The following is a 57,671-nucleotide window of genomic DNA, read 5'->3' as shown; positions in this document are numbered from 1 at the left end:
GGCGCGCCGTTCGACAGGCTCACCAGCAGCTTCGTCACCGGCTTCGGAGCCACCGTCAGCGGCGTCGGCCTGCTGATCGGCCTCGGCGCGATGCTCGGCAAGCTGCTCGCCGACTCCGGCGGGGCGAACATCATCGCGGACACCGTGCTGGCCCGCTCCAGCCGCCGGATGCTGCCCTGGGCGATGGCGCTGATCGCGGCCGTGCTCGGCCTGCCGCTGTTCTTCGAGGTCGGCGTGGTGCTGCTGGTCCCGATCGTGCTGCTGGTCGCCCGGCGCGGCGGCCTGCCGCTGATGCGGGTCGGCATCCCGGCCCTCGCCGGGCTCTCCGTCCTGCACGGGCTGGTGCCGCCGCACCCGGGCCCGCTGGTCGCCGTCGACGCCCTCAAGGCGGACCTGGGCGTGACGCTGGCGCTCGGCCTGCTGATCGCCGTGCCGACGCTTATCGTGGCCGGCCCGCTCTTCGCCCGCGTCGCCGAGCGCTGGGTCGGCCCGCTGGCCCTCCCCGCGGAGACGGCGCGGCCCGAGACCGAGCAGCGCGAGCACACGCCCGCCTTCGGCGCGGTGCTCGCCACCATCCTGCTGCCGGTCGTGCTGATGCTCGGCAAGGCCCTGGCGGACGTGGTGATCGACGACCCGAAGGCGGTGCCGCAGCGGGTGCTGGACTTCGTCGGCTCGCCGCTGATCGCGCTGCTCGCCGCCGTGCTGCTGGGCATGCTGACGCTCGGCCGGGCGGCCGGGTTCACCAAGGCGCGGATCTCCTCCACCGTCGAGAAGTCGCTCGGCCCGATCGCGGGCATCGTCTTCATCGTCGGCGCGGGCGGCGGCTTCAAGCAGACCCTGATCGACGTGGGTGTCGGCGACGCCGTCAGCTCCTGGTCCGCGAAGTGGCACGTCTCCGCGCTGCTGCTGGGCTGGCTGATCGCGGTCCTGATCCGCCTCGCCACCGGCTCGGCGACCGTCGCGACCATCACCGCCGCCGGGATCGTCGCCCCGCTGGCCGTCGGTATGACCTCGACCCACTCGGCGCTGCTGGTGCTGGCGATCGGTGCCGGGTCGCTGTTCTTCTCGCACGTCAACGACGCGGGGTTCTGGCTGGTGAAGGAGTACTTCGGGATGAGCGTCGGTCAGACGCTGAAGTCCTGGTCGGTCATGGAGACCGTCATCTCGGTGGTGGCCATCGCCCTGATCCTCCCGCTCGGTCTGCTCGTCTGAACCGGGAACGGGAACGGGACCGGGGGCGCGGGTGCACCGCACCCCCGGGCCAGTGGCTCAGGCGAACCACTGGTCATGGGCGAGCTTGATCACGAGGCTCACCACCACGACCACCAGCACCACCCGGACGAACCCGGTGCCCCGCTTGAGCGCCATCCGCGCCCCGACCAGCCCGCCGGCCAGGTTGAACAGCGCCATCATCAGTGCCAGCTGCCAGAGCACCGTGCCCTGGTAGCCGAACATCGCGAGCGCCCCGAGGTTGGTGCAGACATTCACGATCTTGGTGGTCGCCGAGGCCTCCACCAGGTCCAGCTGGAGGATCGCGACGAGCGCGATCACCAGGAAGGTCCCGGTGCCGGGCCCGATCAGGCCGTCGTAGAAGCCGATGCCCGCCCCGGCCAGCAGGATCGCGGTCAGCACCCGCTGCCGGGTGGCCGGCTCGCCGGCCGGAGCCGACCCGAAGGCCGGCCGCAGCAGGACGGAGGCCAGCACGACGAGCAGCACCACCATGATCACCGGGCGCAGCACCGCACTGTTGATCCCGGCGGCGAAGAACGCCCCGACGAGCGAGCCGCCCGCCGCCGCCACGCCGATCTTCACCGCCGTCCGCACGTCGATCCTGGTCCGGCGGGTGTAGGTGACGGCGGCGGCGCTGGTGCCGACGATCGCCACCGCCTTGTTGGTGCCCAGCACGTACGCCGTCGGCAGGTGCGGCAGGCCGACCAGCAGCGCGGGCAGCTGGATCAGCCCGCCGCCGCCGACCACGGCGTCGATCCACCCGGCCCCGGCGGCGGCGATGCAGAGCAGGGCGAGTGTCGTCAGCGAGATGTCGGGCACGGGCACCCCCGGGCGATCCTCACAGTGCACCCAGCGCGTAGCAGCGGCGCAGCCAGCGGGCCTGCCCGGCCTCGGCCGGGGTGAACGGCACCCGGCGGTGCATCACCCGGCGGTTGTCGAAGATGTGGAAGCCACCGGCCTCGACCAGCACGGGCGTGCCGTCCATCCCGGCGATCCGGGCCTCGAACGCGGCGAGCGCGGCGCGGGCCTCCTCGGTGCGGCCGGTGATCCGCTCGGGGCCGTAGCGCAGGGCGGGGCTGCCGTCGGGCAGCGTCCAGACCATCGGCACGGCGTCCCGGGTGAGCGGGCGGCCGTCGTCGTCGGCGCGGTAGGACTCGGGGGCGGTGACGTCGTACTCGGCGCGCCGCAGGGCCTCGGCGGTCGAGTCGGGCAGGGCGGCGAGCACGCTGTCGATGTCGAGCAGGTCGGTCGGCACCGCCTCGGTGTTGCGCATGCCGTAGAAGGAGAGGAAGTGCGGGATGGCCTCGGCGGCGCCGGCCCCGGGGCCGTGGTCGAGCACGGAGTCGTCGGTGTGCCAGTCCAGCGGCTGGGCGTAGCCCCAGGAGGTGTTGGTGCGGGCGCGGTCGGCGCGCGGGGCGACGTTGCGGATCAGCCGCCCCTCGTTCTCCCAGCGGTAGGCGACGGGGGAGAGGCCGAGCAGGCGCAGCAGGCCGAAGTGCACCAGGTTGGGCCCGGTGACGAGGCTCTCGTCGCAGAAGCCGTCCTGCGGGGTGGGGATCTCACCGCCCGTCCCCGGCAGGTTGGTGACGGTCAGCCAGGGGGTGGGCCGGTGGCGCCACTCGGCGAGCGCGTCGAGGGTCTGCGCCGGGAGGCAGTTGCGCAGCAGCTTGGCGCCGTGTTCGAGGTAGAGCCCGGGGTCGGTGTCGGGCAGGGCCGCGCCGAGATCGGGCAGCGAGCGCAGGGTCTCGGCGACCGTGGTTCTCGCGTCATCGGGCAGGTGGACGTTGGTTCCTGATATTGGATACACGTGCGACAAGACTAGAGAAGTAATGCCTATTCATGATCAGGTTTCATGATATTTGAGCTTCTCTTGAGCAAAAAAGTGGACCCAGGGGGCTTCCCCTGGGTCCACCGGGCGTGTCGCTCGGGCGTGTCGGTGTCAGACCTGCTTGCGCTTCGCCAGGAACTCGGCGACCTGCTCCTTGATCTCCGGCGTGTCCAGCCCACGCACCGTCATGGTGGTGCGGCGGCGCAGCACGTCGTCCGGCGTGTACGCCCACTCGCTGTCGGCGGCGTACGCGACCTGCGCCCAGACGTCCGGGCCGTCCGGGTGGATCGGCTCGCCCAGCTCGGGGTGCTCGGCGATCAGGCGCGCGATCTCGAAGGAGAGCGTGCCGTAGTGGCTGGCCAGGTGCTTGGCGACCAGCGGCTCCATCCGCGAGCCGGGCTCACGGTCGATCAGCAGGCGGTGCGCGACGGCGTTCGGCGCGCCGACACCCGGCAGCGGCACGGTCGCGGGGATGGCCGACATGTCCTCGGCCAGCCCGGTGCCGGGCACGTGCGCGAGCTTCTCCAGCACGGTGCGGCCGATGTGACGGTAGGTCGTCCACTTGCCGCCCGCGACGGAGAGCATGCCGCCGCGGCCCTCGGTGACGACCGTCTCGCGCTTGGCGGCGGCGGTGTCGCCCGGCCCGCCCGGCAGCACCCGCAGGCCGGCGAAGGCGTAGGTGATGAGGTCCCGGTCGAGGTGCTCGTCGCGGATGGCGTGCCCGGCCTCGCCCAGGATCTGGTCGATGTCGGCCTCGGTGGCGCGCACGTCCTGCGGGTCGCCGGTGTACTCCTCGTCCGTCGTCCCGAGGAGGACGTGGTCCTCCCACGGGATGGCGAAGGAGACGCGGTACTTGTCGATCGGGATGGTCAGCGCGGCGCGCCAGGGCGTGCGGCGCTTGACGACGACGTGCGCGCCCTTGGAGAGGCGGATGGAGGGCGCGGCGCCCGCGTCCTCCATCTTGCGCAGGTGGTCGACCCAGGGGCCGGTGGCGTTGAGCACCAGGCGGGCGCTGACACCGAACTCGGTGCCGTCCAGACGGTCCTTCAGCTCGGCGCCGGTCACCCGGGTGCCGGTGAAGCGGAGGCCGGTCACCTCGGCGTGGTTGAGCACCACGGCGCCCGCGTCCACGGCCGCGCGCACCGTCATGACGGCGACGCGCGAGTCGTTCATCTGGTGGTCGCCGTAGACCGCGACGGAGCGCAGGCCCTCGGTGCGCAACGCGGGCACCTGCTGGGCGGCGTGCGCGGCGGTGGAGACCCGGCCCATGCCGTCCCGGAAGGCGGAGAGCGCGGAGTAGAGGAAGACACCGGCGCCGAGCTTGGTCGCGCCGTGCGGGCCGCCCTTGTAGACGGGCACGAAGAAGGTCAGCGGGTTGACGAGGTGCGGCGCCACGTCGGTGGAGAGCACCCGGCGCTCCTTGTGGTTCTCCGCGACCAGCTTGACCGCGCCGGTCTGCAGGTAGCGCAGCCCGCCGTGGACGAGCTTGGAGGAGGCGCTGGAGGTGGCACCGGCGAAGTCGCCCGCGTCCACCATGGCGACCTTGAGGCCCGACTGGGCGGCCGTCCAGGCAGTGGCCGTCCCGAGGATGCCACCACCGATCACCAGCAGGTCGTAGGTGGCCTTGCCCAGCTGCTCGCGGGTCTCGGCACGGGAGGCGGTGTGGCCGGTGCTGCGTCCGGCACCCAGGGTCGGGAAGCTTGCCATGGTGTGTGTTGCGGCGCTCGGTGCGGGCGGCGCCGCTTCTCCTCTCGGGTGTGCGGTACGGCCTCCGGGGGAGACCGGCTCCGGCCCTGGTCGGGGCCGGGTACGAGCAGGGCCGGCCGGGGCTGCTGGGCCCCGACCGGCGGTGCGATCAGTTGTCCTCGTCCTCCTCCACCCAGCCCATGGTGCGCTCCACGGCCTTGAGCCACTTCTTGTACTCGCGCTCGCGGGTGGCCTCGTCCATCCGGGGGGTCCACTCGGCGGCGCGGTGCCAGTTGGCCCGCAGGGTGTCCAGGTCCGGCCAGAAGCCGACCGCGAGGCCGGCCGCGTAGGCGGCGCCCAGCGCGGTGGTCTCGGCCACGTACGGCCGCTCGACCGGCGCGTCCAGGACGTCGGCGATGTTCTGCATCAGCAGGTTGTTGGAGGTCATGCCGCCGTCCACCTTGAGGGCGGTCAGCGTGACGCCGGAGTCCTTCTCCATCGCGTCGACGACCTCGCGGGTCTGCCAGGCGGTGGCCTCCAGTACGGCGCGGGCCAGGTGGCCCTTGGTGACGTACCGGGTCAGACCGGCGATCACGCCGCGGGCGTCGGAGCGCCAGTACGGGGCGAACAGGCCGGAGAAGGCGGGGACGAAGTACGCGCCGCCGTTGTCCTCGACCGTGGAGGCCAGCGTCTCGATCTCGGCGGCGGTGGAGATGATGCCGAGCTGGTCGCGCAGCCACTGCACCAGCGAGCCGGTGACGGCGATCGAGCCCTCCAGGGCGTAGACCGGGGCCTGGTCGCCGATCCGGTAGCCGACGGTGGTCAGCAGGCCGTGGTAGGAGTTGACGATCTTCTCGCCGGTGTTCAGCAGCAGGAAGGTCCCGGTGCCGTAGGTCGACTTGGCCTCGCCTTCGTCGAAGCAGGTCTGGCCGAAGAGCGCGGCCTGCTGGTCGCCGAGCGCGGCGGCGACGGGCACGCCGTCGAGGTCGCCGGTGGCCAGGCCGTAGACCTCGGCGGAGGAGCGGATCTCCGGCAGGACGGCCATCGGCACGCCCATCGACTCGGCGATCTTCTCGTCCCAGGCCAGGGTGCCCAGGTTCATCAGCATGGTGCGCGAGGCGTTGGTGACGTCGGTGATGTGCTTGCCGCCGTTCACCCCGCCGGTGAGGTTCCAGATCACCCAGGTGTCCATGGTGCCGAACAGGATGTCCCCGGCCTCGGCGCGCTCGCGCAGGCCCTCGACGTTGTCCAGCAGCCAGCGGATCTTCGGGCCGGCGAAGTAGCTGGCCAGCGGCAGGCCGGTCTCGCGGCGGAAGCGGTCCTGGCCGACGTTGCGGCCCAGCTCGCGGCAGAGCGCCTCGGTGCGGGTGTCCTGCCAGACCAGCGCGTTGTGCACCGGCTCGCCGGTGTGCTTGTCCCACAGCACGGTGGTCTCGCGCTGGTTGGTGATGCCGACCGCGCGGATGTCGTCCTTGGTCAGGCCGGCCTTCTCCAGCGCGCCCCGGACGACGGACTGCACGCGCGTCCAGATCTCGGCGGCGTCGTGCTCGACCCAGCCCGGCTGCGGGAAGATCTGGCTGTGCTCCTGCTGGTCGACGGCGACGATCCGGCCGTCCGCGCCGAAGATGATGCAGCGGCTCGACGTGGTGCCCTGGTCGATCGCGGCGATGTAGTTGCCAGTGAGCTGGGTGGTCATGAGGTCCTCGGCTCGGAGTGAGGGTTTCGGGTGGGCGGGGTCCGGTCTGCCTGACGCATGGTTCAGTCCCCGTATAGCGCGTCGGGGCAAACCCGGGCTTTAGAAGGTGACGTACCAGCGCCGTCAGAAAGCGGCGTTGTACAGCAGACCGGAGAGCAGGCCGCCGATGACGGGCCCGGCGACCGGGATCCACGCGTACGACCAGTCGGAGCCGCCCTTGTTCGGGATCGGCAGCAGCGAGTGCACGATGCGCGGCCCGAGGTCACGGACGGGGTTGATCGCGTAGCCGGTCGGGCCGCCGAGCGAGAGGCCGATGCCGACGACGGTGAAGGCGGTGAGCAGCACGCCGACGCCGGAGAGGCCGACACCCTTGGTGAGGCCCTGGGTGAGGATGGCCATGCAGAGCACCATGGTCGCGATGATCTCGGTGATCAGGTTCTGGACGGGGTTACGCACCTCGGGCCCGGTCGAGAAGATGCCGAGCGTGGGCTCCTCGTTGGCCTGGAACTGGCCCAGGTAGGTGAGCCAGACGAGGACGGCGCCGATCATCGCGCCGAGCAGCTGGGAGCCGATGTAGAGCGGCACCTTGCTCCAGTCGCCGCTTTGCACGGCGATGGCGAAGGTGACGGCCGGGTTCAGATGGGCGCCGGACTTCGGGGCCACCATGTACGCGGCGATCATCACCGCGAAGCCCCAGCCGAAGGTGATGGCGAGCCAGCCGGCGTTGACGGCCTTCGACTTCTTCAGCGTGACGGCGGCGCAGACGCCACCGCCGAGAAGTATCAGGGCGGCGGTGCCGAGGGTTTCGCCGACGAAGATGTCGCCGTTGGAGAACGCGGACACAAAGACTCCTTTGTCCGTATGGCCTGGAGCAGGTGGGGGGAGAGAGGTGCTGTGCGGCGGGGGAGTCCGCAAGTGGGTGTGTCCCGTCCCGGGGTCACACCCTGACGGTGCCGGTCGGTGATCTCCGGCCAGCGTTCGACAATGTCGACCGTCATGCGGAAGCTTGCTCTTTCGTCCTGCCTACGTCAAGGCCGGGTGACCTTCCTGTGACTCATCACTCACAGTGACGGGAAGCTTCCGGTGAAACTATCAGCCGAATAGCTCAAAACCATGACAAAACGCCCGGGGGCGGACAGGCGACAGCCCGTCCGCCCCCGGGGCGGGTCACTGAAAGACACTCAGAAGCGGCCGGCGCCCAAGTCCCGCGAGATCGCCCGCGCCGCGCTGCGCACCGAGGCCACCAGCGAAGGCCGGACGAAGCCGTCCTCGCAGACCCGCTCCACCGCCCCGCTGATGCACACCGCCCCGACCGGGTTGCGCCGCCGGTCCTGGATCAGCGCACCGATCGAGGCGACACCCTCCCAGGTCTCCTCGATCACGTCCGCCCAGCCACGCTCCCGGATCAGCGCACACTCCGCGTCGATCTCGGCCGCCTGCGTCAGCGTCCTCGAGGTGTACGACTCCCACGGCCCGTCACCCAGCTCACCGCGCGCCACCGGGTCGTACGCCAGCAGCACCTTGCCCAGCGCCGTGCTGTGCAGCGGCTGCATCGAGCCCACCTCCAGCACCTGCCGGGTGTCGTCCGGCCGGAAGACGTGATGCACGATCAGCACCCCCTGCTGGTGCAGCACCCCCAGGTAGACCGTCTCACCACTGGCCCGCGCCAGGTCGTCGGCCCACACCAGCGCCCGCGCCCGCAGCTCGTGCACGTCCAGGTAGCTCTGGCCCAGCCGCAGCAACTCCGCGCCCAGCTGGTACTTCCCGCTCTCCGGGTCCTGCTCGACGAAACCCTCCTGCTGGAGGGTCCGCAGAATGCCGTGCGCCGTCCCCTTGGCGAGATCCAGCGAGGTCGCCACCTCCGACAACCCCAACCGCCGCTCGCCACCCGCCAGCAGACGCATGATCGCGGCAGCCCGGGAGAGCGACTGGATCGGGCCGGGCATGAGGACCTCCGCTGACAGGCGGTCGACAATGTCGACCGCAGGGGTAACGCCACGAGTCTGCCAGGCCAACCCCCCGCCGTGCACCTTCCCCGTCGGTAGCTGTCACCTCCCCGGGCCTCACCCCACCAGCCGGGCCAAACCCGCGATCTGCTCCTGCCCCACCCGGCAGCACCCGCCCACCAGCCGAGCACCGTCCTCGACCCACCCCGCCACCGCCTCCGGCCGGAAGCTCCACCCCCCGGCCCAGGCCCGAGCCTCGGCGTCCCACCGCTCACCACTGTTCGGGTAGACCACTACCGGCTTCCCCGTCACCTCCGCCGCCACCCGAACGGCGTGATCCGCATCCTCCGGGGTGCAGCAGTTCACCCCCACCGCCACCACCTCCTCGGCCTCCGCCGCCAACGCGAACGCCTCCGCCAACGGCTGCCCCGCCCGCGTCAGCCCCCCGGCCACGCTGTACGACAGCCAGGCCGGCACCCCCAGCCCCCGCACCGCCCGCAGCAGCGCCCGCGCCTCGTCCGCGTCCGGCACCGTCTCCAGCGCCAGCACATCCGGCCCCGCTGCCGCCAGCACCTCCAACCGAGGCCGGTGGAACCGCTCCAACTCGTCCACGCTCAGCCCGTACCGCCCCCGGTACTCCGACCCGTCCGCCAGCACCGCCCCGTACGGCCCCACCGACGCCGCCACGAACCGCGCCCCGCCCCCCGGCGCCCGCCGCGCCGCCTCCCGCGCCAGCTCCACACTCAGCCCGATCAGCCGCTCCGCCTCCGCCCGGCCCACCCCACGCCGCGCGAACCCCTCGAAACTCGCCTGGTAGCTCGACGTGATCGCGACCTCCGCGCCCGCCGCGAAATACCCGGCATGCGCCCGCACGATCGCCTCCGGCTCGTCCGCCAGCAGCCGCGCCGACCACAGCTCGTCCGACAGATCGTGCCCGGCATCCGCCAACTGGTTCGACAGCCCCCCGTCCAGCACCAGCGGCCCGGCAGCCAACGCCTCGACGAACCCACCCACGCCCGACACCCCACGACCACGCTCACGTCCCATCCCCGCACCCTACGCGCGCCCCGCCCCAGCTCAACGGCACGTCCGACCACCGGGCACCCGTACCCAACTACCATCCACGGCATGACCACACCGCCCGCTGCCCACAGCCACTGCCACCACTGCGGCACCCCCTACCCGCCCGGCACCCTCGGCTGGCCCCGCACCTGCACCGGCTGCGCCGCGATCAGCTACCGCAACCCGCTGCCCGTCGTGGTCGTTCTGCAACCCGTCCTCCTCCCGGCCGGCGAGCAGCAGCTCCTCGTCATCCGCCGCACCATCGAACCCGGCTACGGCCGCCTCGCCCTCCCCGGCGGCTACATCGACTACGGCGAGAGCTGGCAGCAGGGCGGCGCCCGCGAACTCCGCGAGGAGACCGGCATCGAGGCCGACCCCGCCGACCTCACCCTGGTCAGTACCGACAGCGACGCCGCCGGCGGCTTCCTCTGCCTCTTCGGCCTGCTCCCCGCCCGCGAGCTCGCCACCCTCCCGCCGTCCGTCCCCACCGACGAGACCGACGGCTGGCTGCTCGCCACCCGCGACACCCAGCTCGCCTTCCCCTTCCACACCCGCGTCGCCCACTCCTGGTACACCGGCGCCTACACCCGTACGTGATCATTGCGGACCCTGGCGCAACCGCCGAATCCCTGGCATGGTCTGGACCGAAACTGCCACCACGGCGGGCCGCCACAAGCACCGACGACCCGCCCCCACCACACCGGCCGGGAGACCCCACCGTGAGCACCCCAACCCAGGAACAGCCGCTCTGGCGCCCCGACCCCGCCAAGGCCGCCGCCACCCAGCTGGTCGCCTTCCAGGCCTGGGCCGCCGAACACCACGGAGCACCCGCCGCCCCGCTCGCACCCACCGGCAACGACGACGAGGCCGCCGCCCGCTACGCCGCCCTGCACGCCTGGTCCACCGACGACCTCGACCGCTTCTGGACGGCCGTCACCCAGTGGTTCGACGTCCGCTTCACCACCGAGCCCGAGGCCGTCCTCGCCGACCCCGTCATGCCCGGCGCCCGCTGGTACCCCGGTGCCCGCCTCAACTACGCCGAGCACGCGCTGCGCCACGCCGACGACCCGGCCCGCGCCGACCAGCCCGCCATCCTCCACCTGGACGAGACCACCGACCAGCCCGTCGCCCTCAGCTGGTCCGAGCTGCGCCGCCAGGTCGGCTCCCTCGCCGCCGCCCTGCGCGCCCAGGGCATCGGCCCCGGCGACCGCGTCGGCGCCTACCTGCCCAACATCCCGCAGGCCGCCGTCGCCCTCCTCGCCACCGCCTCCCTCGGCGCCGTCTGGACGAGCTGCGCCCCCGACTTCGGCGCCCGCAGCGTCCTCGACCGCCTCCAGCAGATCGAACCCGCCGTCCTCTTCGCCGTCGACGGGTACCACTACGGCGGCAAGAACCACGACCGCACCGAGATCGTCGCCGAGCTGCGCCGCGAACTCCCCACCCTGCGCACCGTCGTCCACATCCCGCTGCTCGGCGGCCCGGCCCCCGAGGGCGCCCTGCACTGGGACGACCTGACGGCCGCCGACGTCCAGCCGGTGTACGAGCCCGTCCCGTTCGAGCACCCGCTCTGGGTCCTCTACTCCTCCGGCACCACCGGCCTCCCCAAGGCCATCGTCCAGAGCCAGGGCGGCATCCTGCTCGAACACCTCAAGCAGGCCGCCCTCCACCTCGACCTCACCCCCGAGGACCGCTTCCTCTGGTACACCTCGACCGGCTGGATGATGTGGAACTTCCTCATCGCCGGCCTCCTCGTCGGGTCCACGATCGTCACCTACGACGGCAGCCCCGGCCACCCCGACACCGGCGCCTTCTGGTCCGTCGCCGCCCGCACCCGCGCCACCGTCGTCGGCACCTCCGCCGCCTACGTCATCGCGAGCCGCAAGGCCGATCTCCACCCCGGCCGCGACCTCGACCTGTCAGCCGTCCGCTGCCTCGGCACCACCGGCTCGCCCCTGCCGCCCGACGGCTTCCAGTGGATCTACGACGAGGTCAAGGCCGACGTCTGGCTCGCCTCCGTCAGCGGCGGCACCGACGTCTGCTCCTGCTTCGTCGGCGGCGTCCCCACCCTCCCGGTGTACCTCGGCGAGATCCAGGGCCCCTGCCTCGGCGCAGCCGTCGAGTCCTGGGACGTCTCCGGCAAGCCCCACACCGACGAGGTCGGCGAGCTCGTCGTCACCAAGCCGCTGCCGTCCATGCCCACCGGCTTCTGGAACGACCACGACGGCACCCGCTACCACGACAGCTACTTCGACACGTACCCCGGCATCTGGCGCCACGGCGACTGGATCACCGTCACCTCCCGGGGCACCGTCGTCATCCACGGCCGCTCCGACTCCACCCTCAACCGCCAGGGCGTCCGGATGGGCTCCTCGGACATCTACGAGGTCGTCGAACGCCTCCCCGAGATCGCCGAATCCCTCGTCATCGGCCTCGAGGAGCCCGGCGGCGGCTACTGGATGCCGCTCTTCGTCGTCCTCACCCCCGGTGCCACCCTCGACGACGACCTGATCGGCCGCATCCGCACGTCGCTGCGCACCGAGCTCTCCCCCCGCCACGTCCCCGACGAGGTGATCACCGTGGCCGGCCTCCCGCACACCCTCACCGGCAAGCGCATCGAGGTCCCGGTCAAGCGACTCCTCGCCGGCACCCCCCTGGAGCAGGCCGTCAACCCCGGCTCGGTCGACAACCTCGACCACCTCCGCTTCTTCGAGACCCTCGGCCGCACCCGCCGAGCCTGAGCGGGTACGCCGAAGGGGCGCGAGGCTCTGCCTCGCGCCCCTCTCCCTACTACGGGCGGCTACTCGCCCGAAAGCACCTGCGCCGCCGCAGCTCGCGCCTCGTCGGCGGTGTCCGTCGCACGGGCCGCCGCCGCAGCCCGCTGACACTGCGCCAGCGTGTACTTCGCGAGAGCGCTCCGCACGTACGGGATCGACGCCGCGCCCATCGACAGGCTGGTCACCCCGAGCCCGGTCAGCACACAGGCCAGCAGCGGGTCGGACGCGGCCTCGCCGCACACCCCGCAGCTCTTGCCGGTCGCCCGCGCGGCGTCCGCGCTGAGCGCGACCAGGTCGAGCAGCGCGGGCTGCCACGGGTCCTGGAGCCGGGCCAGCGCACCGACCTGGCGGTCGGCGGCGAAGGTGTACTGCGCGAGGTCGTTCGTCCCCAGCGACAGGAACTCGACCTCCTGGAGGATCGAGCGGGCCCGCAGCGCGGCCGAGGGGATCTCCACCATCGCGCCGAACTTCGCCTGCAGCCCGGCCTCCCGGCAGGCGTCCGCGAACGCCTTCGCGTCCACCCGGTCGGCCACCATCGGCGCCATCACCTCGAGGTGCACCGGCAGCCCCTCGGCCGCCTTCGCCAGCGCCCGCAGCTGCGTCTGCATGACCGCAGGGTTCTCCAGCAGCGTCCGCAGCCCCCGCACACCGAGCGCAGGGTTCGGCTCGTCCGCCGGGGTCAGGAAGTCCAGCGGCTTGTCGGCCCCGGCGTCCAGCGCCCGCACGACGACCCGGCCCTCCGGGAAGGCCTCCAGGACCTTCCGGTACGCCTCGATCTGCTTCTCCTCGCTCGGCGCCTTCGCCGAGTCGTCAAGGAAGAGGAACTCGGTACGGAACAGCCCGACACCCTCGGCCCCGGCATCCAGCGCCGCCGGGAGGTCACCCGGGCCACCGACGTTCGCCAGCAGCGGCACCTTGTGCCCGTCCGAGGTCTGCCCCGGCCCGGAGGAGGCGGAGAGCGCGGCCTTGCGCTCGGCGGCCTGGCGGCGCAGCTCCTCCTTCTTCTCCTCGGACGGCTCGATCAACACCTCGCCGGTGCTGCCGTCGACCGCGACGACGACACCCTCGGCCAATTCCGTCGCCCCGGGCAGCGCGACCACGGCCGGCACCCCCATCGCCCGCGCGAGGATCGCGCTGTGGCTGGTCGGCCCACCCTCCTCGGTCACGAACCCCAGCACCAGCGTCGGGTCGAGCAGCGCGGTGTCGGCCGGAGCGAGGTCACGCGCGAAGAGCACGTACGGCTCGTCACTGTCCGGCACACCCGGCATCGGCACGCCCATCAGCCGCGCGACGATCCGGTTCCGCACGTCGTCCAGGTCCGCGACCCGTCCGGCCAGGTACTCCCCGGCCGCCGCGAGCAGCGCCCGGTACGCGGCGAACGCGTCGTAGACACCGCGCTCGGCGCTGCTGCCGACGGTGATCCGCCGGTTGACGTCGGCGATGAGCTCCGGGTCCTGCGCCATCAGCGCCTGGGCCTCCAGCACCGCCTGCGCCTCGCCACCGGCCAGATTGCCGCGCGCGATCAGGTCCGCCGCGACGGCGTCCACGGCAGCCTGCGCCCGAGCCTGCTCCCGCGGAGCCTCCTCGGCCGGGATCTGCTTCGCGACCGGCTCCAGGACGGCGGTGCCCATGTGCCGCACCTGGCCGATCGCGACACCGTGGCTGACACCTACGCCTCGCAGGGCCTGTTCCATGACTGTGAGTTCCTTTCACCGGCCTCCGGCCGGTCGGGCCGCGCTGGTGTTGTTCCGTGAGTGACGCAACCGTCCCACGCAGGGCGTGGGACGGCGCAGGGGTCCGCCGGGTGCTGTCAGCCCCGCCGAGCCAGGGTCAGTTCCACCGGGGTCAGTTCCAGTGGAAGAGCTCTTCCCCGGCCTTCACGTCTCCGGCCTCGACCACCGAGCCCAGCGCGTCGGGCGCGGCCTCGAGCGCGATGATCGGCGAGATCGGCGACTTGCCCGCAGCCTCGACGGCGGCCGGGTTCCAGCGGATGACGGCGTCGCCGCGCTTCACGGTGTCGCCCTTGCTGACCAGCAGTTCGAAGCCCTCGCCGTTCAGCTGCACGGTGTCGATCCCCAGGTGGGTCAGTACCCCGTGCCCGTTCTCGTCCACCACGACGAACGCGTGCGGGTGCATCGACACGACAAGCCCGTCGACCGGAGCCACCGCGTCGGTCAGTTCGCGAACGGGGTCGATGGCGGTGCCAGGGCCCACCATCGCGCCGGCAAAGACAGGGTCAGGCACAGCAGTGAGCCCAACGGCGCGACCGGCCAGCGGCGAGGTGACAGTGGTCATGGGGGAGCCTCCCGGGTGCGGAGTACGGCGGGTGCGACATCGGCTGAAGCCTAAATCATGTCAACTACGGACATATCGCAACTGGCCCACAAGGCAGCCGGGATGCCTCGCCAGCACTGCTGACACGCCGCCACGGCCCGACAACGCCGTCGTACCAACGGTTGTCTACCTCTGCGAGCCCAAGTGGTCTAGTCCTCTTGGTCGATGTGCCGCACTCTACGGCATCAGGGTGAGGAGGCACGATCGCCCCGACCCCACCGCCCCAACGCCCAGAGCTACGCCGATCGAGTGACGGGTGGCGCGGCTCGATTAGGCACTCGAGCCGGGAAGGGCTATGGTTTGTCGAGTCGCCGCAACGCAGCGATGAAGATTGCGAGTCGGTTCCGCAAAATCCTGGTTAAGACCAGGCAAACGGATCTGGTAAGCTCGAATCACGAACGAAGCGCCCGGAGAGCTTGCGAGAGCAGCTTGAAGGAAGCGTCCGTTCCTTGAGAACTCAACAGCGTGCCAAAAGTCAACGCCAGATATGTTGACATCCCCGGCCTGGATCGTTTCGGCGTTCCGGGTTGGAGATTCCTTTAGTAACAAAACACAGCGAGGACGCAGTGCACGGGGCCACCTATTCCGGTGGGTCGCCGTGCCGCTCAACGCGAGTGCTACCCGATTACGGGACATCATTCACGGAGAGTTTGATCCTGGCTCAGGACGAACGCTGGCGGCGTGCTTAACACATGCAAGTCGAACGATGAAGCCTCCGGGTGGATTAGTGGCGAACGGGTGAGTAACACGTGGGAAATCTGCCCTGCACTCTGGGACAAGCCTTGGAAACGAGGTCTAATACCGGATATGACCTTCCTCCGCATGGGGGTTGGTGGAAAGCTCCGGCGGTGCAGGATGATCCCGCGGCCTATCAGCTTGTTGGTGGGGTAATGGCCTACCAAGGCGACGACGGGTAGCCGGCCTGAGAGGGCGACCGGCCACACTGGGACTGAGACACGGCCCAGACTCCTACGGGAGGCAGCAGTGGGGAATATTGCACAATGGGCGAAAGCCTGATGCAGCGACGCCGCGTGAGGGATGAAGGCCTTCGGGTCGTAAACCTCTTTCAGCAGGGAAGAAGCGCAAGTGACGGTACCTGCAGAAGAAGCACCGGCTAACTACGTGCCAGCAGCCGCGGTAATACGTAGGGTGCGAGCGTTGTCCGGAATTATTGGGCGTAAAGAGCTCGTAGGCGGCTTGTCACGTCGGATGTGAAAGCCCGAGGCTTAACCTCGGGTCTGCATTCGATACGGGCAGGCTAGAGTGTGGTAGGGGAGATCGGAATTCCTGGTGTAGCGGTGAAATGCGCAGATATCAGGAGGAACACCGGTGGCGAAGGCGGATCTCTGGGCCATTACTGACGCTGAGGAGCGAAAGCGTGGGGAGCGAACAGGATTAGATACCCTGGTAGTCCACGCCGTAAACGGTGGGAACTAGGTGTTGGCGACATTCCACGTCGTCGGTGCCGCAGCTAACGCATTAAGTTCCCCGCCTGGGGAGTACGGCCGCAAGGCTAAAACTCAAAGGAATTGACGGGGGCCCGCACAAGCAGCGGAGCATGTGGCTTAATTCGACGCAACGCGAAGAACCTTACCAAGGCTTGACATATACCGGAAACGGCCAGAGATGGTCGCCCCCTTGTGGTCGGTATACAGGTGGTGCATGGTTGTCGTCAGCTCGTGTCGTGAGATGTTGGGTTAAGTCCCGCAACGAGCGCAACCCTTGTTCTGTGTTGCCAGCATGCCTTTCGGGGTGATGGGGACTCACAGGAGACTGCCGGGGTCAACTCGGAGGAAGGTGGGGACGACGTCAAATCATCATGCCCCTTATGTCTTGGGCTGCACACGTGCTACAATGGTCGGTACAAAGGGCTGCGATGCCGCGAGGCGGAGCGAATCCCAAAAAGCCGGCCTCAGTTCGGATTGGGGTCTGCAACTCGACCCCATGAAGTTGGAGTTGCTAGTAATCGCAGATCAGCATGCTGCGGTGAATACGTTCCCGGGCCTTGTACACACCGCCCGTCACGTCACGAAAGTCGGTAACACCCGAAGCCGGTGGCCTAACCCTTGGGAGGGAGCCGTCGAAGGTGGGACCAGCGATTGGGACGAAGTCGTAACAAGGTAGCCGTACCGGAAGGTGCGGCTGGATCACCTCCTTTCTAAGGAGCACATAGCCGGATGCGAGCGAATGTCTCGCACGGTTGCTCATGGGTGGAACGTTGACTATTCGGCACACACGGTTGGTTCCGTTAGTACTGTCCTTCGGGGCGTGGAAGGCGGGTTATCGGTCGGGTGTGTCGGGCACGTTGTTGGGTCCTGAGGGAACGGCCACTTCGGTGGTTGTTGCTTCAGAGATGCCGGTCCTACTCGAGGTGTGCCGCAAGGTGTGCTGAGGGTGGGTGACTGGTCGTTGTTTGAGAACTGCACAGTGGACGCGAGCATCTGTGGCCAAGTTTTTAAGGGCGCACGGTGGATGCCTTGGCACTAGGAACCGATGAAGGACGTGGGAGGCCGCGATAGTCCCCGGGGAGCCGTCAACCAGGCTTTGATCCGGGGGTTTCCGAATGGGGGAACCCGGCAGTCGTCATGGGCTGTCACCCGCACCTGAACACATAGGGTGTGTGGAGGGAACGAGGGGAAGTGAAACATCTCAGTACCCTCAGGAAGAGAAAACAACCGTGATTCCGGGAGTAGTGGCGAGCGAAACCGGATGAGGCTAAACCGTTCTGGTGTGATACCCGGCAGGGGTTGCCAGTGCGGGGTCGTGGGAAAGTTCTTGATCGGTCTGCCGGCCGGTCGGCGAGTCAGAAACCGTATGGGTAGTCGAAGGACATGCGAAAGGTCCGGCGTAGAGGGTAAGACCCCCGTAGACGAAATCTGTACGGCTTGCTTGAGCTTCTCCCAAGTAGCACGGGGCCCGAGAAATCCCGTGTGAATCTGGCGGGACCACCCGCTAAGCCTAAATATTCCCTAGTGACCGATAGCGGATAGTACCGTGAGGGAATGGTGAAAAGTACCGCGGGAGCGGAGTGAAATAGTACCTGAAACCGTGTGCCTACAAGCCGTGGGAGCGTCGGACAGTGGGCTTGCCCATCTGTCTCGTGACTGCGTGCCTTTTGAAGAATGAGCCTGCGAGTTTGCGGTGTGTAGCGAGGTTAACCCGTGTGGGGTAGCCGTAGCGAAAGCGAGTCCGAATAGGGCGAGTGAGTTGCACGCCCAAGACCCGAAGCGGAGTGATCTAGCCATGGGCAGGTTGAAGCGCGGGTAAGACCGTGTGGAGGACCGAACCCACCAGGGTTGAAAACCTGGGGGATGACCTGTGGTTAGGGGTGAAAGGCCAATCAAACTCCGTGATAGCTGGTTCTCCCCGAAATGCATTTAGGTGCAGCGTCACGTGTTTCTTGCCGGAGGTAGAGCACTGGATAGGCGATGGGCCTCAACGGGTTACTGACCTTAGCCAAACTCCGAATGCCGGTAAGTGAGAGCGTGGCAGTGAGACTGTGGGGGATAAGCTCCATGGTCGAGAGGGAAACAGCCCAGAACACCGACTAAGGTCCCTAAGCGTGTGCTAAGTGGGAAAGGATGTGGAGTCGCAGAGACAACCAGGAGGTTGGCTTAGAAGCAGCCATCCTTGAAAGAGTGCGTAATAGCTCACTGGTCAAGTGATTCCGCGCCGACAATGTAGCGGGGCTCAAGCACACCACCGAAGTCGTGTCATTGCAGCATTAAGGGCCAACGCCTGCTGTGATGGGTAGGGGAGCGTCGTGTGCCGGGTGAAGCAGCGGAGGAATCCAGTTGTGGACGGTTCACGAGTGAGAATGCAGGCATGAGTAGCGATACAAGAGTGGGAAACTCTTGCGCCGATTGACCAAGGGTTCCTGGGTCAAGCTGATCTGCCCAGGGTAAGTCGGGACCTAAGGCGAGGCCGACAGGCGTAGTCGATGGACAACGGGTTGATATTCCCGTACCCGCTTTGAAGCGCCAACGTCGAACCTCTGAATGCTAAAGCCGTGAAGCCGGCCCGGAGTCTTCGGACAATGGGACGTGGTGGAGCCGCTGACCCAACAGGGTAGTAGGTGAGCGATGGGGTGACGCAGGAAGGTAGTCCAACCCGGGCGGTGGTTGTCCCGGGGTAAGGGTGTAGGCCGAGTGATAGGCAAATCCGTCACTCATTAAGGCTGAGACCTGATGCCGAGCCGATTGTGGTGAAGTGGATGATCCTATGCTGTCGAGAAAAGCCTCTAGCGAGTTTCATGGCGGCCCGTACCCCAAACCGACTCAGGTGGTCAGGTAGAGAATACCGAGGCGTTCGGGTGAACTATGGTTAAGGAACTCGGCAAAATGCCCCCGTAACTTCGGGAGAAGGGGGGCCGGAACTGGTGATCCGATTTACTCGGTGAGCTGGGGCCGGCCGCAGAGACCAGCGAGAAGCGACTGTTTACTAAAAACACAGGTCCGTGCGAAGCCGTAAGGCGATGTATACGGACTGACGCCTGCCCGGTGCTGGAACGTTAAGGGGACCGGTTAGTCACATTTCGGTGTGGCGAAGCTGAGAACTTAAGCGCCAGTAAACGGCGGTGGTAACTATAACCATCCTAAGGTAGCGAAATTCCTTGTCGGGTAAGTTCCGACCTGCACGAATGGCGTAACGACTTCTCGACTGTCTCAACCATAGGCCCGGTGAAATTGCATTACGAGTAAAGATGCTCGTTTCGCGCAGCAGGACGGAAAGACCCCGGGACCTTTACTATAGCTTGATATTGGTGTTCGGTTCGGCTTGTGTAGGATAGGTGGGAGACTTTGAAGCAGCAACGCCAGTTGTTGTGGAGTCGTCGTTGAAATACCACTCTGGTCGTGCTGGATGTCTAACCTGGGTCCGTGATCCGGATCAGGGACAGTGTCTGGTGGGTAGTTTAACTGGGGCGGTTGCCTCCTAAAGAGTAACGGAGGCGCCCAAAGGTTCCCTCAGCCTGGTTGGCAATCAGGTGTTGAGTGTAAGTGCACAAGGGAGCTTGACTGTGAGACCGACGGGTCGAGCAGGTGCGAAAGCAGGGACTAGTGATCCGGCGGTGGCTTGTGGAAGCGCCGTCGCTCAACGGATAAAAGGTACCCCGGGGATAACAGGCTGATCTTCCCCAAGAGTCCATATCGACGGGATGGTTTGGCACCTCGATGTCGGCTCGTCGCATCCTGGGGCTGGAGTAGGTCCCAAGGGTTGGGCTGTTCGCCCATTAAAGCGGTACGCGAGCTGGGTTTAGAACGTCGTGAGACAGTTCGGTCCCTATCCGCTGTGCGCGTAGGAATATTGAGAAGGGCTGTCCCTAGTACGAGAGGACCGGGACGGACGAACCTCTGGTGTGCCAGTTGTCCTGCCAAGGGCATGGCTGGTTGGCTACGTTCGGGAGGGATAACCGCTGAAAGCATCTAAGCGGGAAGCCTGCTTCGAGATGAATGTTCCCACCTCCTTGAGAGGGTAAGGCTCCCAGTAGACGACTGGGTTGATAGGCCGGATGTGGAAGCCCTGTAAGGGGTGGAGCTGACCGGTACTAATAGGCCGAGGGCTTGTCCTCAGTTGCTCGCGTCCACTGTGTTGTTCTGAAACAACGACCCCACACCGTAGGTCACGGGTGTGGTGCGGTCAACGGTTTCATAGTGTTTCGGTGGTCATAGCGTGAGGGAAACGCCCGGTTACATTCCGAACCCGGAAGCTAAGCCTCAAAGCGCCGATGGTACTGCAGGGGGGACCCTGTGGGAGAGTAGGACGCCGCCGAACAATCTTTCAAGAGAAGCCCCTCATCCGGGAACGGATGGGGGGCTTTTCTGCTGTAAGGTCAGTGCCGCAGAGTTGTCGTACCGTACAGGAGGCCCTCAGGTGGAGGTCCAGGAGACGCGCGTTCAGACGGACCGCGTCCTCACCATTCCGAACCTGTTGAGCATGGCTCGGCTGGTGGGTGTGCCGATCTTCCTGTGGCTGATCCTCTGGCCGGAATTCGGCGGGCCGAAGGTTGACGGCTGGGCGATCCTGGTGCTGATGCTGAGCGGGATCAGCGACTACCTGGACGGGAAGTTGGCCCGGCGGTGGGGGCAGATCAGCCGGCTCGGGCAGATTCTGGACCCGGCTGCGGACCGGTTGTACGTGCTGTCGACGCTGCTGGGGTTGACCTGGCGGGGGATTCTGCCGTGGTGGGTGACGGCGATTCTTTTGGCGCGCGAGCTGTTCATCGCGTCGTTGCTGCCGGTTCTGGCGAAGTACGGGTACGGGCCTCTGCAGGTGAGTTTTCTCGGCAAGGCCGCGACCTTCAATCTGATGTACGCGTTTCCGTTGCTGCTGATCGGTGACGGCGAGGGTTGGCTCGCGACGATTGCCGGCATCGTGAGCTGGGCGTTCATCTGGTGGGGTACGACCCTCTACTGGTGGTCGGGCATCCTGTACGCGATCCAGGCCCGTCGCATCGTCAAGGCGAGCGCCCGCACCGCGGTCTGAGAGCTGAGTCTCACAGTCCGGTTCTGGATGGGTCGGTGAGCGAGACGAAGCGAGACGATTCGCACGGGGGCGCGGTGCGTCGGGCGTGCTTATCCGGGTAGAGGAACTCTGGAACGGTTTGATGGACCCGAGGAGGGTTCACCACCGCGAAGGAGGACGCACCCGTAATGAAAGCCGTTGTGATGGCAGGGGGCGAAGGCACTCGCCTCCGTCCGATGACTTCGAGCATGCCCAAGCCGCTGCTTCCGGTGGCCAATCGGCCGATCATGGAGCACGTCCTGAGGCTGCTGAAGCGGCACGGCCTTACGGACACCGTCGTCACCGTGCAGTTCTTGGCCTCGTTGGTGAAGAACTACTTCGGGGACGGCGAAGAGCTGGGTATGCACCTCACATATGCCAACGAGGAGACCCCGCTCGGTACCGCCGGGAGCGTCAAGAACGCCGAGGACGCGCTGAAGGACGACTCGTTCCTGGTGATCTCCGGGGACGCGCTCACCGATTTCGATCTGTCCGAGCTGATCGCCTTCCACCGGGAGAAGGGAGCGCTCGTCACGGTCTGTCTGACCCGGGTGCCCAATCCCCTGGAGTTCGGGATCACGATCACGGACGAGGACGGCCGGGTCGAGCGGTTCCTGGAGAAGCCGACCTGGGGGCAGGTCTTCTCGGACACCGTGAACACCGGGATCTACGTGATGGAGCCCCAGGTCTTCGACTACGTCGCGGCGGGTGAGTCGGTCGACTGGTCGAGTGACGTCTTCCCGCAGCTGTTGAAGGAGGGCAAGCCCGTCTACGGGTACGTCGCCGAGGGCTACTGGGAGGACGTGGGCACCCACGAGAGCTACCAGAAGGCGCAGGCGGACGTCCTGGAGGGCGCCGTCGACGTCGAGCTGGACGGCTTCGAGATCTCGCCGGGCGTGTGGATCGCCGAGGGGGCCGAGGTCGATCCGGGGGCGGTGCTGCGCGGGCCGCTGTACATCGGTGACTACGCGAAGGTCGAGGCCGGGGTCGAGCTGCGGGAGCACACGGTGCTCGGCAGCAACGTGGTCGTCAAGCGCGGGGCCTTCCTGCACAAGACCGTCGTGCACGACAACGTCTACATCGGGCCGCAGAGCAACCTGCGCGGGTGTGTGATCGGGAAGAACACCGACGTCATGCGGGCCGCCCGGATCGACGACGGGGCGGTGATCGGGGACGAGTGCCTGATCGGCGAGGAGTCGATCATCTCGGGCAACGTCCGGGTCTATCCGTTCAAGACGATCGAGGCCGGGGCCTTCGTCAACACCTCGGTGATCTGGGAGTCCCGGGGGCAGGAGCACCTCTTCGGGCTGCGTGGCGTCTCGGGCATCCTCAACGTCGAGATCACGCCGGAGCTGGCGGTCCGGCTCGCCGGGGCGTACGCGACGACGCTGAAGAAGGGGGCGACCGTCACCATTGCGCGTGACCACTCGCGTGGTGCCCGTGCGCTCAAACGGGCGATGATCTCCGCCCTGCAGACCAGCGCCATCGACGTCCGTGACCTGGAGAACGTGCCGATGCCGGTCGCTCGGCAGCACACCGCACGGGGCAGCGCCGGCGGGATCTTCCTGCGGACGACGCCCGGGGTGCCGGACTCGCTGGACATCCTCTTCTTCGACGAGCGGGGCGCCGACCTCTCGCAGGCCGGGCAGCGGAAGCTCGACCGGGTGTACGCGCGGCAGGAGTTCCGCCGGGCCTTCCCGGGTGAGATCGGGGACCTGACCTTCCCGTCCAGCGTCTTCGACTCGTACGCGGGCAACCTGCTGCGGGCCGTCGACACCACCGGGGTGCCCGAGGCCGGGCTGAAGGTCGTGGTGGACACCGCGCACGGCAGTGCGGCGCTGGTGCTGCCGAGCCTCCTCGGGCGGCTCGGGGTGGAGGCGCTGACGGTCAACAGCGGCCTGGACGAGGCCACGCCGACGGAGGACGCGGAGGAGCGGCGGGCGGGGCTGGCCAGGCTGGGTGAGCTGGTGTCCTCGTCCCGGGCGGCGTTCGGGGTGCGGTTCGACCCCGTCGGCGAGCGGGTCTCCTTCGTGGACGAGCTCGGGCGGGTGATCCAGGACGACCGGGCCCTGCTGGTGCTGCTCGACCTGGTCGCCGCCGAGCGGCGCAGCGGGCAGGTCGCGCTGCCGGTGACGACGACGCGGATCGCCGAGCAGGTGGCGGCGTACCACGGCACGCAGGTGGCCTGGACGACGACCTCGCCGGACGATCTGGCGAAGGCCGCGGCGACCGAGGGCACGATCTTCGGCGGTGACGGGCGCGGCGGGTTCGTGGTGCCGGAGTTCAGCGAGGTGCTGGACGGGGCGGCGGCGTTCGTGCGGCTGCTCGGGCTGGTGGCGCGTACGCAGTTGACGCTGAGCCAGATCGACGCGCGCATCCCGCAGGCGCACATCCAGCGGCGGGACATCGCGACGCCCTGGGCGGCGAAGGGCATGGTGATGCGCTCGGTGGTGGAGGCGGCCGGGAGCCGGCGGCTGGACACCACGGACGGTGTGCGGGTGGTCGAGTCGGACGGGCGCTGGACGCTGGTGCTGCCGGACCCGGCCGAGGCGACCACCCATCTGTGGGCGGAGGGCCCGGACGCCGCGGCCACCGAGCAGCTGCTCGACGAGTGGGCGGCGGTCGTGGACGGCGCCGGGCGTTGAGCGAGGGCTGAGCATGGCCGGGTGACCGGGGGCGGTGCGGGCTGCGGCGCGCGCCGCCCCCGGCGCAGGGGGCTGTGCGTCCGACGGGTGGGCGACGTGGGACGATGTACCGCATGCCAGCACCGCCGACGCCGAGTGACCGGGACGGACGTTTCGCCCGCCCCGACGCCTCGATGTCCCTGCTGACCACCGTGATGGAACACAGCCTCGACGACGGCTATGCCGAGGCGGCACGGGCCAGGGGCGCCGAGGGCTCCAGCAGGCTGCCCGGCTCGCTGCGCGGGCGGCTCACGCTCGCGCTGGGCCTGGCGCTCGCCACCACCGTCGTGACGGTCGGGGCGGTGACCTCGCACGAGGCCGAGCCGACCCTCGCCAAGGAGCGTGACGCGCTGGTGCAGCGGGTCACGGACGAGACCGGGGCGACGGACAAGCTGCAGAAGCAGATCCAGGACCTGCGGCACCGGGTCGACCAGGCCCAGCAGCAGGCGCTGCCGACCGGCGACGACCAGGGACTCGCCGAGCTGGCCGGCCGGGCCGGGACGGCGGAGGTCACCGGTCCGGGTGTGAAGCTGGTGATCGACGACGCCTCGGGCACCGGCGCGGGCGGCTCGGTCAACAACCCGCGTGAGGCGGACGGCTTCCACGACAGCGGGCGGCTGCGGGACCGCGATCTCCAGCTGGTCGTCAACGGGCTCTGGCAGTCCGGCGCCGAGGCCGTCTCGGTGAACGGCCAGCGGCTGACCGCGCTCTCGGCCATCCGGGCCGCGGGTGACGCGATCCTGGTCGACAACCGGCCGCTGGTGCCGCCGTACACCGTGCTGGCGATCGGCGACGGGCCGAAGCTGAGTGCGGCCTTCCAGGACGCCGAGGCCGGGCGGTACCTGCGGATCATCCAGGACAGCTACGGGATCAAGTCGACGCTCTCGACACAGAAGAAGCTGACGCTGCCGGCGGCGCTCGGCATCACGCTGCGCTATGCGCAGCCGCTCACTTCGGGCTCGCCCAGCGCGGGGCCGACCACAGGGACAGGAGCACCAAAGCCGTGATTGCCGTACTGGGCCTCGTGATCGGAGTGGTCGTCGGCCTCTTCGTGCAGCCCGAGGTGCCCGACGCCGTGGTGCCGTACCTGCCGATCGCGGTCGTCGCGGCGCTGGACGCGGTCTTCGGCGGCGTGCGGGCGATGCTCGACGGGATTTTCGACGACAAGGTCTTCGTGGTGTCGTTCCTCTCGAACGTCGTCGTCGCGGCGCTGATCGTCTTCCTCGGTGACCAGCTCGGGGTCGGCTCGCAGCTCTCCACGGGTGTGGTGGTCGTGCTCGGCATCCGGATCTTCTCCAACGCCGCTGCCATCCGGCGGCACGTCTTCCGGGCCTGAGAGGGGACGACGTGGACCAGGACCGTACGCCGGAGGAGCCGGAGCCCGAGCTGAAGCCGGACGAGTCGGCAGAGGACCAGCCCGAGCAGGAGCTGGAGCAGCCCGACGAGCCGGAGAAGGAGACCGAGCAGCCGGCCGAGCCGGTGAAGGCCGAGCCGGTGAAGGCCGAGCCCGTGAAGGCCGAGCCCGTTGCGGCCGAGCCTCCGGCGGACCCCAGAGGCAGGCTGAAGGCCGCCCTGTGGCCGCTGCGGATCTCGCGTGGGCAGCTGGTGGTGGCGCTGCTGCTGTTCTCGCTGGGGCTGGCGCTGGCCATCCAGGTGAGGTCGACCAACGACCACAGCCAGCTGCGTGGCGCCCGGCAGGAGGATCTTGTGCGGATTCTCGACGAACTGGACAGCCGTCAGCAGCGTCTTCAGCAGGAGAAGTCGCAACTGGAACAGTCGTTGGCCCAGCTGGAGAACAGCTCCAACCAGGCCAAGGACGCCCAGGAGCAGACCAGGAAGAAGCTGGCGGAGCTCGGGGTGCTGGCAGGCACGGTCAAAGCCACAGGTCCGGGCATCGTACTGACGGTCGATGACCCCCAAGGGCAGGTGAAGGCCGATATGCTGCTCGACACCCTGCAGGAACTCCGAGCGGCGGGGGCGGAGGCGATTCAGATCAACAGTGTCCGAGTGGTGGCAAGCACCTACTTCACCGACGCGTCGGCGGGTGGGGTGCAGATCGACGGCAAGAACGTCTCGCAGCCGTTCCGTTTCACGGTGGTCGGGCACCCGCAGGATCTGACGCCTGCGCTCAACATCCCCGGTGGTGTCGTGCGCACGCTGGAGAAGCAGCAGGCGAAGGCGACCATCACCGAGCAGCAGAGCGTCGTGGTGGACGCGCTGGCTGCTCCGAAGACGCTCCAGTACGGCAAGCCGGCGGCGAAGTGACGGGGCGACTGTCGCACGGCCCGTCAGTTCCGGGGTGCCCCCGGCGGCCGTCCGTCCTCGCACGTCAGCGACACTGGTACGTACCACCGGCCCGACTCCGGCAGGATGCCGGGGACGGCGCCCGTCCGAGATTCGCACCCTGCCCCGCGGGCGGGTCTGTCACACGCAAGGGGATTCGCCCGTGAGTCTGTTCTCGAAGCTCTTCGGCCGCAACAACCGTCGCGCAGCGGCGGTCGAGGCCCCCACCGCGCGCCACCGGCGCGCCGACGAGGATGCCGGTGTGCCCGGCATGCGGCCTGCGCCCGAGGAGGGCCAGTACGCCGAGCGTCCGCTCTTCCGGGACGGCGCCGGGGCGCCGGCCGGAGGCAATTCCGCCGGTTACGGCGCGTCGGTCGATGCTTCGGGCGCGCCGCGCATAGGTTTCCAGTCAGGACCCTCAACCTCTGGTGGAGGGTTTGCCCCGAATCCCTACGCCGGTCAGGCCCCCGCGGGCATGCCGCGCCAGGAGGCGAACATGGCTGGCCCCACCCCGTGCCCCCGGTGCGGTAACCAGAACCCGGCCACGGCCCGCTTCTGCTCGAACTGCGGTACGGCGCTGCGCGGCGGCCTGCTGCCCGAGGGTGCGGCCGAGACCACCTCGACCATCTCGATCTCCGGCCTGGAGTCCTACGACCCCAACGCCACCACCGGCACCGGCGCCACCCCGGCCCTCTCGGCCGAGGTGCTGCAGGCGATCGACCTGCTGCCGCCGGGCTCGGCGCTGCTGATCGTCCAGCGCGGCCCGAACTCGGGCAGCCGCTTCCTGCTGGACGCGGACGTCACCACGGCGGGCCGTCACCCGGAGGGTGACATCTTCCTGGACGACGTCACTGTCTCCCGCCGTCACGTCGAGTTCCGCCGGACGCCCGGTGGGTTCGCGGTGGCCGACGTGGGCAGCCTCAACGGCACCTACGTCAACCGGGAGCGGATCGACGAGGTCGGTCTCAACAACGGCGACGAGGTGCAGATCGGCAAGTACCGGCTGGTCTTCTTCGCCAGCCACCAGCGGGGGTACTGACCACCACACCCACAGGAGCCCGAGTGACCCCGCACACCCCGTCATCCGTGGAAACCTCGCCCGTGCCCGGCTCCCGCCGGGCGGGTGAGGTGCGACGGCGCGGCGACGAGCTGCTCAGCATCGGCGCGGTGCTGACCTTCCTCCGCGACGACTTCCCCGAGGTCACCATCTCCAAGATCCGCTTCCTGGAGGCGGAGGGCCTGGTGGAGCCGCAGCGGACCCCCTCGGGGTACCGCAAGTTCAGCCCGGCGGATCTGGAGCGGCTCGCGTACGTGCTGCGCGTCCAGCGCGACCACTATCTGCCGCTGCGGGTCATCAGGGAGCACCTGGACGCCATCGAGCGCGGCGAGGCCCCGCCGGCCCTGCCGGCACCCGAGGCCCGGCCGGGCCCGCTGGAGGAGGCCGACCGCGAGCTGGTCAGCGCCTCCGGTGCCGTGCCCGGCGTCCGCCTCGGCCGGGCCGAGCTGCTCGCCGCCGCCGAGGCGCAGGAGCACGAGCTGACGGAGTGGGAGGCGTACGGCCTGCTCTCGCCCGGCCCGGACGGCGGCTACGACGGCGAGGCGCTGCAGGTCGCCCGGCTGGTCGCCGAACTCGGCCGCTACGGCCTGGAGCCGCGCCATCTGCGGGCCATGAAGGCAGCCGCCGACCGTGAGGTGTCGCTGGTCGACCAGGTGGTCGCCCCGCTGCGCCGCCACCGCAACCCGCAGACCCGGGCCCACGCCGAGACGACCGCACGCGAACTCGCCACGCTCTCGGTGCGGCTGCACGCCGCGATGGTCCAGGCGGGGCTGCGGGCCCGACCGGCGGGCTCCTGAGGCCGTGTGCGAAGGCTCCGGGGCGGGCTGCGCTTTCATATCCGGGGCCTGGGTCATAGTGTTGCCACTGTGAATGAGCTCGACGTCGTGGGTGTCCGGGTTGAGATGCCTTCCAACCAGCCGATCGTGCTGCTTCGGGAGGTAGGGGGCGATCGGTATCTGCCGATCTGGATCGGTCCTGGTGAGGCGACCGCGATTGCTTTCGCGCAGCAGGGCATGACGCCCGTGCGCCCGCTGACGCACGACCTGTTCAAGGACGTGCTGGAGGCGCTGGGGCAGCAGCTGACGGAGGTGCGGATCAGCGATCTCCGGGAGGGCGTCTTCTACGCCGAGTTGGTGTTCTCCGGCGGCGTGGAGGTGAGCGCGCGTCCGTCCGACGCGATAGCCCTCGCGCTGCGTACGGGGACTCCGATCTACGGGAGCGAGGAGGTGCTCGCGGAGGCGGGCATCGCCATCCCGGACGAGCAGGAGGACGAGGTCGAGAAGTTCCGCGAGTTCCTGGACCAGGTCTCGCCGGAGGACTTCGGCGGCCAGCAGTAGGCACACCTAGCCGCGCCGCTTGTCACCCGCAAGTCGGGTTTTGCCAAAGTGCGTCCACATACCCACACTGAGGGCACGAAAAACCACCCCACCGAGTGACATTGTCGGTGAGCCCCGGCGTGGCGATCGTTGACGGGTCCAGGGCGACTGCTTACCGTCAGGAGTAGCTCCGGTGAGTTACTCCACCTGGGCCCCATGGCGCACAGGACGAGCGGACGGAGGTTGGCATGAGCGGCATTGGCGACGACGCGGCCGTTGGAGCCCTGTGCTCCGTGCACGTCCCGCGCTCGACCCGCAGCCTGCTGGAGCGGGTACGGGAGACCCCGGCGGACGGCCCGGCGGAGGTGGAGTTCGCGCGGGTCGGGCGGTTCCCCGCCGTGCAGGCCGGCCAGCCCGCCATCGAGCGGCTCGCCCCGACCTCGGGCCTGATCGGCTACCGGGGCCCGACCGCCTGTGCGGCAGCCGGGATCACGTACCGGCAACTCGACTACTGGGCCCGGACGGGCCTGCTGGAGCCGAGCGTCCGTTCGGCCTACCCGGCGAACAGTCAGCGGCTCTACAGCTTCCGCGACATCCTGCTCCTGAAGATCGTCAAGCGGCTTCTGGACGCCGGGGTCTCGCTCCAGAACATCCGCGTCGCCGTCTCCCACCTGCAGTCCGCCGAGGCCGTAGACCTGACCGAACTCACCCTGATGAGCGACGGCGCGACGGTCTACGAGTGCACGTCGTCCCAGCAGGTGGTCGATCTGCTCAAGAGCGGCCAGGGCGTCTTCGGCATCGCCGTCGGCGCGGTCTGGCAGGAGCTGGAGACCGCCCTCTCCCGCCTCCAGGCCGAGCGCACCGACACCGGCGAGACCGTCCTCGGGAGCGACCCCTCCGACGAGCTGGCCCAGCGGCGCAACCGCGCGGTGTAGGTCCGGCACCGGCCGTCGGGCGGGAACCGCCCGGTGCTGTCGTGTCGTCCGCCCTGATGAGTCGATCATCAGCGGCAGGGGGCAGTGGTGCGGATACCGAAACTGAGCGGCAGACGGCCGCAGCGTCGGGCCTTTCAGGCGCTCGTACTGCTGTGCGGGCTGGGGCTCGCGCCCAGCGCCTGGCTCTGGACGGACGCCGGGCAGCGGGTCGGGACGGTCGCCGAGGCGCCCGCCGCCCCGGTGGCGGTGGTCTTCGGGGCGGGCCTCTTCGACGGGCAGCCCTCGCCCTACCTGGCGCACCGGCTGGACGCCGCGCTGACGCTCTATCAGGAGCACAAGGTGCAGGCCATCCTGGTGACGGGCGACAACGGCCGGGTGAGCTACGACGAGCCGGACGCGATGCGCGACTACCTGCTGGCGCACGGCGTGCCGCCCGTACGGGTGGTGCGGGACTACGCCGGCTTCGACACCTGGGACTCCTGCACCCGGGCCCGCCGGGTCTTCGGCGTCGACCGGGCGGTGCTGATCAGTCAGAACTTCCACGTCCGCCGGGCGCTGGCGCTCTGTGAGGCGGCCGGCATCGACTCGTACGCCGTCGGGGTCGACGAGCCGCACGACGCGACCTGGTACTACGGCGGTCTGCGGGAGATCCCGGGCGCGGTGAAGGCGGCGGCCAACGTCGCACTGCGGCCGGACCCGAAGCTGCTGGGGGCGAAGGAGCCGGGGATCGCCGCCGCGCTGGCGGATGCTGCTGCGCGGTGACCGGCGATTGTCGTACCCCTGCGGCATGATCGGCAGGTGCGGTCAGTTCCGAGCATCATCCACCTCGACATGGACGCCTTCTTCGCAGCGGTGGAGCAGGCGGCCAAACCCAGCCTGCGCGGAAAGCCGGTCGTGGTGGGCGGGCTCGGCGGGCGCGGGGTGGTGTCGACGGCCAGCTACGAGGCGCGGAAGTTCGGCGTGCACTCGGCGATGCCGATGGCCCAGGCCCGGCGGCTCTGCCCGAACGCCGCCTTCCTCGCCGGGCGCTTCACCGCCTACCGGCAGGTCAGCGACATAGTGATGGGCCTGCTGCGGGAGCTGTCGCCGCTGGTCGAACCGCTCAGCCTGGACGAGGCCTTCGTCGACCTGGAGGCAGGCCCGTACGGGCCCGCGCTCGCGGCGGCCGGGCCCGAGGGCGGGCCCGAGATGGTGCTGGCGATCGGTGAGGACCTGCGGGCCGACATCGAGCGGCGCAGCGGTCTGACGGCCTCGGTCGGCGCCGCCGGGTCGAAGCTGATGGCGAAGATCGCCTCCGAGCAGGCCAAGCCGGACGGGCTGGTGCTGGTCGGCATCGGCTCCGAGCGTTCGGTGCTCGGCCCGATGCCGGTCCGGGCGCTGCCCGGGATCGGCCCGGCCACCGAGCAGGTGCTGCGGCGGGCCGGGGTGATGACCGTCGCGGACCTGGCCGAGGCGGGGGAGACGGAGCTCGTCCAACTGCTCGGCAAGGCGCACGGCGCGGGCGTGCACCAGATGGCCCTCGGCCTCGACTCCCGCCCGGTGGTGCCGGACCGCGACGCCAAGTCCGTCTCGGTCGAGGACACGTACGCGGTGGACCTGCTCGACCGCGACCGCATCCTGCACGAGATCGACGTGCTCGCCGCCCGCTGCGTCGCCCGGCTGCACTCCGCCGGGCGCTCGGGGCGGACGGTCGTGCTCAAGGTGCGGCGCTTCGACTTCTCGACGCTGACGCGGTCGGAGACGCTGCGGGCACCCACCGACGACCCCGGGGTGATCGCCGAGACGGCCCGGCGGCTGGCCCTCACGGTCAACACCGCCGGGGGCGTCCGGCTGCTCGGGGTCGGGGTCTCCCAGCTCGCCGACTTCACCCAGGAGGACCTCTTCGCGCAGGCCGCAGCCGCGGCGGAGCCGCCACCGGAGCTGCCCGAGCCCGTCGCGGCCGAAGCGGCGCCGCACGAACCGCCGCCACGGCACTGGCACCCCGGGCAGGACGTGACGCACGCCGAGTACGGCCCCGGCTGGGTCCAGGGCAGCGGCGTCGGCCGGGTCACCGTCCGCTTCGAGACCCCGAGGAGCCTGCCCGGCCGCGTCCGCACCTTCGCGGTGGAGGACCCGGCCCTGGAGCCGGCAGAGCCGCAGCCGCTCCGCTGATGCTTGCGCACAGGCCCGTGGGCCCGGGTAGTGCAAGTTGGGCGAGCTCATGAGGTCCGGCGCCGTAGCCTGCCGTTTCGCGCAGTTCCCCGCGCCCCTGGGGGCTGGCCGATCGCGTACAGCAGGGGAAAGCAGACGGCCCCGCACCTGGGTTGCAGGTGCGGGGCCGTTCTGGTCCGGGCGGAGGCTTGTCGCGATGCCCTCGTCGACTGCCGGGGCCCGGAGGCCCGCTGCGCCCTGTCCCTTGGCGCGGCGGGCCTGGCGTCTCGTCAGACGCCGGTCTTGGCCAGCTGGGGGCTGGGGGTCTCGGCGGGGGCCGGGGTGGCGGGCTTGATGCGGCGGATGGCGAACGGCACCACCGCGGCGATCAGGCACATCACTGCCGTCGTCCAGAACGCGTGCTTGTAGGCGTCCAGGGTCGGCAGCGGGATCGGCAGGCCCTTGATGGTGTCGCCGGTCAGGATCGCGGCCATCACGGCGGTGCCGATGGCACCACCGACGGTGCGCAGCACGGCGTTCATGCCGTTGGCGATGCCGCTCTGCTCGGCCGGGACGGCGCCGTTGATGTAGGCGGGCATGGCGGCGTAGGCGAGGCCGACGCCGAGGCCGAAGACGGCGGAGGCGGTGTAGATGTCACCCTCGGCGCTGTGCCGCAGGGCGAGGTACGCCATCGAGACGGCGCCGAGCACGCCGCCGAGGACGAGCGGCAGGCGCGGGCCGCGGCGGGCGATCAGCAGGGCGCCGACCGGTGCGGCGATCATCGAGCCGACGGCGGAGGGCAGCAGCATGACGCCGGCGTGCAGGACGGTCGCGGTGAAGCCGTAGTGGGCGAACTTCTCCGGGGTCTGGGCGAAGTTGCTGATCACCATGAAGGAGCCGTACATCCCGAAGCCGATGAGCAGGCCGGAGATGTTGGTGAAGGCGACGGCCGGGCGGGACATCATCTTCATGTCGACCAGCGGGTGCTTGACCTTGACCTCGATGATGATCCAGATCAGGGCGACGACGGCCGCGACGGCGAAGAGGCCGAGGGTCTTGGTGGAGGTCCAGCCCCAGTGGTTGCCCTGGCTGACGGCGATGAGCAGGGCGGAGAGCCAGCCGGCCAGCGTGATCGCGCCGAGCGGGTCGGCGCCGCCCTCCTTGTCGACGACCGGGTCCTTGGGGACGCGCAGGGCGACCAGGGCGACGGCGATCAGGCCGAAGACCAGGCCCATCCAGAAGATGGACTTGTAGCTCCAGTGCTCCAGCAGCAGGCCGGTGGCGACCAGGCCGAGGCCCGAGCCGACGCCCATCGAGGCGGAGATCGCGGCGACGCCGCCGGTGACCTTCTCCTTGGCCAGCTCGTCGCGGACGATGCTGATGGCCAGCGGCAGCACGCCACCGCCGGCGCCCTGGAGGACGCGGGCCACGATCAGCCAGGTGAAGGAGTGCGTGCCCACGGCGAGCGCGGAGCCGGCCACCAGGCCGGCCAGCGAGATCAGCAGCATGGGCTTGCGGCCGCGGAGGTCGCCGAAGCGCCCGAGCAGGGGGGTCAGCACGGCGGCGGAGAGCAGGTTGGCCGTCATCAGCCAGGTGATGTTGGAGCCGGTGACGTTCAGCTCCTTGGCCAGCGAGGGCAGGATCGGGACGACCGCGGTCTGCACCACGCTGAACGCCAGCATCGCCAGGATCAGTGCGGGGAGCACGCGGGCACTGCTCGGCTTGGTGGCCGTGGCGGTGGGCTGTGGTGCCTCACTCACGGGGCTTCCTCCGGTTCAAGCCGCCCGGCGCGGAAGCGCTTCGGACGAACGAAAGTCAACGAACTGAAGTAACCATGCCGTGAATACTTCAGTGTGTCAAATATCGATCGGTGAACCTTTGGAGAGGGCAGAGGCCCCGGCCCCGCCGAGGCGGGACCGGGGCCTCGGGAGCGCGCCGGTCAGGAGGGCAGCAGCGGCTCCGGCCGCCCGTCGGCAGCCGGTGCCGCCGCCTCCTCGCCCTCGGGCATCGGGCTGTCCTGGATGTCGACGTGCTCGCGCCGCAGCTCCTCGCGGATGACGTGGTCGTCGGTGTAACGCTCGACCACCAGGCGGACGCGCTCGATCGGCACCAGGTACTTGTGCACCACCGGGCGCTCCTCCTGGAGCGTGACCTCCTCCATCGCCTCCTCGATCTCCACCTGGGTCAGCGCGTCCCGTTCGCCGTCCGTGACGGGCACCCGCTCGACCCGGACGCGCTCGCGCACCACCGGCACGTGCCGCTCGACCGTCTCGCTGGTGACGTACTTGCGCAGCCGCGCGGTGTACGTCACCTGCCACTCGGTCGTGATGTCGAGCCGCTCCTCGCGGCAGGTGATCTCGATCGGCCCGCTCGGCGCGCTGGTCGCGGCAGTGGGCGCCGCCATCGGTGCGGCGGCCGCCGTCGGCGGGCGCTCGAGCGTGGGGGAGGTGGGGGAGTTGACGGGCCGCATCGCGGTGGGCGCGGGCTTGTCGTGGTCACGGACGGGAGCGGTGAACGCCATGGGGGTTGCCTCGGGCATCAGCGGAGCGGGTGTCTGGGTGGTGGTGGCGGGGGCGGGAGTGGAGACGGTGCCGAAGTCGTGGTCACCGTTCTTCACCGCCGCCGTGCCGTTGGCCGGTACGGGGGTCGGTACGGGCGCCGGCGCGGCCGCGCCGTTGGTCTCCAGCCCGTAGTAGCGGTAGAGCTGAAGCTCCTGGGCGGGGGAGAGGTGTTGGCCCACGCCGAAGTCCGGTGAGTCCTTGATCAGCGACTTGTCGTACGGGACCTTCAGCTCCGCGCCCGAGAACTCGCTGGTGGTCAGCGGGACGAAGGCGTCCCGGCCGAAGATCCCGGTCCGGACGGCGGCCCACTCGGGTTCGCCGGTCGCGTCGTCGAGATACACCTCGTCGACCGTGCCGATCTTGTCACCGTTCCGGTCGACCGCCTTGTGTCCGATCAGGTCTCGCGGATCGATATCGGTCTGCACGCTGTCCTCCAGTGCAAGTGCTCCCGTGAACTCGGTCGGTGGGCGGCCGGGGGAGCTGTCCGTCCGCCATCTCATACGAAAAGGCATCAAATGGACGCGGGCGAGCCGGGCGCCGCCGTCCGGGCGTCGGTTGGGCCGTCCGGGGTGCTCCGGAGAAGCTCCGTGGACGGAGCGACAGACCTGACCTGACCGGTGATCCAACCGGCTCGCGCTGGTACCCTGGGCGCGACCGCCGAGCCCGCTCGGGAGAGTCCCCACCCCTTGTGAACTGCGGGGAAGGGGCGCCGAAGGAGCAAACCCTCCCCGGAATCTCTCAGGCATCCGTACCGTGTGGGATAGGTCACTCTGGAAAGTAGGGCAGGACCGACGGCTAGGGAGCCGACGGCACCACCCTCACCGACGGTGCAAGCCGACGAGGTGCCCCCGGGCGTCGCGTGCGGGTGAAGCTCTCAGGTACCGATGACAGAGGGGGAGGCCTGTCGGTCGTACCCAGGGAGCCCCCGCTGTCCCACAGCGGCACAGGGCCCTCCGTGGTGCGTACCCCCGCCGGTCCGTGACCAGGAGGCCTCGACCCCCATGAACGCCCAGACCACCGGTCGCCACAGCGACGCGACGCTCACCCAGCTCGAGCAGGCCAGCCCGTTCGAGACGCGCCACATCGGCCCCGACGCGGCCGCGCAGGACAAGATGCTCGCCTTCGTCGGCTACGGCTCGCTCGACGAGCTGTCCGACACCGCCGTGCCCGAGGCCATCCGCAGCATCACGGCGCTCGACCTGCCCGCCGGGCGCAGCGAGGCCCAGGTGCTCGCCGAGCTGCGCGAGCTGGCCTCCCGCAACACGGTGCTGCAGCCGATGATCGGCCTCGGCTACTACGGGACCTTCACCCCGCCGGTCATCCTGCGCAACGTGCTGGAGAACCCGGCCTGGTACACCGCCTACACCCCGTACCAGCCGGAGATCTCGCAGGGCCGCCTGGAGGCGCTGCTCAACTTCCAGACCCTGGTCTCCGACCTCACCGGCCTGGCCACCTCCGGCTCCTCGCTGCTCGACGAGGGCACCGCCGCCGCCGAGGCGATGGCGCTGGCCCGCCGCGTCGGCAAGGTCAAGGACGGCGTCTTCCTGGTCGACGCCGACGCCCTGCCGCAGACCGTCGCGGTGATCAACACCCGCGCGGAGCCGACCGGTGTCGAGGTCGTCGTCGCCGACCTCTCCGCGGGCATCCCCGCCGAGATCGCCGAGCGCGGCGTCTTCGGCGTGCTGCTCCAGTACCCGGGTGCCTCCGGCGCCGTCCGCGACCTCGCCCCGGTGATCGAGCAGGCCCACGGCCTGGGCGCGATCGTCGCCGTCGCCGCCGACCTGCTGGCCCTCACCCTGCTGAAGTCGCCCGGCTCGCTCGGCGCCGACATCGCCTGCGGCACTTCGCAGCGCTTCGGTGTCCCGATGGGCTTCGGCGGCCCGCACGCCGGCTACCTGGCCGTCCGCGCCGAGTACGCCCGCAGCCTGCCCGGCCGCCTGGTCGGCGTCTCCGTCGACGCCGACGGCAACCGCGCCTACCGCCTGGCCCTGCAGACCCGCGAGCAGCACATCCGCCGCGAGAAGGCCACCTCCAACATCTGCACCGCCCAGGTGCTGCTGGCCGTGATGGCCTCGATGTACGCCGTCTACCACGGCCCCGACGGCCTGGCCGACATCGCCCGCCGCACCCACCGCTACGCCGCCGCGCTCGCCGCGGGCCTGCGCGCCGGCGGTGTCGAGCTGGTGCACGGCGAGTTCTTCGACACCGTCACCGCCCGCGTCCCCGGCAAGGCCGCCGAGGTCGCCGCCGCCGCCCGCGCGAACGGCGTCAACGTCCACCAGGACGGCGCCGACCTGATCTCCGTCTCCTGCGACGAGACCACCACCCGCGAGCACCTGGCCGCCGTCTGGTCCGCCTTCGGCGTCACCGCCACGGAGGTCGAGGAGAGCGCCGACGCGCTGCCCGCCGCCCTGCTGCGCACCGACGAGTACCTGACCCACCCGGTCTTCCACAGCCACCGCTCGGAGACCGCCATGCTGCGCTACCTGCGCCGCCTGGCGGACCGTGACTACGCGCTGGACCGGGGCATGATCCCGCTGGGCTCCTGCACCATGAAGCTCAACGCGACCACCGAGATGGAGCCGGTCACCTGGCCCGAGTTCGGCCAGCTGCACCCCTTCGCGCCGATCGAGCAGGCGCAGGGCTTCCTGACCCTGATCCGTCAGCTGGAGCAGCAGCTCGTCGAGGTCACCGGCTACGACGCGGTGAGCATCCAGCCGAACGCGGGCTCGCAGGGCGAGCTGGCCGGCCTGCTGGCCGTCCGCGCCTACCACCGCGCCAACGGCGACACCCAGCGCGACGTCTGCCTCATCCCCTCCTCGGCGCACGGCACCAACGCCGCCTCCGCCGTGATGGCCGGGATGCGCGTCGTGGTCGTCAAGACCCTGACCGACGGTGACGTCGACGTCGCCGACCTCAAGGCCAAGATCGAGCAGCACCGCGACCAGCTCGCCGTGCTGATGGTCACCTACCCGTCCACCCACGGCGTGTACGAGACCGAGATCACCGACATCTGCGCGGCCGTCCACGAGGCCGGCGGCCAGGTGTACGTCGACGGCGCCAACCTGAACGCCCTGGTCGGCCTCGCCAAGCCGGGCAAGTTCGGCGCGGACGTCTCGCACCTCAACCTGCACAAGACCTTCTGCATCCCGCACGGCGGCGGCGGCCCCGGCGTCGGCCCGGTCGCGGTGCGCTCGCACCTCGCGCCGTACCTGCCCAACCACCCGCTGCAGAGCGAGGCGGGCCCGGCCACCGGCGTCGGCCCGATCTCGGCCGCTCCGTGGGGCTCGGCGGCCATCCTGCCGATCTCCTGGGCGTACGTCCGGCTGATGGGCGGCGAGGGCCTCAAGCACGCGACGCAGGTCGCCGTGCTGAACGCCAACTACATCGCCAAGCGGCTGGCCCCGCACTTCCCGGTGCTCTACACCGGCCCCGGCGGCCTGGTCGCGCACGAGTGCATCATCGACCTGCGCCCGCTCACCAAGGAGACGGGGGTGACCGTGGACGACATCGCCAAGCGCCTGATCGACTACGGCTTCCACTCCCCGACCATGTCCTTCCCGGTGGCCGGCACGCTGATGATCGAGCCCACCGAGTCCGAGGACCTGCACGAGATCGACCGCTTCTGCGACGCGATGATCGAGATCCGCGGCGAGGTCGAGAAGGTCGGCTCGGGCACCTGGGCGGCGGACGACAACCCGCTGCGCAACGCCCCGCACACCGCCGCCACCATGGCCGGTGAGTGGGAGCACGGCTACACCCGCCAGGAGGCCGTCTTCCCGGCCGGGGTCAACCCCGCGGACAAGTACTGGCCGCCGGTGAGCCGGATCGACGGCGCGTACGGCGACCGCAACCTGGTCTGCTCCTGCCCGCCGCTGGACGACTACGGCGTCTGAGCCGTGCGCTGAGCCCGTGCGCTGAGTGAACGCAGTGGGCCCCGGAGGAGAAGCTCTCCTCCGGGGCCCACTGCGTTCCGGGCCCGACCGGCTGGGCTCAGCCGACGGCGAGGACCAGCGGGCGGCGCGGGGCGATGACCCGGCCGTCGGGCAGCAGTTCACCCGTGTCGTCGAAGACCAGGACGCCGTTGCAGAGCAGGCTCCAGCCCTGCTCGGGGTGGCGTGCCACGGGCACGGCCGCCTCACGGTCGTTCGACTCGGCCGACGGACACTCAGGACGGTGCTGGCACATAGCTCGTACCCTCGCTTCGCTTGCGGACCGGCCTGCCGCACGGCCGCCCCCGGGCGTTCGCCGTACTGACCGGAACCTACCCGCCGGTTCGGGTGTGAGCCGGCGCTCGCGCGGGTAGGCATCCGCTTTCCCGCGTCGGTACCCAGTGTCTGCCTCCGGGCGCCGCCGCGCAGCAGTTTGGTGATTTGCGCCACAACTGATCGTCCGGACCACCCGTTCAGGTGGGTGGTCCGGTCCGAAGGGGTCAGGCGGTGGATGCCGACCGCACTACCCGGGGGTGCCCTCGTGGCACCCCCGGGCAACCGCGCGGATCAGACTGTGCGGGTCGGGCCGTGCGGGTCAGGAGGACAGGCCGAGGGCCAGCGGAGAGCCGGCGGTGGCCCGCTCCAGCAGGGCCAGCAGCTCCGCCGCCGGGTAGACGCGGTGGGCCGTGACGCCGAGCGGGGCCGGGGCGAGCGGGATCAGCAGATCCGTGGCCGGGCTCGGCTCGGGGTGGTGCAGCCAGAGGGCCGTCGCGTAGTGGCCGGGCATCGAGAGCAGCCTCGGCTGGTGGCGCGAGCGGGAGGCCTGGGCCAGCTGCCAGGCCTGGCGCAGGGCCCGGACGGTCGAGTCGAGGTAGGGCCCGGCGGTGAAGTGCGAGAAGGCGTGCCCGTCACCGGTCTCGACCACCTCGGCTGCCGCGACCGCGACCGTCGGGCCGGGTTGGGAGCGGCTCGGACCGGCCTGGACGAGGAACCGCCAGCCGGTGCGCGGCGCCGTGAAGAGCTCGGCGCCACGCCCGCTCAACACGTGCACCGCGAGCGGGTGGGTCGGCAGCAGCGGGCCACCCGCTCCGCGCAGGGCGGTGGCGGCGGGCGAGCGCAGTGCGGCCTCGGAGTCGAGTGCCGCGAGCACCGCGCGCAGGGCGCTGGGCGGGGGCTGAGGGGTCTGCAGAGTCATGGCGGGGCGCCTCTCCGTGCTAGATCGGCGTGCGAGTGCGGCATACCGGCTGGCATTGGGTGTGACGGAAACCTGAGCCGTGTCCGGTTGGGCATGATCGCGGTGCGGGCGGGGGGCCTGCCGTCGACGATGGCTCGGAGCGGCATGACACCCGGGCAGAGCGCAGTGCGAATTCTCTCGAACAGGTGCGCAGGGTGACCTTCATATCACGTTCAGTGGTGCGGGGCAAGTTGAGGAATCACTGACTGATCGTCAGATCTCTTGTGTCGTCGAGCTGTTCGAGCGCTGGGGTATCGATCTTCCGGCCGGGCATGATGCAGGCCAGGCATTTCGCAGGAACTGTCGACCTAGGTGAAGGGGCACCCATGGGCGAGAAGGTCGTGGCGACGCGCGCGGAACTCTCCGACCGGCAGTTGTACCGCCGGAAGCTCCAGCACTGTCTCGACGCGCTGGAGCGGATGCTGAGGGAGGGCCGGTTCGACCGCCCCAGGGCCATGATGGGCCTGGAGATCGAGCTCAACCTCGCGGACGAGCAGGGCCTGCCGCTGATGAACAACGAGCAGGTGCTCGGCGCGATCGCCTCCAGCGACTTCCAGAACGAGCTGGGCCGCTTCAACATCGAGGTGAACATCGCCCCCCGGCGGCTCGGCGGCCACGTCCTGGAGGAACTCCGCGAGGAGCTCGACGCCGGCCTGCGGTACGCCGACCGGCAGGCCGCCGAGGTCGGCGCCCGGATCGTCATGGTGGGCATCCTGCCGACCCTCGACCTGGACCACACCGGGCTGGAGGCGATGTCCCGGAGCGACCGGTTCACCCTGCTCAGCGACCAGATCCTGGCCGCCCGGGGCGAGGACATCGCCCTCGACATCGAGGGCGTCGAACGGCTCTCGGTCGAATCCGTCAGCATGGTCGCCGAGGCCGCCGCGACCTCCGTCCAGTTGCACCTCCAGGTCACCCCCGAGCGCTTCGCCTCGGTCTGGAACGCCGCTCAGGCGATCTGCTCCGTCCAGGTGGCGCTCGGTGCGAACTCGCCGTTCCTGTTCGGGCGCGAGCTCTGGCGCGAGACGCGCCCCGTACTCTTCCAACAGGCCTGTGACACCCGTTCGGCGGAGCTCAAGGCGCAGGGCGTGCGCCCGATCACCTGGTTCGGCGAGCGCTGGGTCGACTCCGCGCTCGAGCTCTTCGCCGAGAACCTTCGCTACTTCCCCGCGCTGCTGCCGATCTGCGACGACGAGGACCCGGCCAAGGTGCTGGCCTCCGGCGGCATCCCCCGGCTGTTCGAGATGCGGCTGCACAACGGCACCATCTACCGCTGGAACCGCCCGGTCTACGACGTCGCCGGCGGCGTGCCGCACCTGCGGGTCGAGAACCGCTGCCTGCCCGCCGGGCCCACCGTCGCCGACACGCTGGCGAACGCCGCCTTCTACTACGGGCTGGTCCGGATGCTCGCCGAGCAGCCCCGGCCGATCTGGAGCCGGCTCCCCTTCGCGCAGGCCGAGGAGAACTTCCGCACCGCCGCCCGGTACGGCATCGACGCCGTCCTCCAGTGGCCCCGGCACGGGCGCGGCGCACGCGGCACGGCCGCCGTCGCCGTCACCGACCTGGTGCTGCACGACCTGCTGCCGCTCGCGTACCAGGGCCTCGACAAGTGGGGCGTCGAGCCCGGCGACCGCGACCGCTACCTCGGCATCATCGAGCAGCGCTGCCTGCGGCGCACCAACGGCGCGGCCTGGCAGAGCGCCACCGTGCACCGGCTGCGCGAGCAGTACGGGATGGACCGCGCGGCCTCGATCGCGGCGATGACCCGGCGGTACATGGAGCACATGCGGACGGGCGAGCCGGTGCACACCTGGCCGGTGGGGTAGCGGGGCCCGCTCCGGCACGCCCTCGGGCCCGGCCGCCTCAGGGCGGTGTGGAAGGATGACCGGCGTGCTGGAGATGCGCTGGTGACCACTGATACGGCTGTGCCGTCGCGCCGTCTGCTGGGCGTCGAGCTGCTGATCGTGCTCGGGCTGTCGCTCGGGGCCAGCGGTGTGGCCGCGCTGATCAGCTTCGGCGGATCGCTGACCGAGCCGCTCGCGCTGGGCAAGCAGGTCGCCACCCTGAACGCCTCGCGGGCACCGGGGCGTCCGTGGCTCGACCTCGCCTGGCAGGTCTATTACGTCGCGAAGGGCCTGATGCCCGTCGCGCTGGTCGGCTACCTGCTGGTCCGGGAGGGCGCCTCGCTGCGGGTGCTCGGCTTCGACCTGCGGCGCAAGGCCGGTGACCTCGGGCGCGGCGCGGCCGTCGCCGCCGCGATCGGCGGCTCCGGCCTCGCCCTCTACCTCGGCGCGCAGGCCTTCGGCGTCAACCTGACGGTGGCGCCGTCCGGGCTGCCCGACGTCTGGTGGCGCATCCCCGTGCTGATCGCCTCCGCCTGGCAGAACGCGATCCTGGAGGAGGTGGTCGTCCTCGGCTACCTGATCCGCCGCCTCGGCCAGATCGGTTGGAGCTGGCCCGCGATCCTCGTCACCAGCTCGGTGCTGCGCGGCTCGTACCACCTCTACCAGGGCGTCGGCGGGCTGATCGGCAACATGGTGATGGGCGCCGTCTTCTGCCTGCTGTACCGGCGCTGGGGCCGGGTGATGCCGCTGGTGGTGGCGCACGCGCTGATCGACACCGTCGCCTTCGTCGGGTACGCACTGCTCGCCGGGCACGTCAGCTGGCTGCCGACGGGCTGAGCACCCCCTCCAGCACGGTGACCGCACTGCCCGAGAGCAGGACGCGGCCTGCCGTCAGCTCGCAGACCACCAGGCCGCCGCGCGCCGACGCCTGGTAGCCCGTCAGCCTCGTACCGCCCAGCCGCGCCGCCCAGAACGGCGCGAGCGCGGTGTGCGCGCTGCCGGTCACCGGGTCCTCCGGGATGCCGACGGCCGGGCCGAAGAATCGGGAGACGAACTGGTACGGCCCCGAGGGGTCGTCCGCCGGGGCGGTGACGATCACGCCGCGCAGCGGCAGCGCGCCGATCGCGCCGATGTCCGGGGTGAGCGAGCGGACGGCCTTCTCGTCCGCGAGCAGCACCAGCAGATCGCCCAGCGCACCGGTGTCGAAGGCCCCGAGGACGGCTGCGCCGAGGGCCTCCGGCAGCCCGGCCGGGGTGGGGACGGCGTCGTGCGGGTTGGCCGGGAAGTCGAGGGTGATCGTCCCGTCGGGCTCGGGGCGGGCCCGCAGGACGCCGCTCATGCTGGCGAAGCCCGCCCAGCCCTCCGTCAGCAGGCCGTCCGCCCGCAGTGCGTGGACGGTGGCGAGGGTGGCGTGCCCGCAGAGATTGGCCTCCTCGGTGGGCGTGAACCAGCGAAGTGCCCACCCGGCCCCGCCGTCACCGCCCGCCGGCCGGACGAACGCCGTCTCGGAGAGGTTGACCTCGGCGGCGACCCGCCGCATCCAACCTTCCTCGGGCCAGTCGGGGCCGTCCAGCACGCAGACGGCCGCAGGGTTCCCCGCGAACGGGCGATCGGTGAAGGCATCGATGACTCTGATCCGCATACCCCCGACTGTAGGGGCACCGCCTCAGGGGCGGACAAGTGCCAATTCGCCTCAGGTGGACTGCTCGCGCCCGGCGGTGAGTCGGGGCCGGGGCGGCCGGGCGAGCAGCCGTTCGACGTGGTGCCGTTGCAGCCCGTGCGCGGGGTCCGTCCGGAGCAGCAGTCGGTCGCGCCGCCAGAGCGAGCGCCGCCGCAGGCTGCCCGGGATGAGGTCGTCGACCCAGGCGAACGGGCGGCCCTCGGCGTAGCGCAGCAGTGGTGCCCACTTGGCGGCCCGGATGATGTCCAGGACGGGCAGCCTGGGGTCGTCCGGCCCGGGGACGTACCCCGCGAAGCGGACCACCGGCAGGCGGGGGAGGCCGAGCAGGGGGGCGATGTGCCTGTTGGCGTCCTCCTCCCAGGTGGTGGCCCAACAGAGTTTGTACGGGCCCGCGAGCTCGCGCAGCCAGTCGCCGTGGCGGGGGGAGAGGTGGACGGGCCAGTCGAGGAGGGTGTGGGTCTCGAAGTGGTCGTCGGGCGTGTCGGGGTTGAGGACGCCGTCGACGTCGAGGAAGAGCAGTGGCTTCGGCATCCGGGCTCCGGGGTCAGGCGGTGGCGGGCCGGCCGAGGGTGCGGACCTCGGGGACGGTGAGGGCCAGGGCGGCGAGGAGGAGGGTGAGGAGGGCGCAGGTCCAGAGGGCGCCGGTGAGGGTGAGGGCGTCGGCGGCGGGGCCGGCCAGGGCGGTGCCTACGGGGGCCAGGACGATCGAGCCGAGGGAGTCGTAGGCGGAGACGCGGGAGAAGAGTTCGGTGGGGATCTCCTGCTGGAGGGCGATCATCCAGTTGACGCCGAAGAGGGTGACGCCGGCTCCGGCGGCGAACATCGCGGTGGCCAGGACGGGCAGGGGTGCGGTGGTGGCCAGGGCGAGGGCGGGGCAGGCGAAGAGGAAGACGCCGTAGTTGCCGGCGAGCAGGATGCGGCGGGGCCGCCAGGCGGCCATCGGGAGGCCGGTCACCACCATGCCGATGCCGAAGGCGGCCATCGCCAGCCCCCAGTCGCGGGCGCCGCCGAGGTGGCGCTGGGCGGCGACCGGGCCGTAGACCGTCTCGGTGGCCTCGACGCAGGCCATCACCACGGCGAACTGCAGGACGATCGCCCAGAGCCACCGCCGGGAGGCGAACTCGCGCCAACCTTCGCGGAGTTCGTGCAGCATGCCGTGCCCGCCGCCGTCGGCGGCCGGGGCCGCCTCGATCCGCAGGAAGACCCGCATCCCGGCCGCGACGGCGAAGCCTGCGGCGTCGATCGCCAGCACCCAGCCGGGGCCGAAGGCGGCCGTCAGCGCGCCGCCGAGCGCCGCGCCGCCGATCTGCGCGCCGTTCAGCGCCATCCGGTAGACCGAGAAGGCCTTGCCGGCGTGCTCCGGCGGCACGCTCTGCACGATGACACCCAGGGAGGCCGGCTGGTAGAACGCCTGCCCGGCGCCGCCCGCCGCCGAGAGCAGCAGCAACTCCCAGAGCCGGACGCCGCCGCCGAGCACGAGGACGGCCAACACCGCCTGGGAGAGCGCGTTGAAGAGGTTGGCGGCGACCATCACGTGGTGGCGCGGCAGCCGGTCGGCGAGCGCGCCGCCGATAAGTAGGAAGAGCACCGTCGGCACCAGCCGAGCCGCCGTGACGTACCCGATCTCCGTCGTGCCGCCGCCGATGGCGAGGACGGCGAACGCGGTGGCGATCGGCGCCGCCGCGTTGCCGAGCCCGCTGACGACCGTCGCGGTGGTCTGGATCCGGTAGGTGCGGTCGGCCCAGGCGGGCAGTTGGTGTCGGCTGTTCACCACCGGACTATGGCCAAGAGATGATGATCTGTCCATCGAATACGGAGCGTTACCCCAGGTGACCCCAGAGGAAGGTGACGGTGCGCTGCCAGGCGATCCGGGCCTGGAGGCCGTCGTGGGTGCCGCGCAGGTTCTCGTCGTTCATGAAGGCGTGCCCGGCCGGGTAGAAGTGGATCTCCGGGCGGAGGTCGGTCGCCTCGCCGATCCGGATGGCCGCCTCGTCGACCCGGGCGACCGGCAGGGAGCGGTCGCGTTCGGCGAAGTGCCCGAGCACGTGGGCCGTCAGCCCCCGGTAGTCGAACTCCGGGTCCGTCGGCAGGCCGTAGAACGGCACCACGGCCGCGACCCGGTCGCCCTCCTGGGCGGCCAGCGTCAGCGCGAAGCCGCCGCCCATGCAGAAGCCGACCACGCCGACCGCGTCGCCGACCACCTGCGGGTGGTCGAGCAGGAAGTCCACCGCGCCGCGCAGGTCGCGGGCGGCCCGCTCGGCCGGGAGCGCCCGCTGCAACTCGGCGGCCTCCGCCCCGTCGTGGGTGGTCGCGCCGCCGTACAGGTCGGGGGCGAGCGCGACGAAGCCCTCGGCCGCGAAGCGCTGGGTCATCGCCGCGATGTGGGAGGTCAGCCCCCACCACTCCTGGACGACCACCAGGCCGGGGCCGACACCGGCGGGCGGCAGGGCGAGGTGCCCGTGCGCGGTGGCGCCGTTGCTGGGGAAGGTGACGTTCTGCCGGGAACCGCCCATGGGTCTCTCCGCGGTTGGTCGGGTACGGGGTGCCGGGGCCCTGCCGACGGCCTGTCAGCCCATCTCCTCCAGCGCGCGGCCCTTGGTCTCCTTGATGCAGAAGGCCACGAACGGGATGGAGAGCAGCGCGAAGCAGGAGTAGACGACGTACGTCGCCGAGAGGTTCCAGTCGGACAGGTCGGGGAAGCTGACGGTGATCGCCCAGTTGGCGAGCCACTGTGCGGACGCGGCGACCGAGAGGGCCAGCGCCCGGATGCGGTTCGGGAACATCTCGCCGAGCAGCACCCAGACCACCACGCCCCAGGAGAAGGCGAAGCAGAGCACGAAGACGTGCGCCGCGACGAGCGCGGTGGTGGCGTAGCTGTCGGCGAGCGTCGCGGTGTCGCCGGTGCCGACCCGGAAGGAGAAGGCCCAGGCCGCGGTGCCGAGCGCGAGCGCCATCCCGGCCGATCCGGCCAGGGCCAGCGGCTTGCGGCCGATCCGGTCGACCAGGGCGATCGCGATGACCGTGCCGATCACGTTGACGATCGAGGTGGAGAGGCTGATCAGCAGGGAGTTGCTCTCGTCGATGCCGACGGACTGCCAGAGGAAGGACGAGTAGTAGAAGATCACGTTGATGCCGACGAACTGCTGGAAGACCGAGGCGCCGATGCCGACCCAGACGATCGGCAGCAGGCCGAAGCGGCCGCCGAGCAGGTCCTTCATCCGGGGTTTGTGCGAGGTGTCCAGCACCGCGCGGATCTCGGTGACCCGGGCGTCCAGGTCGACGCCCTCGCCCTCGACCTCCAGCAGCACCTTGCGGGCCTGCTCCTCGCGCCCGTCCGCGAGCAGGAAGCGCGGCGACTCGGGGATGGCCAGTGCCATCACCCCGTACACCAGGGCCGGGACGGTCTCGACGCCGAGCATCCACTGCCAGGCCTGGATGCCGCCGAGGTGGCCGGTGGAGTCGCCGCCCGCCGCCTGGTTCAGGGCGTAGTTGGCGAGCTGGGAGATGGTGATGCCGAGCACGATCGCCAGCTGCTGGAAGGAGGCGAGCCGCCCCCGGTAGGCCGTCGGCGCGACCTCGGCGATGTAGGTCGGTGCGATCACCGAGGCGATGCCGATCGCGACGCCGCCGACCACCCGCCAGAAGCCGAGCACCTGGACGCTGGGCGGGAACATCGAGCCGACGCCGCTGATCGCGAACAGCACGGCGGCCAGCAGCATCGCCTTGACGCGGCCGAAGTGGTCGGCGAGGCGGCCGGCCACGACGGCGCCGGCCGCCGAGCCGAGCAGGGCGATCGCGACCACGAAGGCGGTCTCGCCGTTGCCGACGTGGAAGTGCTTCTGGATCCCGGTGACGGCGCCGTTGATGACGGCGCTGTCGTAGCCGAAGAGGAATCCGCCCATGGCGGCGGCCGCCGAGATGAAGACGACGTGGCCCAGATGGGTCTCGGCACCGGCACGGACCCGGGAGGAGGCGGACACGACGAGCTCCTGACGGTGCGGCGGCCCACCCACGCGGCCGGATGGACAGGCTCCGGCTCACCATTGCACCAGCCGCACCCGGGAACCGCGCGGCGCGCGTGGCCGACGGCCCGAGCCACCACCCGTCCGGACGCAGCTTGACCGGGCGTCAGGGCCCACAGTCAACCCAGGGGCGCGGGGCTCTGCTCATTGACCGCGTGCGCGAGGCGGAAGGCACCGGACCGCTACTCCCGATTTCGCGCAGTTCCCCGCGCCCCTGGGGTTGGCCGGCCGGTCGCGCGAAGTCAGGCGGGGCAGCCCTGACGGCGGGCCAGGCGGCGGAGGAGCTGTTGGCGGGCGGCCTCGTCGAGGGGTTCGCCGCGTTCGGCCAGGCGGTCGGCGAGGGCGGCCTGCTGGTCGGCGGGCTTCTTGTCGTCGTACTTGAACTTGGCGTCGACTTTCTGGATCGTCAGCCGCAGGCCGTGGATGCCGGAGAGCAGCGGCCCGAAGGGCTCCTCGCCGGGGACGACGCGGGTGTCGGGGGTCTCGGGCTGGAAGTGCTCGAGCTGGCGGTTGAGGATCTCCGCCTTGCCGGCCCGGCTCTCGACGATCTCGGCGGTGCAGGCGAAGTGCACGGCCGTGTAGTAGCTGGTCGGCGTGCCGGGCTCGCCGCGCCAGTGGCCGGGGGCGAAGGTGTAGTCACCGGTGACGGAGAGCGTGACGTGCGGGTCGGCCCGGAGGGCGGCCCAGATGGGGTTGGGGGCGCCGAGGTGGAGCAGGATCTCGCCCTGGTCGGCGTCCAGCAGGAAGTGGGTGGGGACGAGCACGGGGCCGCTGCCCGCCGGGCCGTTGGCGGCGAGCAGGCCGAAGTCCCGCCCGGCGGCCAGCCACTGGCGCCACTCGGCCTCGGTGCCCCGGTCCCAGGATCTGATCAGCACGGGTCGGTCTCCTCAGCGGTGCAGGTCGGTCAGGTAGGCGGGCAGCGGCACGTCGGTGGAGGGGTGCGGCTCGGGCGTGCCGTGCACGGTGGTGACGGGGACGACTCCGGCCCAGTACGGCAGGCCGAGGTCCTCCTCGTCGTCGTTGGCACCACCGGTGCGGCTCTTGGCCGAGACCTCGTCGAGGTCGAGCCGCACCACGGCCGTCGCCGCGAGCTCCTTGGCGGTGGGGCGGCGGATGTCGTCGGAGCGGCCGGGCACCGAGTGGTCGACCAGCGCGTCGACCGCGACGGCCAGCTCCTCGGGGTCGGTGACCTGGTGGGCGGTGCCGTGGGCCACCACCGAGCGGTAGTTGACGGAGTGGTTGAACGCCGCCTTGGTGAGCACCAGCCCGTCCACCAGCGTGACGGTGACGCAGACGGCCAGGCCCTCGTCGGCCCCCGCGCCGCGCATCGGGCGGCTGCCGGTCGAGCCGTGCACGTAGAGGCGGTCGCCGACCCGGGCGTAGATGGTGGGCAGCACGACGGGCGCGCCGTCGGCTATGAATCCGAGGTGGCAGATGTACGCGCTGTCGAGGATCGCGTGGATGGCCTCGCGCTCCCACACCGCCCGGTCGCGGTAGCGGGTCGGGGTGGTGCGGTCGGTGCGGGCGTAGGTCTGCGTGTCGTCCGACATGACATCCCCTATGTACTAGTGCATACTTGCCTTTGTGCTAGGAGACTATCGGATCAAAGGACGTCGTGCCAGCGAGATCGCGGCCGACATCGAACACGCGGTCGGCGCCGGCCGCCTTCAGCCCGGCGCCGCCCTCCCGCCACTGCGCGACCTCGCGGGCGAGCTCGGCGTCAACCCCAACACCGTCGCCGCCGCCTACCGGCTGCTCCGCGACCGGGGCGTGATCGAGACCGCCGGGCGCAAGGGCAGCCACATCCGCCAGCGGCCGGTCACCACCCCCCGGGACCAGGTCCGCATCCCCGTGCCGCCCGGCGCCCGGGACCTCTCGGCCGGCAACCCGGACACCGCCCTGCTGCCCGCCCTCGCCCCCGCCGTCGCCGTCGCGGCGGCGGCCGGCGATCGGGAGCCCGTGCTCTACGGTCACTCGCCCACCGACCCCGGCCTGATCTCCCTCGCCCGCGCGGGCTTCCTCGCCGACGGCACCCCCGACGGGCCGCTCGCCGTCTGCTCCGGCTCGCTGGACGCCATCGAGCGCATCCTCACCACCCAGCTGCGCCCAGGCGACACCGTCGCCGTCGAGGACCCGGGCTGGGGCAGCCTCCTCGACCTGCTGCCCGCCCTCGGGCTGCGCCCCGTGCCCGTGCGGCTCGACGACCACGGGCCCCTGCCGGAGGCCCTCGCCGAGGCGCTGGCGGGCGGCGCCCGCGCGGCGATCGTCACCGTCCGCGCCCAGAACCCGACCGGCGCCGCGCTCACCGCCGGGCGCGCGGCGGAGCTGCGCACCGTCCTCGCCGCCCACCCAGGCACCCTGCTGATCGAGGACGACCACGGCCACGGCATGGTCGACCAGCCGTACGAGTCGCTCGCCGCCGGGCCCGACGGCACGCTCACCACCGGGCGCTGGGCCGTCGTCCGCTCGGCCGCCAAGGCGTACGGGCCGGACCTGCGGCTGGCCGTGCTGATCGGCGAGCAGGAGGTCGTCGACCTGGTGCTGGGCCGCCAGCGGCTGGACACCGGCTGGGTCAGCCTGCTGCTCCAGCGCACCGTCGCGGAGCTCTGGCGCACCGACGCCGCGCCCGTCGGGCGGGTCGCGGCGGCCTACCGGGCCCGCCGTGACGCGCTGCTCGGCGCGCTGGCGGCGCACGGGATCGCCGCGCACGGGGAGAGCGGGCTGAACGTCTGGGTGCCGGTGCCGGACGAGTCCGGGGTGGTCGCGGCGCTGGTCCAGCGCGGCTGGGTGGTTGCGCCCGGCGCCCGGTTCCGGATGCAGTCGCCGTTCGGGGTCCGGATCACCATCGCCTCGCTCGCGCCCGGGGAGGCGCCGCGGCTGGCGGCGGACCTGGCGGCGGTGCTCGCCTCGGCCACGGGGAGGTCACGGCAGATGTGATCTTGGCATGTGATCTCGGCAACAGAACTGAACTCACCGGTAACACAGCGAATTACATGGTGCAGATACCTAGCGGTAACAAGCGCGCTCATGTCACATTCATCGCGCCACCGGCCGGCGGCTTACCCTCACCCGAGCCTCCCGACCCCACATACGGGAGGCCGTCCGCAGGAGTTCCCCCGTGCCTCCATCCTGTCGAAGACTGATTTCGTTCCTGGCCGTCTCCGCCCTGGCCCTGCCCCTGCTCGCGGTCGCGGCACCCGCCGTCGCCGCGACCGCCCCGACCGGCCCCACCGCGAGCGTCTCCATGGGAGACAGCTACATCTCCGGTGAGGCCGGGCGCTGGAAGGGCAACAGCGACGCCACCAGCACCAGCCGGGCCGGCACCGACCGCGCCTGGACGGGCAGCAGCTACGACCCGTCCAAGGTCTACGGCTCCACCTACGCGAGCGGGTGCGACCGCTCCGACTCCGCGGAGATCCGCAGCGCCTCCGCCGTCGCCCAGGCCCAGATCAACCTGGCCTGCTCCGGCGCCGTCACCGCCAACGTGTTCCGCGCCGCGAACGGCGGCGTCGGCTACAAGGGTGAGGCCCCGCAGGCCGACCAGCTCGCCGCCGTCGCCGCGAGCAACAACGTCAAGCTGATCACCCTCTCGATCGGCGGCAACGACCTCGGCTTCGCCGACGTCATCACCACCTGCGCCAAGGACTACCTGATCTGGTACTCCTACTGCCACGACGACCAGCAGGCCGCCATCGACGCCAAGATGGACGCCGCCATGGCGGGCGTCACCAAGTCGATCGAGGAGATCCGGGCCGTGATGTCCGCCGACGGGTACGCCCCCGGCAGCTACCGCCTCGTCCTCCAGTCCTACCCCTCGCCGATCCCGCGCAGCAGCGAGAACCGCTACCCCGAGAGCGGCTGGAGCCGGGCCAGCACCGGCGGCTGCCCGTTCTGGAACGACGACTCCGACTGGGCCCGGGACAGCATGGTGCCGGAGATCTCCGACCATCTGGCCGCCGTCGCCGCCGCCGAGGGCGCGCAGTTCCTCGACCTGCGGGACGTCCTTCAGGGCCGCGAGGTCTGCTCCACCGCCACCAAGCTCGCCACCAGCAGCAGTGCCCCCTCCGCCACCACCAGCGAGTGGGCCCGCTTCGTCGACGCGGGCATGAGCGCCAGCCAGGGCACCGTCCAGGAGTCCATGCACCCGGACTACTACGGCCAGCTCGCCCTCGGCCGCTGCGTCACCCTGCTCTACGCCCAGCCCGTGGGCAACTACGCCTGCCGCAACACGGCGGGCAAGGACGCCACCGGGATGTACCTGACGGCAGGCTGATCCCGGCCGGACGGTGCTAGCGGACGGCGCCGCGCAGCAGCTTCCCCTCGGTCGACAGCAGGCCCGAGCGGTAGTCGAAGCGCGGCGTCGCCGCGAACATCAGGTACAGGTACTTGAAGTTCTCCGCGAAGAGGTAGCCGGGGGTCAGATCGCCCAACCGGACCGGGCTGGTGGTCACGTCGGTGGCCACGGTGTAGCCGCCGGGGACGCGGAGGTGGGCCTCGATGCCCTGGAGGTACTGGTACCCGGTCTGCTTGAACTCGGCCTCGCCGGTGAGCCGCCAGAGGTCGAAGGAGGAGTTCACGTACTCCGGCCGCAGCTCGTTGCGGGCGTCGGTGATCCGCCCGCTCTGGTAGTCGAACATCTCCGGCAGGACGGGGTAGGTCGCCAGCGTCTGCGACCAACTGCGGTAGTACTCACGGCCGGTCGGGAGATCGCCGCCCTTGCCGAGCAGACCGGCGTAGAAGGCGCCCAGCTCGGACTGGCTCTGCCCGACGAGCTCGCCGCTGGTGCAGTCGACCTGCCGGAAGGTGGTGTGGCCGTTCGGCCGGTCCAGCTGGTACCGGAGCACGGCGTCGGTCAACTCGCGGTACATGGAGCCCAGTTCCTGGTCGCCGAAGAGCTCCGCGCCCGCCCACAGGTACTCGTAGAAGGAGTCCACCGGCGGGTTCGGCGCGCACGAGGCGGTGTCCGCCCAGCGGCCGGACTCGACGTCCAGCGAGGTGCCGAGCAGGCCGAGCGAGGAGCGCCGGTTGTAGACCGCCCAGCAGGCCCGCTTGGCGGCCAGCCAGTACTTGTCGTCCTTGGCGAGCCGGGTCAGCAGGCCGAACTCCAGGCAGTTGGTGCCGATCTCGGCCAGCGGGCTGACGTTGCCCGACACCGCTCCGGTGCGCAGGTTGACGTACCGGTAGGGCATCCCGGTCGGTGAACTGGTGAAGGCGGGCAGCAGGCGGTCGGCGAGTTGGATGCAGCGGGTGAGCAACGCCGGTCGCCCGGTGCAGAGATAGCCCGCCAGCAGGCCCCCGACCACCCGGATCACCATCTCGAAGACCTGCACCTCGGTGTCGACGGCCGGGTCGAGGTGCTGCTCGATCCAGTCGGCGGCGAGTGCCACCTCGCTGTCCAGGCCCATCAGCCAGAGGGTGTCCAGCGCCTCGACGATCGACAGCCCGAAGGTGTGCCCGGTGGCGAAGAAGTCGCGCCGCGTGCCCGAGACCGGCCGCACCTCGTCGTAGCCCCAGGCCACCGTCTTGTAGCCGTCCCAGGCGTGCTGGAACTCGGCCACCACCTCGGCGGCGACGGCGGGGTCGGAGGGCAGCTCCGCCGCGTGGGCCGGGCGCCCGACCGCCGCGGCGGCCCCGGCAACCGCGGCGGCCCCTAGGACGGCGCGACGGCGGGGGAGTGGGACCGTGCCGGGGAGCGGAGGCGTTCGCATGGCGCTGGACGCTAGTGCCCGCCGGGGCCGCCGTCCGCTAGGCGGCGCGCCCGCGTGTCGGCGCTCCCGCCCAGGTCAGGGCGGGAGCGCCGGATTCACCGTCAGGAGTGGTTCACTCCTTCGGTTTCACCCTTTTGCCAGGAGCGCCTGCGCGTGCTCACGGACCTGGTCCTTGGTCAGGTAGGCGTCCGTGTACTCGAAGTCGCGCAGCCGCGCGGGCTGCCGGGCCAGGAAGCCCGTCCGGACGAAGTCGTCGCCGGCCGTCGCGTTCAGCAGCCAGTTGGCGCCGACCCGGAACTTCGCCGAGTTCGTCCGCATCGCCATCATGTGGTAACCGCGAGCGACCAACTGCGCTGGTACGCCATGGAGTTCGATGCCGAGCGGCTTGGACACCGCGTCCTTGCCGCCGAGGTCCACGACCAGCCCGAGGTCCTTGTGGTAGTACGGCTCCAGCGGCAGGTTGCGCAGCGCCGCGATGATGTTGTTGGCCACCGCCTTGCCCTGGCGGGCCGAGTGCTGTGCGGTCGGCGGGCAGACCGCGCCGTCGCCCTTGGCCAGATCCGGCACCGCCGCCGCGTCGCCGAGTGCGAACACGTTCTCGAATTGCGGCACCCGCATCTCCGCCGTCACCGCGACCCGCCCGCGCACCGTCTCGGCGTCCAGCGTCCCGATCAGCGGGCTCGCCGCGACCCCGGCCGTCCAGATCAGGGTGCGGCTCGGCAGCACCCTGCCGTCGGTGAACTTCACCGTCTCCGCGCCGACTTCGGCGACCGAGACGCCGAGCGAGACCTCGACCCCGCGTTCGCGCAGGATCTTCAGCGCGGTGGTGCCGAGCTTGTCGCCCAGCTCGGGCATCAACTTCGGTGCGATGTCGATCAGATGCCACTTGATCAGGCCCGGGTCCAGCCGCGGGTAGCGGCGGATCGCCGCCGTCGTCAGGCGCTGCAGGCAGGCCGCCGTCTCCGTCCCCGCGTACCCGCCGCCGACCACCACGAACTGCAGCCGCGACTCGCGCTCGTGCTGGTCCAAGGTCGCCGAGGCGAGGTCGAGTTGAGCTATCACGTGGTCACGGACGTACGCCGCCTCGGCCAGTGTCTTCATGCCGCGCGCGTAGTCCGTCAGCCCGGGGATGTCGAAGCTGCGGGTCACGCTGCCCGGCGCCAGGACGAGGTAGTCGTACTTCTCCGCGACCACCTCGTCGGTGATCTTCCGCACCACGCAGACCTTCGAGCGCGGATCGACGCCGATCGCGCCGCCCGGGATGATGTGGGTGCGGCGCAGCGTCCGGCGCAGGGAGACCGCCACCGACTGCGGGGTCAGCACCCCGGCCGCGACGTGCGGCAGCAGCGGCAGGTAGAGCTGGTAGCTGAACGGTGCGATCAGGGAGATCGCCGCCTCCGAAGGGGCGAGCTTTCGCTCCAGGCGGCGCGCGCACTCCAGACCGGCGAAGCCGCCGCCGACGATCAGGATTCTCGGTCGCTCCATCGTCCATCCCTTACCTGTGCTGGGCCGTGCCGTAGCGGGACAACTGTTCGTCACCCTCGCACGGACCCCTTGCGCCTGCCACCGCAGTGCTGCGCAAGGGGGAGGCAAGGGATCGGTAGGCTGGCCGGATGCTTCATGACGTAACGGCCGTCCGGTATGTGACGCCACTGCGCGAGGGCGGGTCGATGCCCGGCCTGGTCGAGGGGGACGACCACCGGCTCTACGTCCTCAAGTGGTCCGGCGCGGCGCAGGGGCGCAAGGCGCTGGTCGCCGAGGTGCTAGCGGGGGAGCTCGGGCGCGGCCTCGGCCTGCCGGTGCCCGAGCTCGTCCGGCTGGACCTCGACCCGGTGCTCGCCCGCAGCGAACCCGAGACGCAGATCCAGGACCAGATGCGGGCCAGCGGCGGGGTCAACCTGGGGATGGCGTTCGTCAGCGGGGCGCTCAACTTCGACCCGCTCTGCTTCCAGGTCGACGCCGGCCTCGCCGCGCGGGTGGTCTGGTTCGACGCGCTGATCGGCAACGTCGACCGGTCGTGGCGCAACCCCAACCTGCTGGTCGCCACCGGCGGGCTGCGGCTGATCGACCACGGCGCGAGCCTGATCTTCCACCACCACTGGGCGGGTGCCGAGGCCTGGCGGCGCAGGCCGTACGACGCCGCCGACCACGCGCTGGCGGGTGCGGCGGCCGGGCTGGCGGTCGCCGACGAGGAGCTGGCGCCGCTGGTGCCCGCCGCGCTGGAGCGGGCCGTCGCGGCGATCCCGGCGGAGTGGCTGACGGACGAGCCGGGCTTCGCGACGCCGGACGCGGTGCGGGCGGCCTACGTCGAGCAGCTGTCGGCCCGGCTGGCGGGCCCGCGCGACTGGCTGCCGGAGCTGCCGGACAACGCGGGGCATTCCGAGGTGGCGCTGTGACGAAGGAGATGGTCGCGGTGACGGGCGGCGCCGAGCTGTACGAGTACGAGTACGCGGTGCTCCGGGCCGTGCCCCGGGTCGAGCGGGGGGAGTGCGTCAACATCGGCGTCCTCCTCTACTGCCGTCGGCACGAGCACCTGGGCGCCCGTACGCACCTGGACCGGAGCCGGCTGCTGGCACTGGACCCGGTCGCGGACGTCGCCGGGGTGCGGCGGGCGCTGCACGGGGTCGAGGCGGTCTGCGCCGGCGGCCCGGGGGCCGGACCTGCGGCGGGGGACAGCGCCGGGCAGCGGTTCCGCTGGCTCACCGCGCCGCGCAGCGCGATCGTGCAGCCCGGCCCGGTGCACACCGGCTTCACGGCCGACCCGGAGGCCGAGCTGCGGCGGCTCTTCGAGCTGCTGGTGCTGTAGCACGCAGGAACTTGGGCGGGTCAAAGCTGGAGTAACTGAAGCACTTGTGCGTACCCTGGCGCCATGGGCTCCACAGTTACCACGGGCGTACCGACCACCGCCGACCTCATGGAGGCGGTGGCCGCAGTCGGCGCGGCGTACTTCCAGGACTTCGCCGCCGCCGCGTCCCGGCACGGGCTGACCTCCTCGCAGGCCAAGGCACTCAAGGCGGTGCACGAGCCGGTGCCGATGCGCGCGCTGGCCGGGCGGCTCGGCTGCGACGCCTCCAACGTCACCGGCATCGTCGACCGGCTGGAGTCGCTCGGGCTGGCCCGGCGCGAGGCCGCGGCGAGCGACCGCCGCGTCAAGATCGTCACGATCACGGAGCAGGGCGAGCAGACGCTTGAGCTGATCCGGGCCGACATGACCCGGGCGCACCAGGCCTTCGGCTCGCTCGACGAGGAGCAGCGCACCGAGCTCGGCCAGCTCTGCCGCCAGGTGCTGCCGCTGCTCACCGGGCAGGGCTGACCGCGCTTCGACCGTCCGAGCGCGCGGCCCCTGCGCGAGGCCGCTGAGCTCGACTGTTAGGCTTGCGAAGCGTGAGCGCGAAGCCCCAGATCCCCAATGTCCTGGCCTCCCGGTACGCTTCGGCGACCCTGGCTCAACTGTGGTCCCCCGAGCACAAGGTGGTCCTCGAACGCCACCTGTGGCTCGCCGTCCTGAAGGCACAGCAGGACCTCGGCATCGCGGTGCCGGCCGAGGCCGTCGCCGACTACGAGCGGGTGATCGACCAGGTCGACCTCGACTCGATCGCCGCGCGTGAGCGCGTCACCCGGCACGACGTCAAGGCCCGGATCGAGGAGTTCAGCGACCTCGCGGGCCACGAGCAGATCCACAAGGGCATGACCTCCCGGGATCTGACCGAGAACGTCGAACAGCTCCAGATCCGCCAGTCCCTGGAGCACGTCCGGGACCGCACGGTCGCCGTCCTGGTCCGGCTCGGCCGGCTGGCCGCCGAGCACGCCGAGCTGGTCATGGCGGGCCGCTCGCACAACGTCGCCGCGCAGGCCACCACCCTCGGCAAGCGCTTCGCGACCACCGCCGACGAGCTGCTGGTCGCCTTCCACCGCCTGGAGGAGCTGCTCGCCCGCTACCCGCTGCGCGGGATCAAGGGCCCGGTCGGCACCGCCCAGGACATGCTGGACCTGCTCGGCGGCGACGCCGAGAAGCTCGCCGAGCTGGAGCAGCGCGTCGCCGGGCACCTCGGCTTCGAGAACGTCTTCACCAGCGTCGGCCAGGTCTACCCGCGCTCGCTGGACTTCGAGGTCGTCTCGGCGCTCGTCCAGCTCTCGGCCGGGCCGTCCAGCCTTGCCAAGACCATCCGCCTGATGGCCGGGCACGAGCTCGTCACCGAGGGCTTCAAGGCCGGCCAGGTCGGCTCCTCGGCCATGCCGCACAAGATGAACACCCGCTCCTGCGAGCGCGTCAACGGCCTCGCCGTCATCCTGCGCGGGTACGCGTCGATGACCGCCGAGCTCGGCGGCGACCAGTGGAACGAGGGTGACGTCTCCTGCTCGGTGGTGCGCCGGGTCGCGCTGCCGGACGCGTTCTTCGCGTTCGACGGCCTGCTGGAGACCTTCCTGACCGTCCTCGACGAGTTCGGCGCCTTCCCGGCCGTGATCGAGGCCGAGCTGGACCGCTACCTGCCGTTCCTCGCCACCACCAAGGTGCTGATGGGCGCGGTGCGGGCCGGGGTCGGCCGTGAGACCGCGCACGAGGTCATCAAGGAGCACGCCGTTGCCGCCGCGCTGGCGATGCGCGAGGGCGTCCGCGAGAACGCGATGCTCGACCGCCTCGGCAGCGACGAGCGCATCCCGCTGGACCGCGCCGCGCTCGACGCGCTGCTCGCCGACCGGATCTCCTTCACCGGTGCGGCCGGCGCCCAGGTCGGGGAGCTCGTCCGCCGGATCGCCGTCGTCGCGGACACCTACCCGGAGGCCGCGAAGTACGCGCCGGGCGACATCCTGTAGTTCGCCCGACCTGTCGGTCGGGAGGGGCGCGAGGCTACTGCCTTGCGCCCCTCCGTGCTGTCCGGGCGTCCGGGTCAGTAGGCCGCCACCGGGCTCTGGACGTCGCCGTACTGGACGCCGTTGTAGTAGTAGCCGCCCGAGACGTTGTACGAGCTGCCGTGGTAGATGTCGCTGGAGAAGTTGACCGGCCAGTCCTCCCGCGCGCTGCTCGTGCTGACGCGGTAGAAGCCGCTGATGTGGTTGAGGCCGACCATGGTGGTGACCCCCGTCGCCTCGGCGCCGTTCGAGTAGTAGAGGTCGGTCTTCCCGAGGATGTAGCTGTTGTGGATGGCGATGCAGGGCTTGATGGTCAGGTTGAGCGGGCCCACGTTGTAGACCGGTGCACGGCACTGCCAGGAGTCGGCATGAGCCG

At 70.6% G+C, this 57,671-nt stretch carries 46 protein-coding genes, 3 rRNA genes and 2 riboswitches (2 of these 51 running past the window's edge); of the genes, 26 read left to right on the top strand and 23 right to left on the bottom strand.

Going from position 1 to position 57,671, the window contains the following annotated elements; translation table 11 throughout:
* Nucleotides 1-1,212, top strand: partial view of a GntT/GntP/DsdX family permease gene (locus ACR68M_RS02400; protein ID WP_441248690.1) — the 3' portion only. Its footprint begins 180 nt before the window's first position; only the last 1,212 of its 1,392 coding nucleotides appear in the window; the start codon falls outside the window, past its left edge; the stop codon is at nucleotides 1,210-1,212.
* A 57-nt stretch (nucleotides 1,213-1,269) separates the two neighbouring features.
* Here ACR68M_RS02400 and ACR68M_RS02395 read toward each other — a convergent pair whose 3' ends face one another.
* From ACR68M_RS02395 to mmuM, 7 genes are all read right to left on the bottom strand, one after another.
* Entirely contained in the window at nucleotides 1,270-2,049 is a 780-nt protein-coding gene (locus tag ACR68M_RS02395) for a sulfite exporter TauE/SafE family protein (RefSeq protein ID WP_441251494.1), read from the bottom strand.
* 19 nt (nucleotides 2,050-2,068) lie between these two features.
* Nucleotides 2,069-3,037 (bottom strand): TauD/TfdA family dioxygenase, encoded by a 969-nt coding sequence (locus ACR68M_RS02390; RefSeq protein ID WP_441248689.1) that lies wholly within the window; start codon nucleotides 3,035-3,037, stop codon nucleotides 2,069-2,071.
* 132 nt (nucleotides 3,038-3,169) lie between these two features.
* The gene (locus ACR68M_RS02385) at nucleotides 3,170-4,765 is read right to left on the bottom strand and encodes an FAD-dependent oxidoreductase (RefSeq protein ID WP_441248688.1); all 1,596 of its coding nucleotides are present in this window, start codon (nucleotides 4,763-4,765) and stop codon (nucleotides 3,170-3,172) included.
* Nucleotides 4,766-4,913: 148 nt separating this feature from the next.
* A complete protein-coding gene (glpK, locus tag ACR68M_RS02380; RefSeq protein ID WP_441248687.1) occupies nucleotides 4,914-6,440 on the bottom strand; it encodes a glycerol kinase GlpK in 1,527 nt (508 codons plus the stop codon).
* Nucleotides 6,441-6,563: 123 nt separating this feature from the next.
* Nucleotides 6,564-7,283 (bottom strand): MIP/aquaporin family protein, encoded by a 720-nt coding sequence (locus ACR68M_RS02375; protein WP_441248686.1) that lies wholly within the window; start codon nucleotides 7,281-7,283, stop codon nucleotides 6,564-6,566.
* A gap of 338 nt (nucleotides 7,284-7,621) precedes the next feature.
* Nucleotides 7,622-8,386: an IclR family transcriptional regulator gene (locus tag ACR68M_RS02370; protein WP_441248685.1), complete on the bottom strand. Its 765-nt coding sequence runs from the start codon at nucleotides 8,384-8,386 to the stop codon at nucleotides 7,622-7,624.
* Between the two features lie 117 nt (nucleotides 8,387-8,503).
* Entirely contained in the window at nucleotides 8,504-9,433 is a 930-nt protein-coding gene (mmuM, locus tag ACR68M_RS02365) for a homocysteine S-methyltransferase (RefSeq protein WP_441248684.1), read from the bottom strand.
* 81 nt (nucleotides 9,434-9,514) lie between these two features.
* On the opposite strand from mmuM, the gene ACR68M_RS02360 reads away from it, so the two are divergent.
* Together ACR68M_RS02360 and ACR68M_RS02355 are read left to right on the top strand one after the other, a co-directional pair.
* Entirely contained in the window at nucleotides 9,515-10,045 is a 531-nt protein-coding gene (locus ACR68M_RS02360; RefSeq protein ID WP_441248683.1) for an NUDIX domain-containing protein, read from the top strand.
* A gap of 122 nt (nucleotides 10,046-10,167) precedes the next feature.
* On the top strand, nucleotides 10,168-12,186 hold the full coding sequence (locus tag ACR68M_RS02355; protein ID WP_441248682.1) for an acetoacetate--CoA ligase: 2,019 nt from the start codon (nucleotides 10,168-10,170) through the stop codon (nucleotides 12,184-12,186).
* A gap of 59 nt (nucleotides 12,187-12,245) precedes the next feature.
* On the opposite strand, the gene ptsP is transcribed toward ACR68M_RS02355, so the two are convergent.
* The gene (gene ptsP, locus ACR68M_RS02350) at nucleotides 12,246-13,916 is read right to left on the bottom strand and encodes a phosphoenolpyruvate--protein phosphotransferase (protein ID WP_441248681.1); all 1,671 of its coding nucleotides are present in this window, start codon (nucleotides 13,914-13,916) and stop codon (nucleotides 12,246-12,248) included.
* 151 nt (nucleotides 13,917-14,067) lie between these two features.
* Nucleotides 14,068-14,517 carry a PTS sugar transporter subunit IIA gene (locus ACR68M_RS02345; protein WP_441248680.1) on the bottom strand — a complete coding sequence of 150 codons (450 nt, stop codon included), beginning with the start codon at nucleotides 14,515-14,517 and terminating at the stop codon, nucleotides 14,068-14,070.
* A 677-nt stretch (nucleotides 14,518-15,194) separates the two neighbouring features.
* On the opposite strand from ACR68M_RS02345, the gene ACR68M_RS02340 reads away from it, so the two are divergent.
* From ACR68M_RS02340 to ACR68M_RS02275, 14 genes are all read left to right on the top strand, one after another.
* Nucleotides 15,195-16,714 (top strand): 16S ribosomal RNA (locus ACR68M_RS02340).
* Nucleotides 16,715-17,001: 287 nt separating this feature from the next.
* Nucleotides 17,002-20,125: ribosomal RNA gene (locus ACR68M_RS02335) — 23S ribosomal RNA — on the top strand.
* A gap of 86 nt (nucleotides 20,126-20,211) precedes the next feature.
* A 5S ribosomal RNA gene (gene rrf, locus ACR68M_RS02330) occupies nucleotides 20,212-20,328 on the top strand.
* Together the 16S, 23S and 5S rRNA genes form the textbook arrangement of a ribosomal RNA operon.
* A gap of 99 nt (nucleotides 20,329-20,427) precedes the next feature.
* On the top strand, nucleotides 20,428-21,039 hold the full coding sequence (gene pgsA, locus ACR68M_RS02325; protein WP_441248679.1) for a CDP-diacylglycerol--glycerol-3-phosphate 3-phosphatidyltransferase: 612 nt from the start codon (nucleotides 20,428-20,430) through the stop codon (nucleotides 21,037-21,039).
* A gap of 167 nt (nucleotides 21,040-21,206) precedes the next feature.
* On the top strand, nucleotides 21,207-23,702 hold the full coding sequence (locus tag ACR68M_RS02320; RefSeq protein WP_441248678.1) for a sugar phosphate nucleotidyltransferase: 2,496 nt from the start codon (nucleotides 21,207-21,209) through the stop codon (nucleotides 23,700-23,702).
* Between the two features lie 104 nt (nucleotides 23,703-23,806).
* Nucleotides 23,807-24,748 (top strand): DUF881 domain-containing protein, encoded by a 942-nt coding sequence (locus ACR68M_RS02315; protein WP_441248677.1) that lies wholly within the window; start codon nucleotides 23,807-23,809, stop codon nucleotides 24,746-24,748.
* Complete coding sequence (locus tag ACR68M_RS02310) at nucleotides 24,745-25,077, top strand: small basic family protein (RefSeq protein WP_073927316.1); 333 nt, start codon at nucleotides 24,745-24,747, stop codon at nucleotides 25,075-25,077. Before ACR68M_RS02315 ends, ACR68M_RS02310 begins: the two co-directional genes overlap by 4 nt.
* An 11-nt stretch (nucleotides 25,078-25,088) precedes the next feature.
* The gene (locus tag ACR68M_RS02305) at nucleotides 25,089-26,006 is read left to right on the top strand and encodes a DUF881 domain-containing protein (RefSeq protein WP_441248676.1); all 918 of its coding nucleotides are present in this window, start codon (nucleotides 25,089-25,091) and stop codon (nucleotides 26,004-26,006) included.
* A gap of 514 nt (nucleotides 26,007-26,520) precedes the next feature.
* The gene (locus ACR68M_RS02300) at nucleotides 26,521-27,063 is read left to right on the top strand and encodes an FHA domain-containing protein (RefSeq protein WP_441248675.1); all 543 of its coding nucleotides are present in this window, start codon (nucleotides 26,521-26,523) and stop codon (nucleotides 27,061-27,063) included.
* A 62-nt stretch (nucleotides 27,064-27,125) separates the two neighbouring features.
* Nucleotides 27,126-27,878, top strand: a complete 753-nt coding sequence (gene ftsR / locus ACR68M_RS02295; protein WP_441251493.1) for a transcriptional regulator FtsR — start codon at nucleotides 27,126-27,128, stop codon at nucleotides 27,876-27,878.
* A 69-nt stretch (nucleotides 27,879-27,947) separates the two neighbouring features.
* Nucleotides 27,948-28,418, top strand: a complete 471-nt coding sequence (locus ACR68M_RS02290; RefSeq protein ID WP_280719553.1) for a bifunctional nuclease family protein — start codon at nucleotides 27,948-27,950, stop codon at nucleotides 28,416-28,418.
* A 227-nt stretch (nucleotides 28,419-28,645) separates the two neighbouring features.
* A complete protein-coding gene (locus ACR68M_RS02285; RefSeq protein ID WP_441248674.1) occupies nucleotides 28,646-29,332 on the top strand; it encodes a MerR family transcriptional regulator in 687 nt (228 codons plus the stop codon).
* An 87-nt stretch (nucleotides 29,333-29,419) separates the two neighbouring features.
* Complete coding sequence (locus ACR68M_RS02280; RefSeq protein ID WP_441248673.1) at nucleotides 29,420-30,094, top strand: SanA/YdcF family protein; 675 nt, start codon at nucleotides 29,420-29,422, stop codon at nucleotides 30,092-30,094.
* A 36-nt stretch (nucleotides 30,095-30,130) separates the two neighbouring features.
* Entirely contained in the window at nucleotides 30,131-31,483 is a 1,353-nt protein-coding gene (locus ACR68M_RS02275) for a DNA polymerase IV (protein ID WP_441248672.1), read from the top strand.
* Nucleotides 31,484-31,752: 269 nt separating this feature from the next.
* Here ACR68M_RS02275 and ACR68M_RS02270 read toward each other — a convergent pair whose 3' ends face one another.
* Both ACR68M_RS02270 and ACR68M_RS02265 read right to left on the bottom strand, forming a co-directional pair.
* Entirely contained in the window at nucleotides 31,753-33,222 is a 1,470-nt protein-coding gene (locus ACR68M_RS02270) for an MFS transporter (RefSeq protein ID WP_441248671.1), read from the bottom strand.
* Nucleotides 33,223-33,401: 179 nt separating this feature from the next.
* Nucleotides 33,402-34,448 carry a PRC and DUF2382 domain-containing protein gene (locus tag ACR68M_RS02265; RefSeq protein WP_441248670.1) on the bottom strand — a complete coding sequence of 349 codons (1,047 nt, stop codon included), beginning with the start codon at nucleotides 34,446-34,448 and terminating at the stop codon, nucleotides 33,402-33,404.
* 233 nt (nucleotides 34,449-34,681) lie between these two features.
* A riboswitch (glycine riboswitch) is annotated at nucleotides 34,682-34,787 on the top strand.
* A riboswitch (glycine riboswitch) is annotated at nucleotides 34,788-34,924 on the top strand.
* Nucleotides 34,925-35,024: 100 nt separating this feature from the next.
* Here ACR68M_RS02265 and gcvP point away from each other — a divergent pair.
* Nucleotides 35,025-37,919 (top strand): aminomethyl-transferring glycine dehydrogenase, encoded by a 2,895-nt coding sequence (gcvP, locus tag ACR68M_RS02260; RefSeq protein ID WP_441248669.1) that lies wholly within the window; start codon nucleotides 35,025-35,027, stop codon nucleotides 37,917-37,919.
* Nucleotides 37,920-38,016: 97 nt separating this feature from the next.
* On the opposite strand, the gene ACR68M_RS02255 is transcribed toward gcvP, so the two are convergent.
* Together ACR68M_RS02255 and ACR68M_RS02250 are read right to left on the bottom strand one after the other, a co-directional pair.
* Nucleotides 38,017-38,211: a DUF5999 family protein gene (locus ACR68M_RS02255; RefSeq protein ID WP_441248668.1), complete on the bottom strand. Its 195-nt coding sequence runs from the start codon at nucleotides 38,209-38,211 to the stop codon at nucleotides 38,017-38,019.
* A 339-nt stretch (nucleotides 38,212-38,550) separates the two neighbouring features.
* Nucleotides 38,551-39,150: a hypothetical protein gene (locus ACR68M_RS02250; protein WP_441248667.1), complete on the bottom strand. Its 600-nt coding sequence runs from the start codon at nucleotides 39,148-39,150 to the stop codon at nucleotides 38,551-38,553.
* 365 nt (nucleotides 39,151-39,515) lie between these two features.
* On the opposite strand from ACR68M_RS02250, the gene ACR68M_RS02245 reads away from it, so the two are divergent.
* On the top strand, nucleotides 39,516-41,015 hold the full coding sequence (locus ACR68M_RS02245) for a glutamate-cysteine ligase family protein (RefSeq protein ID WP_441248666.1): 1,500 nt from the start codon (nucleotides 39,516-39,518) through the stop codon (nucleotides 41,013-41,015).
* A gap of 81 nt (nucleotides 41,016-41,096) precedes the next feature.
* Nucleotides 41,097-41,870, top strand: a complete 774-nt coding sequence (locus ACR68M_RS02240; protein ID WP_441248665.1) for a CPBP family intramembrane glutamic endopeptidase — start codon at nucleotides 41,097-41,099, stop codon at nucleotides 41,868-41,870.
* Here the strand turns inward: ACR68M_RS02240 and ACR68M_RS02235 are convergent.
* The 7 genes from ACR68M_RS02235 to ACR68M_RS02205 all read right to left on the bottom strand — a co-directional run bounded on the left by ACR68M_RS02235 (nucleotide 41,848) and on the right by ACR68M_RS02205 (nucleotide 48,286).
* On the bottom strand, nucleotides 41,848-42,675 hold the full coding sequence (locus ACR68M_RS02235; protein WP_441248664.1) for a PhzF family phenazine biosynthesis protein: 828 nt from the start codon (nucleotides 42,673-42,675) through the stop codon (nucleotides 41,848-41,850). The two genes, ACR68M_RS02240 and ACR68M_RS02235, sit on opposite strands and share 23 nt — an antisense overlap.
* A gap of 51 nt (nucleotides 42,676-42,726) precedes the next feature.
* Nucleotides 42,727-43,245 carry an HAD domain-containing protein gene (locus ACR68M_RS02230; RefSeq protein WP_441248663.1) on the bottom strand — a complete coding sequence of 173 codons (519 nt, stop codon included), beginning with the start codon at nucleotides 43,243-43,245 and terminating at the stop codon, nucleotides 42,727-42,729.
* 13 nt (nucleotides 43,246-43,258) lie between these two features.
* Nucleotides 43,259-44,485, bottom strand: a complete 1,227-nt coding sequence (locus ACR68M_RS02225) for an MFS transporter (protein WP_441248662.1) — start codon at nucleotides 44,483-44,485, stop codon at nucleotides 43,259-43,261.
* A 49-nt stretch (nucleotides 44,486-44,534) separates the two neighbouring features.
* Entirely contained in the window at nucleotides 44,535-45,227 is a 693-nt protein-coding gene (locus ACR68M_RS02220) for a dienelactone hydrolase family protein (RefSeq protein ID WP_441248661.1), read from the bottom strand.
* A 54-nt stretch (nucleotides 45,228-45,281) separates the two neighbouring features.
* Complete coding sequence (locus ACR68M_RS02215; RefSeq protein ID WP_441251809.1) at nucleotides 45,282-46,616, bottom strand: sugar porter family MFS transporter; 1,335 nt, start codon at nucleotides 46,614-46,616, stop codon at nucleotides 45,282-45,284.
* Nucleotides 46,617-46,978: 362 nt separating this feature from the next.
* A complete protein-coding gene (locus tag ACR68M_RS02210) occupies nucleotides 46,979-47,611 on the bottom strand; it encodes an FMN-binding negative transcriptional regulator (RefSeq protein WP_441248660.1) in 633 nt (210 codons plus the stop codon).
* A gap of 12 nt (nucleotides 47,612-47,623) precedes the next feature.
* A complete protein-coding gene (locus tag ACR68M_RS02205) occupies nucleotides 47,624-48,286 on the bottom strand; it encodes a pyridoxamine 5'-phosphate oxidase family protein (RefSeq protein ID WP_441248659.1) in 663 nt (220 codons plus the stop codon).
* Nucleotides 48,287-48,320: 34 nt separating this feature from the next.
* Between ACR68M_RS02205 and ACR68M_RS02200 the strand changes: the two genes are divergently transcribed.
* Together ACR68M_RS02200 and ACR68M_RS02195 are read left to right on the top strand one after the other, a co-directional pair.
* Nucleotides 48,321-49,673, top strand: coding sequence for an aminotransferase class I/II-fold pyridoxal phosphate-dependent enzyme (locus ACR68M_RS02200; protein ID WP_441248658.1), 1,353 nt, complete (start codon nucleotides 48,321-48,323; stop codon nucleotides 49,671-49,673).
* Between the two features lie 181 nt (nucleotides 49,674-49,854).
* Nucleotides 49,855-51,009, top strand: a complete 1,155-nt coding sequence (locus ACR68M_RS02195) for a GDSL-type esterase/lipase family protein (protein ID WP_441248657.1) — start codon at nucleotides 49,855-49,857, stop codon at nucleotides 51,007-51,009.
* 16 nt (nucleotides 51,010-51,025) lie between these two features.
* Here the strand turns inward: ACR68M_RS02195 and ACR68M_RS02190 are convergent, their stop codons facing one another.
* Entirely contained in the window at nucleotides 51,026-52,444 is a 1,419-nt protein-coding gene (locus tag ACR68M_RS02190) for a glycoside hydrolase family 47 protein (RefSeq protein ID WP_441248656.1), read from the bottom strand.
* A gap of 126 nt (nucleotides 52,445-52,570) precedes the next feature.
* On the bottom strand, nucleotides 52,571-53,929 hold the full coding sequence (locus ACR68M_RS02185; RefSeq protein ID WP_441248655.1) for an NAD(P)/FAD-dependent oxidoreductase: 1,359 nt from the start codon (nucleotides 53,927-53,929) through the stop codon (nucleotides 52,571-52,573).
* Nucleotides 53,930-54,057: 128 nt separating this feature from the next.
* Here ACR68M_RS02185 and ACR68M_RS02180 point away from each other — a divergent pair, with 128 nt between their 5' ends.
* From ACR68M_RS02180 to purB, 4 genes are all read left to right on the top strand, one after another.
* The gene (locus ACR68M_RS02180; protein ID WP_441248654.1) at nucleotides 54,058-54,840 is read left to right on the top strand and encodes a HipA family kinase; all 783 of its coding nucleotides are present in this window, start codon (nucleotides 54,058-54,060) and stop codon (nucleotides 54,838-54,840) included.
* A gap of 8 nt (nucleotides 54,841-54,848) precedes the next feature.
* Nucleotides 54,849-55,250: a DUF3037 domain-containing protein gene (locus ACR68M_RS02175; protein WP_441251808.1), complete on the top strand. Its 402-nt coding sequence runs from the start codon at nucleotides 54,849-54,851 to the stop codon at nucleotides 55,248-55,250.
* Nucleotides 55,251-55,313: 63 nt separating this feature from the next.
* The gene (locus tag ACR68M_RS02170) at nucleotides 55,314-55,757 is read left to right on the top strand and encodes a MarR family winged helix-turn-helix transcriptional regulator (protein ID WP_441248653.1); all 444 of its coding nucleotides are present in this window, start codon (nucleotides 55,314-55,316) and stop codon (nucleotides 55,755-55,757) included.
* A gap of 62 nt (nucleotides 55,758-55,819) precedes the next feature.
* Nucleotides 55,820-57,259, top strand: coding sequence for an adenylosuccinate lyase (gene purB, locus ACR68M_RS02165; protein WP_441248652.1), 1,440 nt, complete (start codon nucleotides 55,820-55,822; stop codon nucleotides 57,257-57,259).
* 74 nt (nucleotides 57,260-57,333) lie between these two features.
* Here the strand turns inward: purB and ACR68M_RS02160 are convergent, their stop codons facing one another.
* Nucleotides 57,334-57,671, bottom strand: partial view of a hypothetical protein gene (locus ACR68M_RS02160; RefSeq protein ID WP_441248651.1) — the 3' portion only. The gene runs 79 nt beyond the window's last position; 338 of the gene's 417 nt are visible here — the last part of the coding sequence; the start codon falls outside the window, past its right edge — the gene reads right to left on this strand; it ends in the stop codon at nucleotides 57,334-57,336.

Origin of the sequence: Kitasatospora sp. McL0602, from assembly GCF_052076145.1 — a bacterium.
Classification (GTDB): domain Bacteria; phylum Actinomycetota; class Actinomycetes; order Streptomycetales; family Streptomycetaceae; genus Kitasatospora.
Note: the sequence above shows the minus strand (reverse complement) of the source record. Positions and strands in the feature narration are given on the sequence as shown.

Bases quoted from the DNA above. Each gene is read 5' to 3' on its own strand.
- ACR68M_RS02235 (WP_441248664.1), bottom strand. From the start codon at position 42,675: ATGCGGATCAGAGTCATCGATGCCTTCACCGATCGCCCGTTCGCGGGG.
- ACR68M_RS02180 (WP_441248654.1), top strand. From the start codon at position 54,058: ATGCTTCATGACGTAACGGCCGTCCGGTATGTGACGCCACTGCGCGAG.
- ACR68M_RS02230 (WP_441248663.1), bottom strand. From the start codon at position 43,245: ATGCCGAAGCCACTGCTCTTCCTCGACGTCGACGGCGTCCTCAACCCC.
- ACR68M_RS02250 (WP_441248667.1), bottom strand. From the start codon at position 39,150: ATGACTCTGCAGACCCCTCAGCCCCCGCCCAGCGCCCTGCGCGCGGTG.
- ACR68M_RS02190 (WP_441248656.1), bottom strand. From the start codon at position 52,444: ATGCGAACGCCTCCGCTCCCCGGCACGGTCCCACTCCCCCGCCGTCGC.
- ACR68M_RS02370 (WP_441248685.1), bottom strand. From the start codon at position 8,386: ATGCCCGGCCCGATCCAGTCGCTCTCCCGGGCTGCCGCGATCATGCGT.
- glpK (WP_441248687.1), bottom strand. From the start codon at position 6,440: ATGACCACCCAGCTCACTGGCAACTACATCGCCGCGATCGACCAGGGC.
- ACR68M_RS02255 (WP_441248668.1), bottom strand. From the start codon at position 38,211: ATGTGCCAGCACCGTCCTGAGTGTCCGTCGGCCGAGTCGAACGACCGT.
- ptsP (WP_441248681.1), bottom strand. From the start codon at position 13,916: ATGGAACAGGCCCTGCGAGGCGTAGGTGTCAGCCACGGTGTCGCGATC.
- mmuM (WP_441248684.1), bottom strand. From the start codon at position 9,433: ATGGGACGTGAGCGTGGTCGTGGGGTGTCGGGCGTGGGTGGGTTCGTC.
- ACR68M_RS02185 (WP_441248655.1), bottom strand. From the start codon at position 53,929: ATGGAGCGACCGAGAATCCTGATCGTCGGCGGCGGCTTCGCCGGTCTG.
- ACR68M_RS02245 (WP_441248666.1), top strand. From the start codon at position 39,516: ATGGGCGAGAAGGTCGTGGCGACGCGCGCGGAACTCTCCGACCGGCAG.
- ACR68M_RS02320 (WP_441248678.1), top strand. From the start codon at position 21,207: ATGAAAGCCGTTGTGATGGCAGGGGGCGAAGGCACTCGCCTCCGTCCG.
- ACR68M_RS02175 (WP_441251808.1), top strand. From the start codon at position 54,849: ATGGTCGCGGTGACGGGCGGCGCCGAGCTGTACGAGTACGAGTACGCG.
- ACR68M_RS02170 (WP_441248653.1), top strand. From the start codon at position 55,314: ATGGGCTCCACAGTTACCACGGGCGTACCGACCACCGCCGACCTCATG.
- ACR68M_RS02385 (WP_441248688.1), bottom strand. From the start codon at position 4,765: ATGGCAAGCTTCCCGACCCTGGGTGCCGGACGCAGCACCGGCCACACC.
- gcvP (WP_441248669.1), top strand. From the start codon at position 35,025: ATGAACGCCCAGACCACCGGTCGCCACAGCGACGCGACGCTCACCCAG.
- ACR68M_RS02360 (WP_441248683.1), top strand. From the start codon at position 9,515: ATGACCACACCGCCCGCTGCCCACAGCCACTGCCACCACTGCGGCACC.
- ACR68M_RS02315 (WP_441248677.1), top strand. From the start codon at position 23,807: ATGTACCGCATGCCAGCACCGCCGACGCCGAGTGACCGGGACGGACGT.
- ACR68M_RS02215 (WP_441251809.1), bottom strand. From the start codon at position 46,616: ATGGGCGGATTCCTCTTCGGCTACGACAGCGCCGTCATCAACGGCGCC.
- ACR68M_RS02345 (WP_441248680.1), bottom strand. From the start codon at position 14,517: ATGACCACTGTCACCTCGCCGCTGGCCGGTCGCGCCGTTGGGCTCACT.
- ACR68M_RS02300 (WP_441248675.1), top strand. From the start codon at position 26,521: ATGGCTGGCCCCACCCCGTGCCCCCGGTGCGGTAACCAGAACCCGGCC.
- ACR68M_RS02285 (WP_441248674.1), top strand. From the start codon at position 28,646: ATGAGCGGCATTGGCGACGACGCGGCCGTTGGAGCCCTGTGCTCCGTG.
- ACR68M_RS02205 (WP_441248659.1), bottom strand. From the start codon at position 48,286: ATGTCGGACGACACGCAGACCTACGCCCGCACCGACCGCACCACCCCG.
- ACR68M_RS02220 (WP_441248661.1), bottom strand. From the start codon at position 45,227: ATGGGCGGTTCCCGGCAGAACGTCACCTTCCCCAGCAACGGCGCCACC.